At 35.4% G+C, this 57,671-nt stretch carries 48 protein-coding genes, 2 tRNA genes and 2 rRNA genes (2 of these 52 cut by a window edge); 33 read left to right on the forward strand and 19 right to left on the reverse strand.

Annotated features, from left to right (window positions below):
* From RM520_RS12685 to RM520_RS12705, 5 genes are all read right to left on the reverse strand, one after another.
* Positions 1–137: ribosomal RNA gene (locus RM520_RS12685) — 23S ribosomal RNA — on the reverse strand; it reaches 2,682 nt to the left of the window's first position.
* Positions 138–437: 300 nt separating this feature from the next.
* A tRNA-Ala gene (locus RM520_RS12690) sits at positions 438–511 on the reverse strand.
* Between the two features lie 98 nt (positions 512–609).
* Positions 610–683, reverse strand: a tRNA-Ile gene (locus tag RM520_RS12695).
* 118 nt (positions 684–801) lie between these two features.
* A 16S ribosomal RNA gene (locus tag RM520_RS12700) occupies positions 802–2,323 on the reverse strand.
* The 16S and 23S rRNA genes sit together here with 2 tRNA genes alongside, the layout of an rRNA operon.
* A 311-nt stretch (positions 2,324–2,634) precedes the next feature.
* Complete coding sequence (locus tag RM520_RS12705; RefSeq protein WP_311386047.1) at positions 2,635–4,656, reverse strand: putative porin; 2,022 nt, start codon at positions 4,654–4,656, stop codon at positions 2,635–2,637.
* A gap of 168 nt (positions 4,657–4,824) precedes the next feature.
* On the opposite strand from RM520_RS12705, the gene RM520_RS12710 reads away from it, so the two are divergent.
* The 6 genes from RM520_RS12710 to RM520_RS12735 all read left to right on the forward strand — a co-directional run bounded on the left by RM520_RS12710 (position 4,825) and on the right by RM520_RS12735 (position 15,421).
* Positions 4,825–9,186 carry a thrombospondin type 3 repeat-containing protein gene (locus RM520_RS12710; protein WP_311388242.1) on the forward strand — a complete coding sequence of 1,454 codons (4,362 nt, stop codon included), beginning with the start codon at positions 4,825–4,827 and terminating at the stop codon, positions 9,184–9,186.
* The gene (locus RM520_RS12715) at positions 9,183–9,944 is read left to right on the forward strand and encodes a hypothetical protein (RefSeq protein WP_311388243.1); all 762 of its coding nucleotides are present in this window, start codon (positions 9,183–9,185) and stop codon (positions 9,942–9,944) included. The genes RM520_RS12710 and RM520_RS12715 overlap by 4 nt, the downstream gene beginning before the upstream one ends.
* Before the next feature lie 6 nt (positions 9,945–9,950).
* Positions 9,951–10,547, forward strand: a complete 597-nt coding sequence (gene rnhB / locus RM520_RS12720) for a ribonuclease HII (protein ID WP_311388244.1) — start codon at positions 9,951–9,953, stop codon at positions 10,545–10,547.
* 32 nt (positions 10,548–10,579) lie between these two features.
* Entirely contained in the window at positions 10,580–13,036 is a 2,457-nt protein-coding gene (locus tag RM520_RS12725) for a DUF3352 domain-containing protein (protein ID WP_311388245.1), read from the forward strand.
* 125 nt (positions 13,037–13,161) lie between these two features.
* The gene (locus tag RM520_RS12730) at positions 13,162–14,712 is read left to right on the forward strand and encodes an OmpA family protein (RefSeq protein ID WP_311388246.1); all 1,551 of its coding nucleotides are present in this window, start codon (positions 13,162–13,164) and stop codon (positions 14,710–14,712) included.
* 10 nt (positions 14,713–14,722) lie between these two features.
* Positions 14,723–15,421 carry a TapB family protein gene (locus tag RM520_RS12735; RefSeq protein WP_311388247.1) on the forward strand — a complete coding sequence of 233 codons (699 nt, stop codon included), beginning with the start codon at positions 14,723–14,725 and terminating at the stop codon, positions 15,419–15,421.
* A 27-nt stretch (positions 15,422–15,448) separates the two neighbouring features.
* Here RM520_RS12735 and lipB read toward each other — a convergent pair whose 3' ends face one another.
* The 3 genes from lipB to RM520_RS12750 are packed head-to-tail and all read right to left on the reverse strand — an operon-like array spanning position 15,449 to position 17,097.
* Positions 15,449–16,165, reverse strand: a complete 717-nt coding sequence (gene lipB, locus RM520_RS12740; protein WP_311388248.1) for a lipoyl(octanoyl) transferase LipB — start codon at positions 16,163–16,165, stop codon at positions 15,449–15,451.
* 23 nt (positions 16,166–16,188) lie between these two features.
* Positions 16,189–16,935, reverse strand: coding sequence for a hypothetical protein (locus RM520_RS12745; protein ID WP_311388249.1), 747 nt, complete (start codon positions 16,933–16,935; stop codon positions 16,189–16,191).
* Between the two features lie 6 nt (positions 16,936–16,941).
* Positions 16,942–17,097, reverse strand: coding sequence for a YqaE/Pmp3 family membrane protein (locus RM520_RS12750; protein WP_083467550.1), 156 nt, complete (start codon positions 17,095–17,097; stop codon positions 16,942–16,944).
* Positions 17,098–17,186: 89 nt separating this feature from the next.
* Between RM520_RS12750 and RM520_RS12755 the strand changes: the two genes are divergently transcribed.
* The 4 genes from RM520_RS12755 (at position 17,187) to RM520_RS12770 (ending at position 22,107) form a co-directional block, all read left to right on the forward strand.
* Positions 17,187–18,230, forward strand: a complete 1,044-nt coding sequence (locus tag RM520_RS12755; protein ID WP_311388250.1) for a response regulator transcription factor — start codon at positions 17,187–17,189, stop codon at positions 18,228–18,230.
* Positions 18,231–18,323: 93 nt separating this feature from the next.
* On the forward strand, positions 18,324–18,866 hold the full coding sequence (locus tag RM520_RS12760) for a TlpA family protein disulfide reductase (protein WP_311388251.1): 543 nt from the start codon (positions 18,324–18,326) through the stop codon (positions 18,864–18,866).
* A 71-nt stretch (positions 18,867–18,937) separates the two neighbouring features.
* A complete protein-coding gene (gene lysS / locus RM520_RS12765) occupies positions 18,938–20,629 on the forward strand; it encodes a lysine--tRNA ligase (protein WP_311388252.1) in 1,692 nt (563 codons plus the stop codon).
* Positions 20,630–20,676: 47 nt separating this feature from the next.
* Positions 20,677–22,107: an SLC13 family permease gene (locus RM520_RS12770; RefSeq protein WP_311386059.1), complete on the forward strand. Its 1,431-nt coding sequence runs from the start codon at positions 20,677–20,679 to the stop codon at positions 22,105–22,107.
* 53 nt (positions 22,108–22,160) lie between these two features.
* Here RM520_RS12770 and RM520_RS12775 read toward each other — a convergent pair whose 3' ends face one another.
* The 3 genes from RM520_RS12775 to RM520_RS12785 all read right to left on the reverse strand — a co-directional run bounded on the left by RM520_RS12775 (position 22,161) and on the right by RM520_RS12785 (position 24,496).
* On the reverse strand, positions 22,161–22,913 hold the full coding sequence (locus RM520_RS12775; protein WP_311386060.1) for a leucine-rich repeat domain-containing protein: 753 nt from the start codon (positions 22,911–22,913) through the stop codon (positions 22,161–22,163).
* A gap of 227 nt (positions 22,914–23,140) precedes the next feature.
* Positions 23,141–23,440: a hypothetical protein gene (locus RM520_RS12780; protein ID WP_311388253.1), complete on the reverse strand. Its 300-nt coding sequence runs from the start codon at positions 23,438–23,440 to the stop codon at positions 23,141–23,143.
* A gap of 330 nt (positions 23,441–23,770) precedes the next feature.
* Entirely contained in the window at positions 23,771–24,496 is a 726-nt protein-coding gene (locus tag RM520_RS12785) for a hypothetical protein (RefSeq protein WP_311388254.1), read from the reverse strand.
* A gap of 267 nt (positions 24,497–24,763) precedes the next feature.
* On the opposite strand from RM520_RS12785, the gene RM520_RS12790 reads away from it, so the two are divergent.
* The 4 genes from RM520_RS12790 (at position 24,764) to RM520_RS12805 (ending at position 28,557) form a co-directional block, all read left to right on the forward strand.
* Positions 24,764–27,262, forward strand: a complete 2,499-nt coding sequence (locus tag RM520_RS12790; RefSeq protein ID WP_311388255.1) for a zinc-dependent metalloprotease — start codon at positions 24,764–24,766, stop codon at positions 27,260–27,262.
* Positions 27,263–27,431: 169 nt separating this feature from the next.
* A complete protein-coding gene (locus RM520_RS12795) occupies positions 27,432–27,617 on the forward strand; it encodes a hypothetical protein (RefSeq protein ID WP_311388256.1) in 186 nt (61 codons plus the stop codon).
* A 188-nt stretch (positions 27,618–27,805) separates the two neighbouring features.
* The gene (locus tag RM520_RS12800) at positions 27,806–27,997 is read left to right on the forward strand and encodes a hypothetical protein (protein ID WP_311386065.1); all 192 of its coding nucleotides are present in this window, start codon (positions 27,806–27,808) and stop codon (positions 27,995–27,997) included.
* Between the two features lie 113 nt (positions 27,998–28,110).
* Positions 28,111–28,557 carry a DUF4890 domain-containing protein gene (locus RM520_RS12805; RefSeq protein ID WP_311388257.1) on the forward strand — a complete coding sequence of 149 codons (447 nt, stop codon included), beginning with the start codon at positions 28,111–28,113 and terminating at the stop codon, positions 28,555–28,557.
* Positions 28,558–28,626: 69 nt separating this feature from the next.
* Here the strand turns inward: RM520_RS12805 and RM520_RS12810 are convergent, their stop codons facing one another.
* On the reverse strand, positions 28,627–30,369 hold the full coding sequence (locus tag RM520_RS12810) for an alkaline phosphatase D family protein (RefSeq protein WP_311388258.1): 1,743 nt from the start codon (positions 30,367–30,369) through the stop codon (positions 28,627–28,629).
* Positions 30,370–30,998: 629 nt separating this feature from the next.
* Between RM520_RS12810 and RM520_RS12815 the strand changes: the two genes are divergently transcribed.
* From RM520_RS12815 to RM520_RS12845, 7 genes are all read left to right on the forward strand, one after another.
* Complete coding sequence (locus RM520_RS12815; protein WP_311388259.1) at positions 30,999–31,940, forward strand: NADP-dependent oxidoreductase; 942 nt, start codon at positions 30,999–31,001, stop codon at positions 31,938–31,940.
* A gap of 12 nt (positions 31,941–31,952) precedes the next feature.
* Positions 31,953–32,774 carry an SDR family NAD(P)-dependent oxidoreductase gene (locus RM520_RS12820; protein WP_311386069.1) on the forward strand — a complete coding sequence of 274 codons (822 nt, stop codon included), beginning with the start codon at positions 31,953–31,955 and terminating at the stop codon, positions 32,772–32,774.
* 1 nt (position 32,775) lies between these two features.
* Positions 32,776–33,699 carry an LLM class oxidoreductase gene (locus RM520_RS12825; RefSeq protein WP_311388260.1) on the forward strand — a complete coding sequence of 308 codons (924 nt, stop codon included), beginning with the start codon at positions 32,776–32,778 and terminating at the stop codon, positions 33,697–33,699.
* Between the two features lie 199 nt (positions 33,700–33,898).
* Positions 33,899–34,204, forward strand: a complete 306-nt coding sequence (locus RM520_RS12830) for a hypothetical protein (protein ID WP_311388261.1) — start codon at positions 33,899–33,901, stop codon at positions 34,202–34,204.
* Between the two features lie 149 nt (positions 34,205–34,353).
* Positions 34,354–34,728 carry a VOC family protein gene (locus tag RM520_RS12835; RefSeq protein WP_311386072.1) on the forward strand — a complete coding sequence of 125 codons (375 nt, stop codon included), beginning with the start codon at positions 34,354–34,356 and terminating at the stop codon, positions 34,726–34,728.
* Between the two features lie 14 nt (positions 34,729–34,742).
* The gene (locus tag RM520_RS12840) at positions 34,743–35,918 is read left to right on the forward strand and encodes an MFS transporter (protein ID WP_311388286.1); all 1,176 of its coding nucleotides are present in this window, start codon (positions 34,743–34,745) and stop codon (positions 35,916–35,918) included.
* Between the two features lie 35 nt (positions 35,919–35,953).
* A complete protein-coding gene (locus RM520_RS12845) occupies positions 35,954–36,511 on the forward strand; it encodes a hypothetical protein (RefSeq protein ID WP_311388262.1) in 558 nt (185 codons plus the stop codon).
* Here RM520_RS12845 and hemL read toward each other — a convergent pair.
* From hemL to RM520_RS12865, 4 genes are read right to left on the reverse strand one after another with little or no spacing between them, the layout of a single operon-like run.
* Entirely contained in the window at positions 36,508–37,785 is a 1,278-nt protein-coding gene (hemL, locus tag RM520_RS12850; RefSeq protein WP_311388263.1) for a glutamate-1-semialdehyde 2,1-aminomutase, read from the reverse strand. The genes RM520_RS12845 and hemL overlap by 4 nt on opposite strands.
* A gap of 9 nt (positions 37,786–37,794) precedes the next feature.
* Positions 37,795–38,646 carry a glucosaminidase domain-containing protein gene (locus RM520_RS12855; protein WP_311388264.1) on the reverse strand — a complete coding sequence of 284 codons (852 nt, stop codon included), beginning with the start codon at positions 38,644–38,646 and terminating at the stop codon, positions 37,795–37,797.
* Positions 38,643–39,548, reverse strand: a complete 906-nt coding sequence (locus tag RM520_RS12860) for a 1-aminocyclopropane-1-carboxylate deaminase/D-cysteine desulfhydrase (RefSeq protein ID WP_311388265.1) — start codon at positions 39,546–39,548, stop codon at positions 38,643–38,645. Before RM520_RS12860 ends, RM520_RS12855 begins: the two co-directional genes overlap by 4 nt.
* 3 nt (positions 39,549–39,551) lie before the next feature.
* On the reverse strand, positions 39,552–39,884 hold the full coding sequence (locus tag RM520_RS12865; RefSeq protein WP_311388266.1) for a hypothetical protein: 333 nt from the start codon (positions 39,882–39,884) through the stop codon (positions 39,552–39,554).
* Between the two features lie 192 nt (positions 39,885–40,076).
* On the opposite strand from RM520_RS12865, the gene RM520_RS12870 reads away from it, so the two are divergent.
* Together RM520_RS12870 and RM520_RS12875 are read left to right on the forward strand one after the other, a co-directional pair.
* Positions 40,077–40,238 (forward strand): C1orf53 family protein, encoded by a 162-nt coding sequence (locus RM520_RS12870; protein ID WP_311386078.1) that lies wholly within the window; start codon positions 40,077–40,079, stop codon positions 40,236–40,238.
* Positions 40,239–40,312: 74 nt separating this feature from the next.
* The gene (locus RM520_RS12875) at positions 40,313–40,888 is read left to right on the forward strand and encodes a DUF4136 domain-containing protein (RefSeq protein ID WP_311388267.1); all 576 of its coding nucleotides are present in this window, start codon (positions 40,313–40,315) and stop codon (positions 40,886–40,888) included.
* A 73-nt stretch (positions 40,889–40,961) separates the two neighbouring features.
* On the opposite strand, the gene RM520_RS12880 is transcribed toward RM520_RS12875, so the two are convergent.
* Complete coding sequence (locus RM520_RS12880) at positions 40,962–41,429, reverse strand: Lrp/AsnC family transcriptional regulator (protein ID WP_311386080.1); 468 nt, start codon at positions 41,427–41,429, stop codon at positions 40,962–40,964.
* A gap of 146 nt (positions 41,430–41,575) precedes the next feature.
* Between RM520_RS12880 and RM520_RS12885 the strand changes: the two genes are divergently transcribed.
* Positions 41,576–42,037, forward strand: a complete 462-nt coding sequence (locus RM520_RS12885; protein WP_311388268.1) for a DUF3291 domain-containing protein — start codon at positions 41,576–41,578, stop codon at positions 42,035–42,037.
* A 50-nt stretch (positions 42,038–42,087) separates the two neighbouring features.
* Positions 42,088–43,851 (forward strand): aromatic amino acid hydroxylase, encoded by a 1,764-nt coding sequence (locus RM520_RS12890; RefSeq protein ID WP_311388269.1) that lies wholly within the window; start codon positions 42,088–42,090, stop codon positions 43,849–43,851.
* Here RM520_RS12890 and RM520_RS12895 read toward each other — a convergent pair.
* Together RM520_RS12895 and alaS are read right to left on the reverse strand one after the other, a co-directional pair.
* Positions 43,819–44,448, reverse strand: coding sequence for a DUF4230 domain-containing protein (locus RM520_RS12895; RefSeq protein WP_311388270.1), 630 nt, complete (start codon positions 44,446–44,448; stop codon positions 43,819–43,821). The genes RM520_RS12890 and RM520_RS12895 overlap by 33 nt on opposite strands.
* Entirely contained in the window at positions 44,449–47,064 is a 2,616-nt protein-coding gene (gene alaS / locus RM520_RS12900; RefSeq protein WP_311388271.1) for an alanine--tRNA ligase, read from the reverse strand. It abuts the gene before it with no gap.
* A gap of 104 nt (positions 47,065–47,168) precedes the next feature.
* Between alaS and RM520_RS12905 the strand changes: the two genes are divergently transcribed.
* The 8 genes from RM520_RS12905 to pbpC all read left to right on the forward strand — a co-directional run.
* The gene (locus RM520_RS12905; protein ID WP_311386085.1) at positions 47,169–48,146 is read left to right on the forward strand and encodes a M23 family metallopeptidase; all 978 of its coding nucleotides are present in this window, start codon (positions 47,169–47,171) and stop codon (positions 48,144–48,146) included.
* On the forward strand, positions 48,146–48,475 hold the full coding sequence (locus RM520_RS12910; RefSeq protein ID WP_311386086.1) for a MerR family transcriptional regulator: 330 nt from the start codon (positions 48,146–48,148) through the stop codon (positions 48,473–48,475). Before RM520_RS12905 ends, RM520_RS12910 begins: the two co-directional genes overlap by 1 nt.
* A gap of 87 nt (positions 48,476–48,562) precedes the next feature.
* A complete protein-coding gene (locus tag RM520_RS12915; RefSeq protein ID WP_311388272.1) occupies positions 48,563–49,162 on the forward strand; it encodes a LemA family protein in 600 nt (199 codons plus the stop codon).
* A gap of 2 nt (positions 49,163–49,164) precedes the next feature.
* Positions 49,165–49,602: a TPM domain-containing protein gene (locus tag RM520_RS12920; RefSeq protein ID WP_311388273.1), complete on the forward strand. Its 438-nt coding sequence runs from the start codon at positions 49,165–49,167 to the stop codon at positions 49,600–49,602.
* Entirely contained in the window at positions 49,583–50,386 is an 804-nt protein-coding gene (locus RM520_RS12925; protein WP_311388274.1) for a TPM domain-containing protein, read from the forward strand. The genes RM520_RS12920 and RM520_RS12925 overlap by 20 nt, the downstream gene beginning before the upstream one ends.
* A gap of 71 nt (positions 50,387–50,457) precedes the next feature.
* Positions 50,458–50,907 carry a hypothetical protein gene (locus tag RM520_RS12930; RefSeq protein ID WP_311388275.1) on the forward strand — a complete coding sequence of 150 codons (450 nt, stop codon included), beginning with the start codon at positions 50,458–50,460 and terminating at the stop codon, positions 50,905–50,907.
* Positions 50,908–51,080: 173 nt separating this feature from the next.
* The gene (locus tag RM520_RS12935; protein WP_311388276.1) at positions 51,081–56,639 is read left to right on the forward strand and encodes an alpha-2-macroglobulin family protein; all 5,559 of its coding nucleotides are present in this window, start codon (positions 51,081–51,083) and stop codon (positions 56,637–56,639) included.
* Positions 56,640–56,719: 80 nt separating this feature from the next.
* Positions 56,720–57,671 carry the 5' portion of a penicillin-binding protein 1C gene (pbpC, locus tag RM520_RS12940; protein WP_311388277.1) on the forward strand. Its footprint extends 1,400 nt past the window's final position, so the window shows 952 of its 2,352 coding nt (coding positions 1–952); it begins with the start codon at positions 56,720–56,722; the stop codon falls past the right edge of the window.

Raw genomic sequence — 57,671 nt, forward strand, 5'->3', positions numbered from 1 at the left:
CATAGTGGGTTGCCCCATTCGGATATCTACGGATCAACACTCGTGTGCAGTTCCCCGTAGCTTTTCGCAGCTTATCACGTCCTTCTTCGCCTCTGAGAGCCTAGGCATTCCCCATACGCCCTTAATTTGCTTGTCGCACTATATATCACTTGATATATGCGCCCTCTCGTAATCCTTATAATTACTTCTAACTTATTGTATTCTATTCTACTACTTAAGTTTCTTCTTTTGACTTATTATAAATGACTCGTGTCTTTATAATACGTCCCAATATGTCAATGAACGTTGTGCAAGATTATCAGAATATCAAAGTAGCTACGCTGCTCCTCAAACTTTAATCTTGAGAATGCATTAAAAAAATCTTATCTCAGAAACAACTAAAAGCAAGCTTCTTTTGTTTCCTTCAATCTCGATTCTACTTTTTAAAGCATCCATCGTGGAGAATATCGGAGTCGAACCGATGACCTCCTGCGTGCAAGGCAGGCGCTCTAGCCAGCTGAGCTAATCCCCCAATTACTAGTCGTTAGTAATTAGTATTTAGCAGTTAGTACTTAACTACTACCCAACTTCTAGAATTTCCTATTCAGTATTTCAATTATATGAACGTTGTAGTCTCAGGCAGACTCGAACTGCCGACCTCTACATTATCAGTGTAGCGCTCTAACCAGCTGAGCTATGAGACTGTCTTGGCCTGTTTACAACAGTACACAATATTTTAAATAACATATTGATAGACAACATAAAAGAGTAAGAACCACTCCTTAGTCAAAAAACGGGGCCAATTAGGCGCATCGTCTCTAGAAAGGAGGTGTTCCAGCCGCACCTTCCGGTACGGCTACCTTGTTACGACTTAGCCCTAGTTACCGATTTTGCCCTAGGCCGCTCCTTACGGTGACGGACTTCAGGCACTCCCAGCTTCCATGGCTTGACGGGCGGTGTGTACAAGGCCCGGGAACGTATTCACCGGATCATGGCTGATATCCGATTACTAGCGATTCCAGCTTCACGGGGTCGAGTTGCAGACCCCGATCCGAACTGTGACCGGTTTTATAGATCCGCGCCCACTTACGTGGTGGCTTCCCTCTGTACCGGCCATTGTAGCACGTGTGTGGCCCAGGACGTAAGGGCCGTGATGATTTGACGTCGTCCCCACCTTCCTCACGGTTTGCACCGGCAGTCCCGTTAGAGTCCCCATCATTACATGCTGGCAACTAACGGTAGGGGTTGCGCTCGTTATAGGACTTAACCTGACACCTCACGGCACGAGCTGACGACAACCATGCAGCACCTTGTACATAGTCCGAAGAAAAGCATATCTCTACGCTATGCAATGTACATTTAAGCCCTGGTAAGGTTCCTCGCGTATCATCGAATTAAACCACATGCTCCACCGCTTGTGCGGGCCCCCGTCAATTCCTTTGAGTTTCATTCTTGCGAACGTACTCCCCAGGTGGGATACTTATCACTTTCGCTTGGCCGCCGAGACCGAAGTCCCGACAGCTAGTATCCATCGTTTACGGCGTGGACTACCGGGGTATCTAATCCCGTTCGCTCCCCACGCTTTCGTCCATCAGCGTCAGTATATAGTTAGTCACCTGCCTTCGCAATTGGTGTTCTATGTGATATCTATGCATTTCACCGCTACACCACATGTTCCGGCAACTTCACTATAACTCAAGACCTACAGTATCAAGGGCAATTTTATGGTTGAGCCACAAACTTTCACCCCTGACTTATAGGCCCGCCTACGGACCCTTTAAACCCAATGATTCCGGATAACGCTCGGACCCTCCGTATTACCGCGGCTGCTGGCACGGAGTTAGCCGGTCCTTATTCTTACAGTACCGTCAGCTTTCCACACGTGGAAAGGTTTCTTCCTGTATAAAAGCAGTTTACAACCCATAGGGCCGTCATCCTGCACGCGGCATGGCTGGATCAGAGTCTCCTCCATTGTCCAATATTCCTCACTGCTGCCTCCCGTAGGAGTCTGGTCCGTGTCTCAGTACCAGTGTGGGGGATCCCCCTCTCAGGGCCCCTAACCATCGCTGCCTTGGTAAGCCGTTACCTTACCAACTAACTAATGGTACGCATGGCCATCTTTATCCGATAAATCTTTAACTATTTAATCATGCAATCAAACAGTACTATGGGGCATTAATCCAAATTTCTCTGGGCTATTCCCCTGATAAAGGTAGGTTCCATACGCGTTCCGCACCCGTGCGCCGGTCGTCAGCAAGTGCAAGCACCTCTGTTACCCCTCGACTTGCATGTGTTAGGCCTGCCGCTAGCGTTCATCCTGAGCCAGGATCAAACTCTTCATTGTTGATCGTTAAATATCTCGCGATACCTACATCAACCCCTCTAAGTTCTTTGACTTCAAAATGGTTTTATTTATTCTCTTCTACGCTGTCTATTCCAATATGTATATGAACTTCTTTATTCCTTCTCAAAAAAAATAAAAACCCCTACGGTTTTTATCTCATTTAACACTCACCTCATCGGCAAAGCGGGTGCAAATATAAAAACCTTTTTTTAACCAGACAAAACAAAAACAACTATTTTTTTGACTCTTTTTTAATTAAAAAAATACCCCCTTGATTTTCAGTTGCTAAGAGCTCTAATTTTTGCTGAATTTTATGAAAAGAAATTCCAAACTAAACCAAAACGAATAACAAAATCTCGATATGGATAATTTGGCGCACTGTAATAATTATAATCTTTGCTCCAAATTGTATTAATATGCTCTGCTTTTAAATAGATGCGCGTTTGCCTAACCTTGGCATTTATAAAGAAGTCAATCATTGGAAAAGCTCCCAACTCTTCTTGCTCTTGAACATAAAACTCACCTAATAATGGATGATAGGCATCCATATTATATGAAGTGAAATATTTGAAGGTTACCCCAGTCTGAATGTACATAGCCTTTTTAAATACATCATCAGAATAATATAGGGTATTTCTTGTAACAAAATCTGGAATATTTAATACCTGATTGTCTTGTCCGACATTCTGATACATAAGGGTATTATTCAGAGCCCATTTTTTGTACTTAAACTCTTTGTTATATTTCACCTTTAAAAAGGTAATTGTATTGGATTCTTGTTTAGGTCTTACAAAAGCATTTTCTAAATCATTTTCAAAGTCATCATCTGTAATGGAATCATCGAGCCCAAAAAAGGTATAATTATCAATAGCGGAATATTTAGCTTCAAGAGTTCCGAATAGTTTAGAATCAAAACCAAAAGTTAAGGTCTGTATTTGTTGTTTTTCAAAACGTTCTGTATTCTGCCAATTAAAATTCTCGTAATCACTTTGATATAATAAAAAATTAAAATTTGGAGCTCGAGAAGAACCATGTATAGCAGCTGTTAGGCTATTATTGTTATTTAGCTGATATTTGGCAAAACCATCAAATAGAGTTCCAGTTAAATCGCCTGAAAGATTGTACCGCAATTTTCCTTGTAGAAAAAGTTTTCCTATGGTGTTTTTGTAATCTGCACCTAAAGCAATCTCATCACCATCAATCTTGTTTTGAATAGTTTGTTCATCAGTTATTAAGAGGCTGTTAAAGAAATATTGGTAATTATAAAGATTAATGCTACCTGATAGGCTGCCTAATGTTTCATTTGAAAATTTAGCGGAAACTTGATTAAACATTGTTTTTAAGGTTGCCTTATCGTTTATAGGACTACTTAATACATTCTCTCCAAAAGTTGAGGAAGCTGAGCTTTGGAGAAATTGATAAAATTTAGATTCATAATTAAATTGATGACCAATTGCAAGAAGGGTCGATCTTGTTTTTAAACTATCCTTTTTAGGTCGCACCACATTAAATTGATGATCTAAAAAATAGCGTTTACTCAGCACTCTATTCGTCGCATTTGTATACACTACATCTATACGAGAACGATCAATAAAGTCTTCGTTACCAGATTCAAATTGATCTTCTTTATTTGACAAACCACCGTTCTCCTCAGCTTCGATATCTTGAGAAGCGTAATGCCCACGAAGCCAATACCTATTATTGGCCGTACGATAATTAAAACTGGTTCTAAAACTACCAGACTCAGCCTGGTCAAATCTGTATTTACCTGATGATCTGAAACCTTTAAAGGCTATAGAAAAATTAAGTCTTCGTGAAGTATTAAAGGTCAATAAAGCATCTAACAATTGTCCTTGTTCCAAAGTGGTCTTAAAAAAAAGCTCTGTCATTGGCGTGGGTACATTGTAATAATAAACATCATCTTCATCAAAAAAGCCAAAATGTCTAGCCCTAGCCCCAATACCTGGGTACATGGATTTATTTTCAAGATTCACACCCAGTGCATTATATGGTTGTCCAATATTAGAAAATGGCATGAACTCAAAATCGTCCTCACGCAAAAAATTATACCGATACTCCTTTTTTAAGGTTAAGGTAGTATCTAAAAATGTCGTGTCTCTGTTGTTTGAGATGATTTTGTAATCTTCAATTTTTAAACCATCTGGTTTATTTCCATAGTTCTCTTTGGTCTTTCTTCCACCAAGAGAATCCAACTGTCCTAGTCTTGGATTATTGATAATTTCTTTTTCTTTTAAAGTAGCTGTAGAATCAGTTTGCCCATAAGATGAATAAACAAGACCGACAAAGAATAAGAACAGGAAATAATACTTCATTTAAACTGCTTGGAGGGACAAAGGTATTTAATTTTGTTCGTAACGAAATGTGAAAGTTTTATTCAAAAAACTGTAGGTCAATTATGATTTTACCTAAAAAAATCTGCATTTCTTAAAAAAACCTAAAAAATTCCATATTTTAACCCCTCGATAGCTAAAAAAAATCAAATGAAGAAAAAATTACTATTGCTTGGTTTTTTGATCTCAAGTTTCACATTCGCTCAATACAATGCGAATGCTCCTTGGATGAAAGAATTGAAAGAGAAAAATGCACAAGTAACAAAAGGAAGAGCAGGCAGTACTGCTCAAACACCAGTTTACACTTTTGCTGAAATTACAAATGCCTTTGACAACTATTGGAAAGGAAAAGAAGAAAAGAGTAAAGAACAGGGCAGCGGATTTAAACCGTTTATGCGTTGGAGAAACTACTGGTCTCATTTTGTAAAACCAGATGGTTTTTTGCCAACAGCAAAAGAACAATGGGAGAGTTGGGAACAATTGCAGAATAATGCAGGCCCAGTAAATCCAACAAGTAATTGGACCTCTTTGGCAACAAGCTCACAGGGAACATCTGGTTTTGGACAACCTGGAGTAGGTCGTGTAAATGCGATTGCCGTGGATCCTAATAACCCAGATATATGGTATGTTGGAGCGCCTTCAGGTGGTTTTTGGAAATCAACTGATGCCGGTGACAATTGGATTAACACCTTTCAAGAGTTTCCTCAGATAGGAATTTCTGGTATTGCTGTAGACCCTAATGATTCGAATATTATATTTATCGCAACGGGTGATGACGATGCTGGTGACAACTATAGTATTGGTGTTTTTAAAAGTGAAGATGCTGGACTGACATGGACTCCAACCGGATTAGGCCCAGACACTCAAGAAAACTTTGATCAACTTAATGAAATTTTCATTGACCCCACAGATTCTAACATTCTTTGGGTTGGTGGTACACAAGGCCTTCAAAAATCAATTGATGGTGGTGTAACTTGGGAAGTAAAACGAACTGGGAACATCACTGATTTTAGATTAAAACCAGGTGATCCAAATACAATTTACGCCGTTACAGGACAAACCAGAACTACTGGTAGTAGCGATGTTGTATTTTTTAAATCTACCGATGGAGGTGATTCCTTTGATAGAATTACCGATATCCTACCAGATGATGGTGGACGTGCTGTTATAGGTGTTTCACCGGCAGACCCTGATGTTCTTTATCTTTTATTCTCAGACATCTTTAACTGTGATACTTGTTATCAAGGTTTGTTTAAATCTACTGATAGTGGAGAAACTTTTACACAAACCCTTAACGAAACAGACCTTATAGAAAGAGATCAAGCTTGGTATGACTTGGCTATTGCGGTTTCTCCAACAGATGCCGATGAAGTTTATACCGGTGCCATCAATATTTGGAAAACAACTGATGGTGGAGACACGTTTACTAGGTTAAACAGCAACGACAATAACGTAGGTCCAGCTTACACGCACGTTGACAACCATACTTTTAAGTTTTTTAACGGCAACCTTTTCGTAGGTACTGATGGTGGTATTTATGTAAGTGATGACGGCGGTGCTACTTTCACCAGTAAAAATGAAGGTTTAGATATTACTCAATTCTATCGTATTGGTATTGCTAAAAATAATGCAGACATCATAGTAGGTGGAACCCAAGATAATTCCGGATTTGTGTACAATAATGGTTCTTGGAATATTTATTCTGGAGGTGATGGTATGGATTACGAAATAGACCCGACCAATAGCAGCCTTGCCTATGGTTTTTCGCAATTTGGATTCTTATGGATAACAGATGATTTAGGCCAAACAGTTACCACGGTAGGTTCACCTGCACAAGGAAACTGGGTGACCCCTTTAGCCATAGATGGTGAAGGTACGGTATACTCAGGTTTTGATACAATGTATAAATTGGTAGGAACATCTTGGGAAGCTACAACAGATGCCTTTACTAATGGTAATATTGATGATATTGAGATTGATCAAAAGAACCCACAGATTATTTACGCCGTTGATGCTGGAACACTATACAGAAGTGAAGACGCAGGAGCTAATTTTGTAGTACTTAATGAGCGAGATGCTAATGATGATATTATACCGATAGCAACTCAAATTTCAGATATTACCATTAATAGTAATAATGAAAGTGTTATTTATTTAACGACGGCAAGGACTGTAGGTATAACTCCTGATTCTAGTCAACCTACTGAAAGAGGTGTATTTAAAGTTACAGTTGATGGCAACACCTTAGTAAGTATTGAAAATATCACCTATGACCTACCGACAGATCAGGCATATTTTAGTATCGTTCATCAAGGTAGAGCTGCGAATAATCCGATTTATGTTGGAACGAGCTTAGGCGTTTTTCGTACGGATGACACCTTAACAGAATGGGAACAGTATTCTACCAACTTACCAAATATGGGGGTAGCGGATTTAGAGATAGATTTGGATCAAGGACTAATTGTTGCCGGCACATATGGTGCAGGTGTATGGACATCACCCATACCTTTTGAGGCGGCAGCGAATGATGTAAAATTTATTGAAGTAAGTACTACTGCAGTTGGCGGAGTTAGTTGTGACGACGTCATTGCATCAATTACTGTTGAAAACAATGGAGTAAATGACATTGCAGAAGTGAATGTCACCTATAACATCAATGGCAATACGGATGAAAATTTCACATATTCAAATGTTATCACTAGTGGTGGGACAGCAACTTTTGATTTACCAGCATTAACCAACATAACGGCGGGAGAAGCTTCATTATTAACAGTCAATGTGGATATTGTTGATGATGCTTTTGACGACAACAACGTTGGACAGGCACCTGTTTTTGTTGCTAATATAGCAAGTGCCGGTGAAGAGCTCTTTGATATGGAAACAGATGCTACTTCGTTATTTGCGTTCAATACAATAGGAACTACACCGATAGATAGTCCTGCATTATGGGAACGTGGAGTACCTGAAGGAACTCTGTTAAACACTGCTAGCTCAGGAACTCAGGTGTATGGTACTAATTTAGATGGCAACCACCCTGACCAAACAACTAGTATCATTTTTAGTAGATGTTATGATATATCAACAATTTTAGCTCCTAAATTAAGTTTCCAAATGGCTTATGATTTAGAAGAAAATTGGGACATCGTCTATGTAATTTATTCCACTGACAATTATCAAACTTTTGAAGTACTGGGTTCTATAGACAGTCAACCTAATTGGTACAATAGTGACAGAACTAATGCATCTTCGGGTGCTGCTAATGATTGTCAGAATTGCCCAGGAGCCCAATGGACAGGCACCAATGCAACAATGACAAAATATACTTATGATTTTGTAGCAAATATTGCAAATGGAGAAACCGACTTAACAGGTGCAACCAATATCCAATTCGGAATTGTTTTTGTATCTGATTTTTCTGTTAATCAAGAAGGAGTTATTGTAGATGATTTTGTTATGGAAGGCTTCACTGATGATGATGATGATGATGATGATGGCGTACTAGATGTTGATGATAACTGCCCGTTGGTAGCCAATGCTGACCAAGCAGATAATGACGGTGATGGTGAAGGTGATCTCTGTGATGCGGATGATGACAATGATGGTATTTTAGATGTTGATGATAATTGTCCGTTTACAGCTAATCCAGACCAAGCAGATTTTGATGGTGATGGAATTGGAGACCTTTGTGATGATGATATTGATGGTGATGGCGTGCCGAACGATGCTGATATTTGTGCGGAAACACCAGCAGATTCCGTTGTCGATGTTGATGGTTGTGTAATTTTCACATTACCTGCTAATAATTTTAGCGTTAGAAGTACTGGAGAATCGTGTATTGCCTCTAACAATGGAACTGTAAATGTTAGTGCTCTTGATGCGACACTCAATTATACTGCAACACTAACTGATACTGATGCTATGGCAACAGCTGCAGCCTTTTCCGATGAGACTACTTTTAATGATTTATCTGCGGGCAATTATAACTTATGCCTAACAGTAGAAGGTCAAGCCGGCTACGAACTTTGTTTTGATATTACTATTACAGAACCAGAGCCTTTAAGCGTGAGTTCTAAAGTGAGTTCGCTCAAAAGCGAAGTGGTACTTAGTTTAAAAGGAGGTAGAGAATATTTAATTGAATTGAACGGTGAAGCTTTTATTACGACAGAAGATGAAATTACATTACAGCTGAAAAATGTTGAAAATGTTCTTTCAGTTAGAACTGATAAAGATTGTCAAGGCACTTATGAAGAAACCATTGTTTTAAGTGATAAGATTCTTGTATATCCAAACCCAGTTACCAGTCAGAACCTTAATGTGTTTTTAGGGTCCGATGAATTTAATGAAATTCAAGCATCTATTTTCTCAACAGATGGTAGAAAAGTAATGGGTGACTTTTACAAACCCAATGGTGGATATATTAATATGAACATTAGTGGTTTGCCGCAGGGTATTTACATCCTTAACATTAAAACTGACAATTCGTTGTTGAATTATAAAATCTTAAGAAAATGAAATTAAATACAATTAGATATATAAGCATATTAACGGCTGTTATTTTTATGGTTGGTTGCAGCAGCAGCAGTTCTGGTGATGATACACCTACCCCTCCGCCAACAGGGGGTGGTGATGATGAGCCGGTAATTCCAGCTCCGAGTGCGGCCACTTTGATATTTCCTGAAGATAATACCGAGTGTAATACCGGTATTGTTGATGTAAATGATGAAAACCTTAGCGAAGTTACTTTTGAATGGAACGCGTCTCAAAACACAGATCGCTATACCGTGACTATAACAAACTTGAATACCAATTCAGCTACGTTTGTTAATTCAGATACTAATGAAGCTACCGCTACCATTCAACGCGGTGTGCCCTATTCTTGGTTTATTACTTCTCGTGCTGATGGTACCCGTGATACTGCGGATAGTGGTACATTCCGTTTTTACAACGAAGGCCCAGGGGTTGAAAATTATGCGCCTTTCCCAGCTGAAGCAATAGCTCCGGCAAGAGGGGTAAATTTACCAATGAGCACAACGGCCGTAAATCTAGAATGGAGTGGTAGTGATGTTGATAATGATATCGCTAGTTATGAAGTGTTTTTTGGAACTGAGGCCGAACCAACTACTTCGATTGGTTCAGTGACCGAGACTACCATAGCAGATGTGACCGTTGTTTCGGGAGCTACTTACTACTGGATAGTTGTTACAACGGATAGTGCAGGTAATACTTCTACTTCTGAAGTTTTTGAATTTAGAATTGGGGTACAGGTTTAAAGCATTGTGCTTTTAAAACAATACAAATACCCAAATGAAGCAGGTACAGATGAAGCTGGCCGGGGCTGCCTTGCAGGCCCGGTTACCGCTGCTGCTATTATTCTTCCAAAGAATTTTCAAAATAGTATTATCAATGATTCCAAACAGCTTTCTGAAAAGAAGAGAGACCTACTTAAACCTATACTAGAAAAAGAGGCACTAACCTTTGGCATTTGTCACGTTTTTGAAACGGAAATTGATACTATTAATATTTTAAATGCTTCCATATTAGGCATGCATCGTTCAATAGATCAGCTCAAAGAAAAACCTAAATTGATACTTGTTGATGGTAACAGATTTAAGCCTTATCAACAAATTCCACATGAGTGTATCATCAAAGGTGATAGTAAATTTTTAAGCATTGCCGCTGCATCTATATTAGCAAAAACCTACCGTGATGCCTACATGAAAAAGATTCATGAAGAGTTTCCAATGTATAATTGGGCAAAGAATAAAGGATATCCTACAAAAGAGCATCGGAATGCCATTCGAGAATATGGTTTAACAAAATACCATAGAAAAAGTTTCAAACAATTACCTGAGCAAATAGCTTTTGAGTTTTAACAAAGACTGTAACTTTGTTCAAACTTGAATCAATGAAATTCAAAATAGTCTTCCTTTTTGTGCTGATATTAGCTTGCGCAGAACAAAAAACAACAACAGACTCCATATTATCATTTCTACCTCAAAATGCAGCAGCTGTTTTAAAAGTCAATACGCTTTCTAACTTTAAAAGTGAGCTTAAGAATAGTGAAATATTATCAAAAATAGATAAAACAAGACTTTACCAAACCATTAGCAACAAAATTGATGGTATCAATTTTTTAAACCCAGAAACCACATGTACTATTGCTTTTTATGAACTTGGGAAAAACAATTTTGAATTTTTCTTTATTGCAGAAAAAGACCCTCAGTTTTTTGATTTAGATAATGTTGCCAATAAAAGAATTGAAGAATTGACTTATGAAAATAAAACCATTAATAAATATCAGCTTGAAACTTCTGAGTTCTTCAGCATAATAATCGAAGAAAAAATCATTGTCACTTCCTCTTTAATGCTTCTTGAAAATTCGATAAGAGCTGGATATAATAACTCAACTAATGAACATTTAGAAAAGCTTTATACCACAGCAGACCCAACTAAAGCCGCCTCCATTTTTATCAATTTAAAGGATAATAGCACTATTTTTTCTGGGCTTTTGAAAGAATCTACAAAAGTTAACCCAAAACAATTTGCCAACTGGGTCGCTGTAGATTTTACCACTAATCAAAACGCTTTAACATTAAGTGGAGTGGCGCTTGCCAATGATAGCACCAAGAATTTTATCAACTTATTTAAAGGGACTACACCCTTAGCTAATGGTATTTCTCAAATAGCGCCAAAAAACGCAGACGGTTTTGTGTCTTATGCATTTGGTAATTATGAAGTTTTTTTAAACAATCAAAAGTCATACTTGGACCAAGTTAAAAGTCAAGACACAATTTTTAATACAGTCGAGGAGGTCGGTATTATTTACATGAATTCGAAAAAGGCTTTTGTTCTTAATACTTTTGGCGGGGAGGGTTTGTCAGAAAAAATATCGAATTTATCAGGTGAAACCTCAAGTTATCAAGGCAATGAATTATTTGAAATAAAAGATAAGAACTGGTTATCAAAGGCATTTAACCCTTTAATCAGAGACTTTGAAAACAATTACGCTACGATTATCTCTAACTCATTTGTATTTGCGTCAAATAAAGAAACTATTCAAAGTATCATTGCCAATGTTAAAAGCGGAAATACCTTTAATACCTCTAGAACTTACGAAACAGCGATGACCTCATTAGCCAATGAATCTTCATTACTCTTTTTAGCTAACCAAAAAGGGATACAATACTTTTTAGATAATGATTTCAACCAAACGCTAAGTGATGATTTTAAAAAAATCAAGTTTGACGATTACACTTTTGCTGGACAATTAGTTGCTGATCAAAATTTTTATCATTCTACAGCACTAATATCCAAAATCAATAAAACTGTTGAAAATAATAGTGTAGGACCATTGTTTACTCTTGAGCTAGACACCGATTTAGCTATTGATCCCAAGTTTGTAAAAAATCATCGTACGAATAAACAAGAGATAATTGTTCAAGACACTGATAACTTTTTATACCTGATTTCTACTACAGGTAAAGTCTTATGGAAAAAACAATTAGAAGGTAGAATTCGAGGAAAAATACATCAGGTAGATATTTTTAAAAACGGAAAATTACAATTGGCTTTTTGTACCAACAATCAGTTTCTTGTTTTGGATAGAAACGGAGAAGAAGTCTCACCTTTCAATAAAAAATTTGAAGGCGGTAATTTGAATCCATTAGCGGTATTTGATTACGAAAACACAAAGAATTATCGTTTTGTAGTTACCCAAGGTCGAAAAGTATACATGTATAATAGCAAAGCAGAAATCGTAGACGGGTTTAAATTTACTGAGGCCAATAGTAGCATCATAAAGGCACCTCAGCATTTTAGAATTGCTAAAAAAGATTATCTCATTTTTGCCTTGGACAACAATTCGCTCGCTATTCGCCATCGCGCGGGTCAACAACGCTTAAAAGTCAATGACAAAATTGATTTCTCGGATAATGATTTGTTTTTATATAAAAACAAATTTTCAGTTACAGATAAAAAAGGCGTATTACACCAAATTGACACCAAGGGCAAACTATCAAAAACCAATTTCAATCTCAATGAAAATCACGGGATGTTCGCAACTAGCAAGACTCTGGCTTTAATGAATGAGAACATTTTAAGCATAAAAGGAAAAAAAGTGGAGTTAGAAATAGGGGTCTTCACCGCGCCAAAAATATTTTATATCTATGATAAAATCTATGTTAGTGTTACTGACTTGCAAAATCAAAAGATTTATCTTTTTGATAGCCAGGCAAAATCAATTGCTAACTTCCCAGTTTACGGTAACTCGCTAATAGATTTGGTAGATATGGATGGAGATAGAAAATTAGAATTTGTTGCCAAAGACCAAGAAAACTCCATTATCGTCTACAAGATGAATTAACAACTTCTTATACAAGATTTAATACAAAACATACATCTCAAAAAACAATTCAACAGAATTTTTCATAGTTTTCGCAATGGTATTTTTCATACCTTAAGTCACTTCTTATCAAATGTTAAAACAAAATGAAATCACTATCAAATAGCAGTCCGCTATTAGCACTTCTGGCTTTTTTTATTTTTTCTCTAGTTGGTCAAGCCCAAACCAAAAAACTCAAACGCCCTAGCAGTAGAGTTGGTGTAAATAGCGTAGACACTTTTGTTCGAGAGTCCTTCGACCTTTATGACAAGGTATATATGTATGATGGTTACGCCCAAGCAGGCACTCCTCTTTCCGATGAGGACATAGATGTACTTGAACAAGCTTTAGATGATGTTACAGGCCTAAGTGACAGCGCCCCTGATATTCTATCTGATATTGACGGCATAGGTGTGTTAAAACAAAGCAAAGCAACTTTACAAATAAATCGAGCCAAAAAAGCATTAAAATACAGTATAAAAACATCTAAGGAATTGTTATTAAACCAACAAAAAGGCGGTAGTAGTGAAGAAGAAACTGAAACCACTTCTGAACAAGATAACAACTCATCAGATTCAACTATTAAAACGTCTGAGCAGAGCAATGAAAATACTGGTGATGAGACGCCAAATGAACCAAAAACTTTAGAGGTTTATAGCAAATTTGACTTTGTACCGGGCGACAAACAACTATTTTTTGATGATTTTTCCAATGACTTTATTGGAGATTTCCCTGCAATGTGGAACACTAACGGAAATGGCGAGGTTGTAACCCTTGGAGATTCTTCCACCAAATGGTTAGAATTGAAACCAGGATACAATATTTTTTATATACCAGATGTACCCGAACTTCCAGAAGAATACACCATTGAATTTGACACCAGGGTCGTTGGTATAGATTATCGTACTTCTTCTTCAGGAAGGTTAAGCGTTTTACTAAGTGATGATCCAAAATTTAAAACAGGTGATAATTATGTAAGAACTTCCATTCCGTATGTACAATATGTTGCCTCGGGCATTTCAATGAACAATCATATAAATAGAACAAATGGAGGAATTAACAGTTCAATTAAAGCAGATATTCGAAAAGCAGTCTTAGAACAACCTCATTTTTCAATAGCAGTCAACAAACAGAGATTTCGTCTTTGGGTAAATGAAACGAAGTACGTAGATATTCCTCGTATAATGCCAACTGAAACAAGAGTAACTACTTTAAAATTCAAACTAGAAGGATTTAAAGATACTAAGGAACGTCTTTTTTTAGGTAATCTCAAAGTAGCTGAAGGTGGAGTTGATTTACGACGACAATTGATTTCTGAAGGTAGAATTTCTACTAACGGTATCTTATTTGATTCTGGTTCGGCAAACATAAAGCCTGAATCAATGGGTATTATCAGACAGATTTATCAAGTTCTTCAACAAGATGCTACCATTAACTTAAAAATTGTTGGCCATACCGATAGTGACGGTGCAGATGACGCTAATATGAGACTTTCAAAAGACCGAGCAGATGCTGTTAAAACTGCATTAATGACTGTTTATGGCGTTGCCAACAATAGGCTTTCCACTGAAGGTAAAGGTGAAACTGAACCAGTAGCAGAGAATACTGACCTTGACGGTAAAGCCAAGAACAGAAGAGTAGAATTTATTAAACAATAACAAATACACTATGAAACTTAAAAAATTTATTATTCTAATTGCATTAATAAGTTTTACTGTAATTAAAGCCCAAGACAATTGTAGTTCTTTTTACCCTATGGTTGAAGGTGCGACTTTCACTTACAAACTTTATGATAAAAAAGATAAGGTGAATGGAACATCAAACTACAAAGTTCAGGAAGTAACTACAAATGGAAGCGAAACCAAAGCCTCATTAAACATAAACTATCAAGGTAGTAAGAAAAGTGAAACCTTTGAGATGGATTATAATTTCACCTGCACTGGTGAGGGTATTCGTATAGATTTCAATAGTTTAATGCCAAACCAAATGGTAGAACAATATAAAGACATGGACGTTGAAATGGATATTACCGGAACTGACATTGAATTGCCAAATAATCTAAGTGTTGGACAAGAATTAAAAGATGCTGATATCAATATTGCAATGAGTATTAGTGGTATGAAAATGAAAGTTGAAGCTAAAACTACTAATAGAAAAGTAGTCGCCCAAGAATCTGTGACGACACCAGCTGGTACTTTTGATTGCATGGTAATAACTGCAGACATCTTGAGTAAGGCCATGATGGCTAAAGTTACCATATCAGATAAATTATGGCTGGCACAAGGTATTGGAATTGTTAAACAAGAAACCTACAATAAGAAAGGGAAATTAGAAAGTAGAATGGAACTGACTAGTTTTTCAAAATAATTTTTATGATAACACAAAAACCCTGGCTTATGCCGGGGTTTTTTGTTTTATCAAATTAGCCTTAAAAAGTAGTTCAAAATGCCGAAGTAATTTTTGTTTGACTTGGTTCATATCAACTTCCTTTTGACCTAACTCAACGTTTAAGGAAGTGACAGCTTTATCTTTTATTCCGCAGGGTATCATTAAATCAAAATAACCTAAGTCTGAATTTACATTAAGCGCAAAACCATGCATGGTTACCCATCTACTAGCACGCACACCCATGGCACAAATTTTACGGGCAAATGGCGTACCAACATCTAACCAAACACCTGTTTCCCCTTCTGAGCGTTCTGCTTTTATGCCGTACTCAGCTAAGGTTAGAATAACCATTTCTTCTAGAAATCGAAGATATTTATGAATATCTGTAAAGAAATTATCTAAATCTAAAATAGGATAACCGACTATTTGACCGGGACCGTGATAAGTAATATCGCCACCTCTGTTTATCTTATAAAATGTAGCTTCTTTCTCTTTAAGCTTTGCTTCATCAATAAGCAAGTTATTAATATCACCGCTTTTACCAAGGGTGTAAACGTGAGGGTGTTCTACAAATAGAAAATGGTTTGGGGTTTGAAGGCCAGCCGCCTCTCTCCTATTCTTAATTTTTAAGTCAACTATCTCCTTAAAAAGTAGTTCTTGATAGTCCCAAGTTTCTTTATAATCTTTGAGTCCTAAATCTTGTAAAAGAACCTTTTTATTCATCAGGCAAAGATACGAACCCAAACTTAGTCTTCTAATTCTACTTCTAAAATTAGCTTTTCTGGAGTTTTCATCATATCAAGGAAACTCACTTCATAAATCATGGTTTTTCCATCCATAGAAAATGTAGCGCCTTCAACATTAACATTTTTAACTCGTCTAGGAAAATGATACTTGAAAGTATATGTAGAACCTGACAAAAACATTTCAGCGCTTGCAAGACTATCCAAACTTTTTTCGAATAGCTCTTGGTTTACAATCTCGGTAGTTCTTGTAAACTTATTATTAGAAAAATTATAATTGACTTTGGTCGTAGGTTCTGAAGAAGGCTTTGGCGGACCTGCTTTACTACCTGCACCAGCTATAGGACCAATAGAGCTTGCATTTTGAAAAGCATTGAACGCATCATTCACCTGATTGATATTTTTGAATTCACTGAACAATTCAAACTTCATTTCACCAACCTCAGGATCCATAACCATATGCATGCTAAAAGGTTCTAGTTTTTTAAGTTTTGCTTGTTCTTCAAGTGGTAATTTTGAAATACTGTCCTTTTTTTCTTCCAAAAGATCTTTGAATACGATTGTTGAATCCATCGGTTTCTCTTGTTTTAGAGTATCCAAAGAACTTAACATTCCCATCATTTCATTAGCGTCAAAATTAATTGATAGCTTACCAGAACCGTCGTCGTTCAAATAGACCTCTTCAGTAAAATTACATGCAACAATAAAACATGCACAAATTATCGCTACAGTATATTTTATTTTTTTCATAAAAACCTAATTGGGATTATTTAAAATTACTAGTGCTGCAATTACACCTGGAACCCAGCCACAGAAGGTTAAAAGTAGTACAATTAAGAAAGAACCACAACCTTTACCAATGACCGATAAAGGCGGGAAAATAATGGCTAATAAAACTCTTAGAAAACTCATATAATGATTTTGATTGATGTACTTTATAAGTATTCAAAACTCCACATTTGTTACATAAAAAACCATTATTTTTAAATGATTTCTATTGTATGAGAACACTTTTGTTTTGGCTTTTATGTACTCCACTTGTAATGTTTGGGCAATACCAATTCAGCGGGCAACTTTCTGATGATCACAAAAATCAAACAGTGTATTTATCTATTGTCGAGAATTATAGAAAAAGCTCTCGAATTTATTTAGATCAAATCATAAGTACTACAACCACAGATAATTTTGGATCCTTTAGATTTGAAGGAGATAATTTATCAGATAAGAATCATTTATATCGCATTCACATTGATGATTGTAATTATACCAGCGAAAAAACCGCTCATTTTTTAAAAGAATGTAACTACACAGAAAGTCTTTTGTTTTTAGCAAAGAATAGAGATACCATTTCGATACCGCTCTTAGCTAATAATCAAGCATTATGCGAAATCAATTCTACCAATAATACCTCGACCCTTATTTTAGAAATTAATACTCTTAGAGAAGAAATGATTCTTGACTTTCTTGAATATCCCAGTAAAGCTAATGAAGATTTAAACTTCAAAAAATGGTTTTCAAGACTACAAAAGTTCGGCATTGACTCGGGTGAACCTGTAGCAGAACTCTATATCTATAATTTTTTATCTGATAGAGCCAGTGAAACACATGCTTTTTATCTAAATCATCTTCAACATAATGAATATTATATCCAGTTATTAAATAGATTAAAAAACAAGTATCCAAATACTTCTTTTACAACACAATTTCAAAGAGAAATCACAGCGGATAAAATAATGCCCGAAGATACCACGACATCATTCATTTCCGTTTTATCAGATTACATTGTATACATTATGATTGGTGTTGTAGGCCTTACCATTGCCTGTATATTTTACCGAAAAAAAGCGCGTAAAAACAATAAAAAATATTTCGACACCCTTACTACTCAGGAAAAAACAATAATAGAAAAAATTGGGCTAGGTAAATCAAATAAAGAGATTGCAGCGGAATTATTTATTAGCCTAAGTACCGTAAAAACACATATTAATAACATATACAAAAAGTTAAACGTTACCTCAAGAGAAGAGCTAAAAGCCCTTTTTTAGCAAATTCAACCGGGGTACTAGTACGAATATCAACCTAGTATAACCCGTTAGCAGGCTTTTAAAAAATGATTTTTGGAATCAAAACTAAAAATCATGAAAGCAAGTATTCTTATTATCTTATTCCTGAGTGTCAACCTAAGTTTTGGGCAAAAACTCAATCAAGAAATTAAAACAGAAAAAGGTCATCAATTTCTCGTAGGACCTATTAATTTGAAAGGACTTCAAAGTGAGCCATATAAAAACTGGTTTAATAGTTCTTACGATAACTATTCCGTTGATAAGTCCTTAACCAAGCTACTCAAAAAACAATTAAAAGGTTACCAACTCAAACTCTTTTTAGGAACCTGGTGTGGTGATAGTAAACGTGAAATGCCTAGGATGGTAAAAATTCTGGAGCAAGCACGATTCCCTTTAGAAAATTTAGAGATTATTGCACTTGATAGAAGAAAAGGTTTCTACAAAAAAAGCCCAAGCGGTCAAGAAAAAGGACTGAATATTATAAAAGTCCCTACGCTAATCTTCTTTAAAAATGGCAAAGAAATCAATAGAATAGTTGAACGACCACTTGCCTCTTTAGAAGAAGATATGTTAGCAATTTTAACTAGTGAAACTTATAAGCCGAATTATTCTAAGTGAAACAATCTAGTTTGCCATAGTTAAAGCGCAAAAGTGTAATTTTGCGCTTTAATTTTTAATAGCTTTCTAGAATGCAGTTATCGGAACAAGAAATCGTACGTAGAGAAAAACTAACTAAGCTTCGTGAATTAGGTATTAACCCATATCCTGCGGCTTTATTTCCTGTTGATGCTACATCAAAGAGTATCAAAGATGATTTTTCTGAAGGTAATCAAGTAGTAATCTCTGGAAGGTTAATGTCAAGAAGAATTCAGGGTAAAGCGTCTTTTGCTGAACTTCAAGATAGTGAGGGCAGAATTCAAGTTTATTTTAATCGAGATGAAATCTGCACAGGAGAAGACAAAAGCCTTTACAATGATGTCTATAAAAAATTACTGGATATTGGTGATATTATTGGTATTGAAGGAGAACTTTTTACCACTCAAGTTGGTGAAAAAACCGTTATGGTGAAAAACTTTTCATTGCTTAGTAAAGCATTGAGGCCATTACCACTTCCAAAAGTCGATGCCGATGGCAATTCATATGATGAATTTAACGACCCTGAATTGCGTTATCGTCAACGTTACGTTGATTTAGTTGTAAATCCGAAGGTTAAAGAAACCTTTATCAAGCGTACAAAAATCACTAATAGTATTAGAGAGTTTTATAATGAAAAGGGGTACTTAGAAGTTGAAACACCTATTCTACAACCTATACCTGGAGGTGCAATTGCGCGACCTTTTTTAACGCATCACAACGCCTTAAATATTCCATTATACTTACGTATTGCAAACGAATTATACTTAAAAAGACTAATTGTTGGCGGGTTTGATGGAGTATATGAATTTTCTAAAGACTTTAGAAATGAAGGCATGGATCGTACTCATAATCCTGAGTTTACTGTAATGGAACTGTATGTTGCATATAAAGACTACAATTGGATGATGGATACTACTGAGCAATTATTAGAAAAAATTGCTTTAGATACCAATAGCAGTACAAAAATTACTGTCGGGGAAAACGAAATAGAATTCAAAGCTCCGTATGCCAGAGTACCTATTTTAGAAGCTATAAAGACGCATACAGGTTTTGATGTTGCTGGAATGAACGAAGCTGAATTGCGTGAAGTTGCTCAAAAATTAGGATTAGAGGTTGATGACACCATGGGTATTGGTAAACTGATCGACGAAATATTTGGCGAAAAATGCGAGCACTTTTATGTGCAACCTACCTTTATTACCGACTACCCAAAAGAGATGAGTCCGTTAACCAAAGAACATAGAGAAAATCCGGCTCTTACGGAGCGTTTTGAGCTTATGGTTAATGGTAAAGAATTGGCTAATGCTTATTCTGAGCTTAATGACCCTATTGACCAACGTGAACGTTTTGAGGAGCAATTAAAACTTTCTGAAAAAGGTGATGACGAGGCAATGTTCATTGATCAAGACTTTTTAAGAGCTTTAGAATATGGAATGCCACCAACCTCTGGTATTGGGATTGGTATTGATCGTTTGGTGATGTTAATGACCAATAATTCATCAATTCAAGAAGTTTTATTCTTCCCTCAAATGAGACCTGAGAAAAAAGCCATTGAATTGACTGATGAGGAGAAAGTCATTATGGATTTGCTTAAAACTGTTGAAGAATTACCTTTAGTAGAATTAAAAAATAAAGCTGGTCTTAGCGGTAAAAAATGGGATAAAAGCACTAAAAATCTATCAAAGTTGGGGATATTCGTTGTTGAAAAACGCGATGACGGATTGTTTGCAAAAAAAGTTGGTTAAAATCTATTTTTTATTATTTCCAAAAAATAGCCTAGTTTAGAATCATCATGGAACTAAGCAAAAAACTAGGCCTGATTTTTGGGCCAATCGTATTTTTAATTCTAATCAATCTACCATTTCAACTAGTTTCTGCAGAGGGAGATAATGTCATTGCCGTTGCAGTTTGGATGCTTATTTGGTGGATTTCAGAAGCTGTCTCCATTTCTGTAACTGCTTTATTGCCACTTTTACTTTTTCCTCTACTAAAAATATTACCAATTGCAGAAGTTGGCGCTAATTATGGTAGCCCCATTGTGTTTCTTTTTTTTGGTGGATTTGTTATGGCTTTAGCCTTAGAAAAAGTAAACCTTCATAAGCGTATCGCTTTAAATATTATACGATTAACGGGTACTACTCCAAATAAAGTAGTTCTAGGTTTTATGATAGCTACTGCATCATTAAGTATGTGGATTAGCAATACCGCCAGTACTGTTGTTATGTTACCCATTGCATTATCAGTTATCAATCTATTGATTAATGATGAAGATGGATTTACTAAGAATGATAAAAATTTTGCGCTAAGTGTTATGCTTGGAATTGCTTTTTCAGCCAACGCTGGTGGAATTGCAACTGTAATAGGAACACCGCCAAATTCTGTTCTTATTGGTCTTTTAGAAAATGAATATAACATTCAAATTTCCTTTTTAAAATGGATGACCTTGGGTCTGCCATTTTCCATTGTAATGATTTCCATTTCCTATTTAGTATTGGTAAAATGGATGTTCCCAAATAGAGACTTGAAATTTAATGCTTCAAAAGAAGTGATTCAAGTAGAACTTGAAAAACTTGGCTCAACTTCAGGAAAAGAAAAAATGGTGTTAATAATTTTTGGTGTAACCGTTTTTTTATGGATTTTTAGAACCCTTATAAATAAAATTTTTCCTGATTTAGGGCTTTCTGATACCATGATTAGCATTTTTGCAGCTATCTCGTTATTTGCGATTCCTTATAATATAAAGAAAGGGGATTTTATTATTCATTGGAAAGATACCTCAAAACTGGCATGGGGAATTTTAATACTCTTTGGTGGTGGTTTGGCTTTGGCTAAAGGTATGTCTGTTAGCGGTATTGTAGATTTGGTTGCAAATGCCATTGCTAGTAGTGAAATAAGTATCTTATTAACAGCGTCATTACTTATTCTCTTGATGCTTTTTATGACAGAATTAATGAGTAATGTGGCATTGGTGGCAGTTTTAGCGCCTGTCGTTGCAGGCATAGCCATAGGCTTAGAAATTCCAATTCTTTATTTGTTGATTCCAGTAACGATGGCTAGTAGTTGTGCATTTATGCTCCCTATGGCAACACCTCCGAATGCAATAGTTTTTGCCAGTGGGTATGTAAAAGTACCTGAAATGGCTCGGGTTGGTATCATTCTCAATTTAATAGCAGTTGCATTACTAATTGTTGTATTTCAATTTGTAATACCATTATTATTCTAAATAAAAAAAGCTCCATTTTATGGAGCTTTTTAAAATATTATGGAGTCAAGGCACTAATTTTCTTCCTCGTAATCTTCAAATTCTAATTTTGATAATCCTTCTTGAGATTGAGTAAAGTCAATAGGTAATACAGCACCATCTTTTAATTTGAAATCAGTCAATACTAATTGTTGTTCAGATAAGGTTCTCAAACCGTTCATATCTGAAAACTCATTGTTTGAAAGATATAGTTTTTTCAACTTCTTTAAATTTTCCATTCCAGATGGCATTGCACCATCCAAATCATTGTTAGCGAGAGCTAAAGTGTTTAGCTTTGACAGCTCGTTAATTGTTTCTGGTAAAGTACCCTCAAGCTTGTTATCACTAAGATTTAATTCTTGTAAACTTTGCAGTTTGTTTATCGTGTTTGGAATATTGCCTACCAATTCGTTTTTACCCAAATCAACAGCTTTTAAATTATCAAACTTTCTAAATAAACCTGGGATTTTACCTTTAATACTATTATTGGATAAATTCAGACTTTCTAAATATCTTAAATTACCAATGGTAATCGGAATTTTACCTTGAAGGTTGTTGTTAGATAAATCTAAACCAACAACTTTACCATTTTTAACTGTAACACCATGCCATGTAGAAATGGGTTTGCTCTCATCCCATTGATTGGTCCATTGATGACCTTTAGTTTTGGCTTTTAACTCTAATAAAGCAATAACTTCTCGTTGACTTACTTCATCTTGAGCAATAAGTAGGTTGGCACAGAATAAGACTAAAATTACTAGTAAGGTAGATAATCTTGATGTTTTCATAATCTATAATTTGATTTGGTCAAGCTACAACAACACTAAATTCAAAAATGTATCGACTAAATACAATAAAATGTGGTGTAACTGTTTAATTAGCTTCTCAAAGTAGGTAAAATTGAGGTTTGTATTCTACTATATTCCCATTTTTTCGATGAAATACTATCAAAAAAGCCTCGATTATTATCGAGGCTCTTAAAATATTGTATTCCTTTACTATAGAATGAATCGTTCTATTTACGGTACGGATTAAAATTTTCAGGCAAATAGTCTGTCGTATCAAAACCTAAATCGATAACATCGTTTTCTATAAAATTTAATGAATTAACTGACTCATTAGAATCGTACGCATTAAATTCTTCCGGTAAATAATCAGCAGTATCAAAATCAAATGCTTCTTCTTGTTCTTGCTCTACAAAAACTATTGATTTGATATTAAATTTTTCAACTGGTGTCTTTTCTGCTTTAGCACTCAATAAAGGCAAGAAAAGCGCTCCGATAAAAGCAATTGCTATGTATTTTCTATATTTCATAATGATATATTTTCAATTTTTCTTCAAAGGTAAAACTGTTAAAATCTATTATTAGTATGCTTTTTACTTTCATTAACATACCCCTAAAATCTGTAAGAAAATTATTATCAATAAGGCTTTTGAATTACTGATAAATAGTTAGTGTAATGGGCTTAAATTTGCATTATTACCATTGTTTTTATTGTAATATTAACAAAAACACTTCATCGATTTTATTGTTATATTTCTGTTAAGAGCTTATAAAACCTATCAAAATAAGAACCCCGACTAATTGCCGGGGTTCTTTCAACTAACTAACTCAAAAATTTTGATAAAATGAAAACATCCTACCTAGTTTGACCTTGCATACGGGTCAAAATTATTGGGAAGATACTTTGCCGTATCAAAGCCCAAATTCATATCATCTTCTTCGATATAGTTTATCGAACTGATGGCTAAGGTTTCTGAATAAGCATCAAAACCCACTGGTAAATACTTTGAGGTGTCAAAACCTAATTCATACTCAAAATCATTTTCTAAAAACTCAATTGATTTTATATCAAGATAACTTGTATAAGGATTAAATTCTGCCGGTAGATATTCAGAAGTATTAAAACCAAGCTCCATATCTTCCTCTTCTATATAATTGATAGAATTTAAATCGAAATTATTTGCGTAAGCATCAAAATCTTCGGGTAAATAATCTTCAGTATCAAAACCAAGGTCTATCTCATTCTCTTCGTCTATATAGCTTATACTATTTAAGTCGACAAAACTCTCATAAGGATTAAAACCTTCAGGAAGGTAATCAGTAGTATCAAAACCTAAATCCAGAACTGATTCTTCTTCAACGAATTCTATTTCACTTAAACTTAATTCAACTGGCTCCTCAATATTAAATTTCATTATGTAAAGTGGAGCACTCTCTTTGTCTTCAGCATAAACATTTAATGCTGTAAAGTTGTTTTCAATGGTACGCGTGGCTTTTAAATTAGCATTCACCGTACTTACTTGTTCATCTGCTATGGGTGAGCTACTCATAAAGAAACACCCATAAATTAATAATAATTTGTTCATTTTTTGATTGATTTGATGATTGATGTAATATGCTTATAAGACTATCTAAAATTAAAATTGTTACAGGTTTTGAAGATTTTTAACAATTCTATCGATACTCTCGAGCTCAACTATACTGGGCAACACAAGCCGAAATATCAATAAAAGGCAAGGTTCCGAAAGGTTCAACTGTTTTAGAAATATTTTTCTTGTTAATATGATTTTAACACTATGTTAAAAGTATTTTTAAGTTCTTTGAAAACTTTGACTAAATCAAAATTGACCAAAATGGATATCAAATTTATTACGCGTGGACTGTTCCTTATTTTCTTATTAGGAACTTTTCAAACTTCAGATGCTCAGATTTTCAAGAAAAAGAAGAAAAAAGAAACTGAAAAGACGGCTCCAAAACCAAAAAAGGGAGACATTCAACCTTATGATAAAGTGATTACAAAAGATGCCCAAACTGATGAAGGTCTATTTAAAGTGCATCAAGTTGAGAATAAACATTTCTACGAAATTCCTGATTCACTATTTAAACGTGAGATGCTAATGGTAACCAGAATTTCAAAAACTGCAACCGGTATCGGTTTTGGAGGCGGTAAAATCAACACACAAGTCTTACGTTGGGAGAAGAAACCCAAAAAAGTACTACTACGAGTAGTTTCATATGGAAATGTTGCCGCAGACTCATTACCTATACACGAAGCTGTTGTCAACTCAAATTTTGAACCAGTTTTATTTGCTTTTGATATTAAGGCAATCAATAAAAAAGATTCTTTAAATCCTGCAACAGTTATTGAGGTTGACCCGCTATTTACTAAAGATGTTAATGCTTTGGGAATGCCTGATTTTTATAGAACAAGATATAAAGTAAGTAGGTTAGACGGAGAAAGAAGTTATATAGAAAATATCAAAAGTTACCCTTTAAATATTGAGGCTCGCCATGTAAAAACCTATGCAGCTAAAAGTGCGCCTAGCAATAGAAGTCTAGGTTCTATCTCCATAGAAATAAATAATTCTATGATTCTACTACCTAAAGAACCCATGAAGAGACGCTATTTCGATAGGCGTGTGGGATGGTTCGCTCGAGGTCAAGTAGATTACGGTCTTGATGCCCAAGAAAGCAAAAGGGTCACTTATCTAGACAGATGGCGCCTTGAGGTAAAAGATGAGGACATTGAAAAATTCAATTCTGGTGAACTCGTAGAGCCTAAAAAACAAATCGTCTATTATGTAGATAGAGCAACACCTAAAAAGTGGTTACCTTATATTAAACAAGGTATTGAAGATTGGCAAGTAGCTTTTGAAACGGCTGGTTTTAAAAACGCGATTATCGCAAAAGACCCACCAACGGTTGAGGAAGACCCAGAATGGTCACCTGAAGATGTACGTTATTCAGTAGTGCGTTATTTAGCATCTCCAATACCTAATGCAAATGGGCCTCACGTAAGTGATCCAAGAAGTGGTGAAATATTAGAATCTGACATCAATTGGTACCATAATGTTATGAGTTTATTGCGCAACTGGTACTTTGTGCAAACCGCTGCTATTAACCCTGAAGCTCAATCAACCGAATTTAAAGATGAAATTATGGGTCGTTTGATTCGCTTTGTGTCGTCTCATGAGGTAGGTCACACACTTGGATTACCGCATAATATGGGCAGTAGTGTAGCCTTTCCGGTTGATTCACTACGTTCAAAATCATTTACTCAAAAATTTGGCACAGCACCATCTATAATGGATTATGCACGTTTTAACTATGTAGCGCAACCAGGTGACGAAGGTGTTGCTTTAATGCCAGATATTGGTGTTTATGATAAGCATGCAATTAATTGGGGGTATCGCCCAATTTTAGATAAATCAGCAGAAGATGAAAAAGCTACTTTAAATAGTTGGATTTTGGAACATGCTGACGACCCAATGTATCGTTTTGGTCATCAACAAATTGGTGACATTCATGACCCAAGCTCTCAAACTGAAGATTTAGGGGATGATGCTATTAAAGCAAGTGAGTATGGTATAGCTAATCTTAAAAGAATAGTCCCCAAGCTCATGGATTGGACCACTGAAGATGGTGAAGATTATGATAATTTAGAAACGATGTATGGCCAAGTTGTTAATCAATTCAGACGTTATATGGGCCATGTAGCTAACAATATTGGTGGAGTTTATGAATATCATAAAACTGCAGATCAAGAAGGAGCAGTTTATACTCATGTTCCGGCTGATCATCAAAAAAATAGTTTGAAATTTTTACACGAGCAATTATTTGAAACTCCGGAATGGATGTTAGATAATAATATTTTCAATAAAGTACAATACTCTGGTTCTGTCGAACGAATTAGAGCTATGCAAGAACGAAGCTTGAATACTGTATTGCACCTAGGAAAAATGGCTCGTATGATTGAAAATGAAACCTTGAATGGTAGTGATGCCTATAAATTGGTTGATATGATGTCAGATTTAAGACGAGGAATATGGGCAGAAACTCGGTCTGGTAAAAAAATCGATACTTACAGACGTAATCTTCAAAAAGCTCATATTGATAGGTTGCATTATTTAATGACCGCTGAAAATTTAAAAAAACGACCCGCTTTCGGAGGTTATCAAAAATCGACGGTAGTTAATACAAGTCAATCTGACATTCGTTCTGTTGCTCGAGCGGAGCTCAATAACTTAAAGCGTGATGTTAGAAACGGTATTTCTAGAAATGGTGACACCATGAGCAAATATCACTTACAAGATGCATTAGAGCGTATTAATAACATTCTAGATCCAAAATAATATAGTTAAAGCAAATTGCTTTCAGTATAAGAAAAGGGCAAACTAGGTGGTTTGCCCTTTTCTTAACCAACAGTTTTTACCATTCGTCTACACTTATCTTGTATTCGTATGTTTTTAAAACAATTGGGCTTTTTGATGTTATAGTTTAGCCTCAACAAATCTAACTATTATGAAAAATTTCAAAATCGAGAGTTTTATATATCTATGTTTTTTTATAGCAGCTGCAACCTTTTATCAGAGTACTTCAATTCAAAGTGAGCTTGATAAAAATGTAGAGTCTATTGCAATTTCGAAAAATCAATTCGAAGATGCAATGGCTGATGCAAAGGACTTAAAAGTTGGTGATTTTAAATAATTGAGTCTTTAAAGGTTATTAGAACTCTGTTGTAAAGTAGCGAAAAGTATGAGAAATATCGTTTACCATGAAATTATAGTGTTTTGATTATAGAAATCGCTATTTCACAACTATAATGATTCGTTTCACAACATATCAAAAATTCGTTTGCTTAGTTTTTGTAAATTAGGAATCCCAAATCCTACATTATGAAATCCTACAAAGTTAAAAGTCTCATTTATTTGAGTTGCTTTATCCTCGCGGCAGTTCTGTACAACCGATACGAAGAAAATACTTTTCAAAACCAATTTATTAGTTCCGAAACTGTAGATACTACTTTTGAAGACGATATTGAATTAGAAAATGATAAGGTTGAAGAAGAAGACGTTGAAATGCAATAGAGCATTTTAAATATTTCTTAACGTTACTTGTTAAATACTTCACAAACTTCATTGTGCTATTAAACCATGATCTCTAAAGCCTGTCTTATGAGTAAATCATAAAATTTAATATCATGAAAAAAGTAATCGTAGTAATAATGCTTTTAGCAAGTTTTACAGCCTTCGCCCAAAGAGGGGGTCATAAAGGGAAAAAGCAACAATTTGCAAAAGACCTTACGGTAGAGCAAATAGCGACGCTGAAAACTAAAAAAATGACGCTAGCATTAGATCTTTCTAAAACACAACAAAAACAAATCATGGATTTGACGATTGTTCGACTTGAAGAAAGAAAAGCAAAAATGGAAGAACGAAAAGAACAAAGTGAAACTTCAAAACCTGAAAAACCATCTTCAGAAGAACGTTTTGAGATGATAAACTCTCGTTTAGACAAACAATTGGCGCATCAAGAACAAATGAAACAGATTCTTAACAATGAACAATACCAGTTGTGGAAAGAAATTAGCATGAAAAAGCATGCTCAAGGCAAAAAAAGAATGCAGAAAGAGGGACGCAGAGGATAGTGTTTTTTGTTGATTTTAAAGCCCCCTACTTTGTGTGGTTACAAAGTACCAAGGGGGCTTTATATTTTTCTACCCTGAATATGTTACTGTATTTCCTTCTACTTCGGTATAAGCCGCAGAAGCTAAGGTATCAATAAAACGATACGATGCTGTAGCAGCGCCCTGTGTGAACTCTGCAAGAACATAACCTCGTTGTTTAGCATCAAAATATTGAAGACCATCGATTAATAAAGTGAATGCCTGCTCAATACCGGCTATGGTCGCAGGGTCAGTCCCAAAAATGCCTTCAAAACCGGGGGATGTCACCGATGAACACGCAAATTCTTCACCCACTTTATTTCCATTGATGTCGGTCAAAATATTATGCCATGCATTATGGGTGTCGCCAGCAAAGACAACAGCGGACTTCCCATTTAAAATGGCATAGAGCTGTTCTCGCTCAACCGCATAACCATCCCAAGCATCTAGATTATATGGAACTTGCGCTGCCAATCGCCCTAATTCTGCTTCTGTCAATGTTGGGTCTCCGGCCAAGGCACGTGCTTTTAGGGTAGATAAATCTACAATTGCTGTTTGCAAGGCGCTTAAAGTTTCTGGGGAGGTGTCACCAGCCGCTACTTGGCCAATTAAAATCAATAATTCTGCAGGAACGGTCATAGTTCCCATTAATACTTGCTGCCCTAGTACCTGCCATTTAGCGCTACTGCCGCCAACCGCATTAGCGGTCCAAGCCAATTGCTCTTGTCCCATCAATGCCCTGCTTGGGTCTCCTAAGGCGTCTGCAAAACCCGCAAAGTCAAAAGCGCCACCGGCACCAAAGAAATCGGTAAAACTAAGTTGTTTGTCGCGACCTATGATACGCGTATCCAGCATAACCAAGTTCACTAAATTACCGTACTCAAAGTTTCTGTAAATGACCCCCAGCGTATCTGTACGAACTGGCAAATATTCACTATGAACTTGAATGGCACGTTGCAAACGAGCCTCGTAATCTCCTTCGGATTCATCGTGATTTTCGGCACCTTCGTTATAAGCATCATTGGTTATCTCATGATCGTCCCAAACGACTACAAAAGGTTTTTTCTGATGCGCCAATTGCAAACCTTCATCGGTACGGTATTGACGATATCTTAATCGGTAATCTTCTAAAGACAAAATTTCAGTTGCTGGATCATGTTCTCTGCCCAAAACCGAAGTATTTTCATTCGTGCCATAACCCCCAACCTGATATTCATAGATATAATCTCCAAGATGAAGCACTAAATCAGCATCACTATTTGCAATAGCATCATAGACATTAAAAAGTCCCGCTGGATAATTGCTGCAAGAACAGACTGCTACTTTTAGATTATCAACCGAAACACCTGCCTCAGGAAGCGTAATAGTTTCACCTATCATTGAGGTTACGGCTACATCTTCTTGCATAAAGCGATAGTAGTATTTTCCATTTGAATTCAAACCGGTAACATCTTGTACAATCGTAAAGTCATTTTCTAAATTGGCGTACTGCATCCCCTCTTTAACGATATTTTGAAAATCAATATCCGTTGCCATTTGCCAATTAATTCGAATTGCCTGTTGCACCTCATCGGCCGTTGGGGTAAAACGTGTCCATATAATAACAGCATTCGCTATTGGATCAAAACTACCCACCCCATGCAAAAACCTAGGTATACCATCATCATCATTTCCACCTCCTAAAAAATCATCTAATTTTTCACAGGCCGTGAGTTGTGAGGCTAAAATTACCCCGCCCGAAGCTAATATCGATTTTGCCAAAAAGGCTCTTCTTGATTGTACTTTTCTTTCCATTTTTATGTGTTCTCTAGTTTTTTCTAAAAATATGTAACGGAAATAGCTTCTGGGTTAGTAGAATATTACTAGAAAATTAAGCTTGTTCTAGTTTTCTTCAGTTTATGTTAAGTAATCAGAATTATCTTTAGTTAAACTCATCTAGTTCTTTAACAAAAGATGTTACTCCTTAAAGTTATTTAGAAGTACAAAAAGTTCTCATTTAACTGTTAAATTATGATACAATAATAAGGAAGACTCTAAAATTAAATTAACGAGACAAAACCACTTTGTCAAATATATTTTTCCGAAGTCTAACCATCATATTTTTAGGTTTCCAGAATTCAGTTGGATATAAAAAAAGAATTTAATGTTGAAGGTTTTAGTACCGAAAATTTGTCCCGTGGTATGAAAAATTATTGATATTAATAATGTCTCTTGTCATAGCTTTATGAAAGTTACTCATTAAAAAAAAACAAGACAAAAAATTAGTTCTTCAGTAGTTTTAAAAAAAAACGGTAATTGAAATATTTTACATCAGACAAACATTAAAATTTGCACTATCAATTTTGACCGTTCTTGACTTGCTAATATACTATAACTATTTTTGCTACTATAAAAATGATAGTATATATAAAATATAAGAACCTATGAAAGCAATCCTATTAGAACAAGCAGGTGGAGTTGAGAATCTTTTAATTAAAGAGGTAGAAAAACCTACCATAAAAGACCATGAAGTTTTAATTTCAACTAAGGCCATTAGTGTTAACCCAGTGGATTTTAAGGTAAGACGTAATCCAGCAGTAATTGATATGATAATGGGTAAAGAACGTCCTGTTGTAATAGGCTGGGATATTGCGGGCACCATAACTAAAGTCGGGGATAAAGTTTCTAAATTTAAAATTGGGGATAAGGTCTTCGGAATGGTCAATTTTGTTGGTCGAGGTAGTGCGTATGCAGAATACGTGGCAGCACCAGAAAATCACTTGGCAAAAATACCTGATGGAGTTTCTTTTGAAGATGCTGCCGCTACAACTTTAGCCGCGCTTACAGCACTACAAGTGCTTCAACCAAGAGTTAAAGAAGGTGATAAAGTATTAATACATGCTGGTTCTGGTGGTGTCGGACATTTTGCCATTCAGATTGCAAAATCTTTGGGAGCATATGTTATTACTACAAGTTCATTAAAAAATAAAGATTTCGTATTGTCTTTGGGCGCAGATGAGTTTATAGACTATCGTTCTCAAAAGTTTGAAGAACTCTTAACTGACATGGATTTTGTGTTTGATATGTTCAACGGAGATATCCTTTTAAATTCCCTGAAAGTAGTAAAAGAAGGAGGTAGCATTATTTCTTTACCAACTCCAGATTTTTCAGAAGAGATTCTAGCAATAGCCAAAGAACGTCATGTCGACTTGCAATTTCTTATGGTACAATCAAGTGAAAAAGGTATGAAAACGCTAGCCGAGCTACTAGACAAAGGCACCATAAAACCGCATATTTCAAGTACCTTCCCCTTAGAAAATATGGGCGATGCACACTTACAATTAGAAAGCGGAAGAACGGTTGGCAAGGTTATAGTCACGGTGTAAATTACTAAGATCATGAAAAAGAACATTTTAATCACAGGTAGTACCGATGGTATTGGAAAATTAACCGCTTTAAAATTGGCCAAAGAGGGACATTCTCTCTTCTTACATGGTCGTGACCCTAAAAAGCTTGAAGCCACCATCATTGAAATAAGAAAAGAAGCTAATACCAAAACTATTTTTGGTTCTGTTGCCGACTTTTCTGACTTGCAAAGTGTTTGTAAAATGGCAAAACGAACAGCTCTTGAACTTCCTAAATTAGATGTCCTTATTAATAACGCTGGAGTTTTTAAAAGTTCTCAGCTAGTAAATTCTAATGGAATAGATTTAAGGCTTGTAGTGAATTACTTAGCACCATATCTTTTTACACAAGGACTTTTACCTGTTCTTAAAAAGGCCACAGCCCCACGTATTATCAATTTAAGTTCCGCAGCCCAAGCATCAGTTTCATTAGAAGCGTTAAAAGGAAGCAAAACTATTGGTGTCCAAGAGGGTTATGCACAAAGTAAATTAGCACTAACTATGTGGAGTTTCGATTTGGCCCAAAAAGAAAAAGATGTCACCATTATTGCCGTCAACCCAGGATCATTATTGAATACCAAAATGGTTAAAGAAGCATATGGCAACCATTGGTCTTCAGCGGATAAAGGGGCTTCGCTCCTATATGACTTGGCTATTTTATCAGAATTTGAAGAAAAAACAGGCTTGTATTTTGACAATGACAAGGGTGACCCTAGAGGTACTTTTGGTGAAGCCCATGCTGACGCCTATAATGAAATTAAAATTGGGCAACTTATTAGCGCTACCGAAGAACTTTTGACAAGATTAATTACATAAAATGAACGTCTTCAAACAAGTAGCTCGAAAAGGAAAACTCACTTTAGGTCTTGTCTTTCCGATAGAGGCTTATCAAGGTTCTATTGCCAAAATGGAGCATCAAGAGCAATTGGCTAAACGGGCTGAAGAATTAGGTTTTAAAGCACTTTGGTTCAGAGATGTACCTTTTCATGACCCTACTTTCGGCGATGCTGGCCAGCTGTATGACCCATGGATCTATATGACTCATATCATGAATCAAACAGAGAAAATTGCTTTAGCCACAGGAAGTATTATTTTACCATTACGACACCCTGTACATACAGCAAAATCATTGGCGAGTTTGCAAGTACTTTCTAAAGGAAGAGTACTTATGGGTGTTGCCTCAGGTGACCGCCCCAATGAATATCCAGCGTTTCAAAAAAACCTCAACCAAAAAAGCCAACTGTTCCGTGATAGTTTTGGGTATTTAAAAGCATTACAAGCTGATTTTCCCAGATATTACTCACCAGACTTTGGAGAATTAAATGGATCAATAGATTTAGTTCCCAAGTATGAATCTCAAACACCACTTTTTGTTACCGGCCATTCTGGTCAAAGTTTAGATTGGATAGCTGAACATGCTGATGGTTGGTTATATTACCCTCGGGATTTCAATTTTTTACAACAAAGCATGCAAAACTGGCAAGATAGTTTAGAGAAGACCAAACAGCCTTGGAAACCTTACATGCAATCACTCTATATAGATTTAATTAAAGATACAAAGGCAATGCCGAAACCTATTCACTTAGGTTTTCAAACAGGGATGGACTATTTACAATCGTTTGTGAAAAACCTTGAGAACCATGGAGTAAATCATGTGATTTTAAATTTAAAATACAGCACTAGACCTGCAGGTGAAGTCGTAGAAGAACTAGGAGAACTTTTAGTACCACATTTCGCTTAATTTGTCCTTCAAAAATCTTCCTTTAGATTTCTTGACTAACTTTAAAGTAGAATTATTTTGAAATGAAAAAGAGAAAAATGGCAGCGACACTATTCATTAGTATAGACTTGGTTCTTGGTACGCTTTTTTACTTGAGATTAATTTACTAGAAACATTTAGCGGGTACTTCAATTAAGTTTACTACAATCAATTTGAGCCAATGGCCATAAGTATAGAATTGCTGATTGCGGGCTATTATTTATTTAAAAAACACCTTAAAACCAATTTTGCCTTAGCAGTTTTTGCCTTTACGGCCCTTTTAGATTCATTATTTAGTTCAACTGGGCTTTTTACAAGTTTAGTACCCCTTAATGCAACCATAATACTTGTTGGCTGCGCTTTAGTTTCGTTTTGGCTGTCTTTCAGTCATACCTTTGCGCTTGGGCGTATTTCTATGGTTGGGGCTTTTGGTAGTTTTATTTTAGGTACCACGGTAGAATTGTTTTTTAATTTATGGACTGTTTAATCCAATAATCGATGAACTGTGAAAAAACTATAACTCCACTGCTACAATTTGGCTAAACTTCAAAAGAAAACTTGCGGCACTGATTCATATCAATATCGTTTAATAACTAATAATAGATTTAACTTAAACCAATATATTAACTTAGAGGTATGAACCTCAACCAAATCACTGTTCCATCATTAGATGTTCTTAAATCGATAGCATTTTATAAAACTTTGGGTTTAGAACTTATCGTAGAGGCATTACCCCATTATGCACGTTTTGTTTGCCCTGAGGGTAATACCACTTTTTCGATTCACTTGGTTGACAAACTGATTAAAGGTCAAGGCATTTATGTATATTTTGAATGTGAGAACCTAGATGAAAGGGTTTCAGATTTACAGAAAAATGGTATTGCCTTTGATGAACTGCCAAGTGATAGGTCATGGTTATGGAGAGAAGCTAGATTAAAAGACCCAGATGGCAACCTATTAATTTTATATTTTGCCGGGGAAAATAGGCTAAATCCTCCATGGCGCATATAACAACGCAACATACATTGAAATCAAAAAAAAATATTTTAGTTATCATTGTGCTTGCACAATTCTGTTGCACTACATTATGGTTCGCGAGTAACGGCGTTTTAGAAGAACTCATAACTAATTTTAATTTAAAGACCAATACGCTCGGTAACTTAACCTCTGCAGTACAATTTGGTTTCATATCTGGCACCTTATTATTTGCTTTATTGACTATTACAGATCGATTTTCTCCGTCAAAAGTATTTTTAATGAGCGCTATTCTAGGGGCAATCTTTAATGGGAGTATGCTTTGGCCAGGGAACACACTACTAACATTAATTGCTTTCCGATTTTTGACAGGGTTTTTCTTAGCAGGTATTTACCCAGTTGGAATGAAAATCGCAGCTGACTATTTTGACAAAGGTTTAGGTAAGTCATTAGGTTTTTTAGTAGGTGCTTTGGTACTTGGAACCGCATTTCCACATTTATTAAAAGGAATAACAACATACTTTTCATGGCAATCAGTAATTATAACAACTTCTGTTTTAGCCATTTTAGGTGGAATACTATTGGCTATTTTGGTGCCTAATGGGCCTTTTAGAAAGAAAAGTCAGCAACCAGATTTAGGCGCCTTCTTTAAAGTATTTCAAAACCCAAATTTTAGAGCTGCCGCTTTGGGGTATTTTGGGCACATGTGGGAGTTATATGTTTTTTGGGCTTTTGTACCCATAATGCTAGGCACTTACCAGAGCTTAAACCAATCATCCTTAAATATTCCATTGCTTTCATTCGGTATAATAGCCATTGGAGGAATCGCATGTGTTTTAAGTGATCATATTTCACAAAAGATTGGAGTAAAAAAAACGGCAAGTACCGCTTTATTTCTTTCAGGATGCTGTTGTCTAGCCGCACCATTGTTTTTTACTCTTACTACCACAAGCCTTTTTGTAGGTTTTCTGTTTTTTTGGGGAATGGTAGTCATTGCCGATTCTCCACTATTTTCAACCTTAGTTGCGCAAAATGCCACACCAGAGTTAAAAGGAACTGCCTTAACAATCGTAAACTGTATTGGATTCACCATTACCATTATAAGCATTCAGCTTATGGTTTATTTACAACTAAATTACGCTAGTAATTGGATTTATACGTCACTAGCAATCGGGCCAATCTTTGGGCTCATCGCATTAACTAGTTCTAAAAAAACAAATAGATAATTCTTATATCTTTAGCATTGTCTAACCAACCCAATATGAAAAATCCTTTAGGAAAGCTGTTAGTTCTCGGCAGTATAATTGAAATACTAATTTTTGTTTGTGCCTATCTAATGCAACCTTCATTAGAAGAAACCTTCCGGCATGCGGCCCGATATTCAGGGCGTTTGTCTTTTGGAGTATTTTTAGTGACTTTTTACCTTTTCACTTATAGCCACCAAAAACCAATTAATGAAAATAAAAGACTACGTTATTGGCTTATACTTTTTGCAGTAGTTCATATAATTCATTTTGGGTTTTTAGCTACCAATGTGGTTTTAAATAAAATACCAATTGTACCTATTAAACTAACTGGTGGTGCTTTAGCTTATCTAATGATAGTTTGTGCTCCATTAGTCTTGCATAAACTTAAATTAGGTTGGCAATTGGTTTATTTTAATTATGTGAGTATTGTAATGATAATTACCTATGTTGCAAGGGCCAAAGGTGATTTTGAGGGCGCTCAACCTTTTTGGTTTCATTATTTGGCATTGATTACACTTGTATTTTGCTGTCTTTTATTTGGATGGAAAATATGGAAAGCAACCAAAAATTAAAAAATACTCCTTACTGCTTCAATAGTTTTTGCTAAGTCAGCATAGCTAATAGCATCATTTAAAAAATAGCTTTCAAAAGCAGAAGGTGGTAAATAAATACCTTTGTCTAGCATTCCATGAAAATACTTTTTAAAGGACTCATTATTCCCCTTTGCTGACGAAGCAAAGTCAATTACCGGTTCATCACAAAAATGCACACTTATCATGCTCCCAAATCTGTTGATTTGATGAGTAACCCCCTTTTCATTTAAAACCTCAGCGATACCCTCATGCAAGAATTTCGTTTTATTTGCCAAACTAGTAAAGGTTTCAGGTTTATTATTTAATTCTGTTAGCATAGCCAAACCTGCATTCATCGCTAATGGATTTCCACTTAAAGTACCTGCTTGATAAACAGGTCCATCAGGGGCTAAATAGCTCATTATTTCATCGCGTGCTGCAAAAGCACCTACAGGTAAACCTCCACCTATGACTTTGCCAAACATTACAATATCAGCATCAATACCCAAAGCTTCTTGAGCACCACCTTTGCCTAATCGAAAACCAGTCATTACCTCATCAAAAAGCAATAAAATGCCTTCCTGCGTACAAAGTTCTCGAAGTCCTTTTATAAAGGTATCAGTTGGAATAATACAGCCCATATTTCCTGCAACAGGCTCTATAATAATGGCGGCTATTTCTCCTTTATTGGCCTTTACCAAGGTTTTAACTCCTTGCAAATCGTTATAATTAGCAAGCAGTGTGTCTTTCGCAGTACCCTTAGTAACTCCTGGACTATTAGGACTACCAAAGGTTACTGCACCACTACCCGCTTGTATCAAAAAAGAATCGGAATGGCCATGATAACATCCAGCAAATTTTATGATTTTATCTTTACCTGTATAACCACGAGCTAGTCGAACAGCACTCATACAAGCCTCAGTACCAGAATTCACAAAACGAATCTTATCAATATTAGGCACCATACTAACTGCCAGTTTGGCCAGCTCAGTTTCTATAGCCGTTGGAATCCCAAAAGAAGTGCCTTTCTTAGCTTTTTCTATTACGGCATTCAAAACTGGTTCATGTGCATGTCCTAAAATTAGTGGACCCCAAGACGCGATAAAATCTATATACTGATTATCATCTTCATCATATAAATAAGCACCTTTAGCCTCTTTAATAAAAATGGGATCTCCACCGACCGCTTTAAAAGCCCTGACAGGCGAATTAACACCACCAGGAATGTATTTTTTTGCCTCAGAAAATAGTGCACTACTACGTTGATATCGCATGAAAAATCTTTACTTAGAAGTTATCCTTCTCAGGTTAATTACTTGACCTACAGAAATGGTGTTATTTTTTAAACTATTGAAGCGCTTTATCTCATCGACCGGAACTCCATATTGTTTTGAAATGCCATAAAGGGTATCACCCTTTCTGACCTGATGGGTAAAGACATCGTACTTTTTTGTTTTACGTATAGTTTCAAAACCACCCTTTACAACTTCATCATCAAATTCATCAAGATTAAAGCGTTCGATGAGAACTATTAATTTTTGAGGATATTTTTTATCCGTTGCATAACCAGCTTGTCGCAATCCAAACGCCCATTTTTTATAGTCATCTCTTCTATAATTGAATAAGAAACGATATCTAGAACGAGAGGCCAAAAATATACTGTGGTCTCTAAACGAAAACATAGGATGGTTATACTTGCGAAAGCATTCTCCTTTGGCGTCATCATCGTGGAAATCAAATTCGCCTTGCCATCCAGTATGACATTTTATTCCAAAATGGTTATTCGTTTTTTGTGTTAATTCTCCTTTGCCAGAACCACTTTCTAAAATACCTTGCGCTAATGTTATACTTGCAGGTATACCAAAAGCACGCATTTCATACTGCGCAATTTTTGAAAACTCATTTATATATTCTGTAGTAGATGCAATCGGAAACTTTTTAAAATATCCTGGATCTGCGGGTAAAGGGTATAATTCTGACTTATTGAACTTGGTATCATTAATGCCTGTGTTAGGCTTGTAAACTCCAACTTTATCAGTGGTATTAACTTTTTTGGCTGCTGTGGTTCTTTTCTTTGTACCACAAGCAACTAGCATGGCATTAATAAAAATAATTAGCAGAAAATGCTTCTTCATAGGTCTAACAACGGTAAATTCTTTTTTTTCAGTATACTATTCATTCCAATTATGCCTTGTAAACCTCCAGTATGAATAGCCAAAACTTTTGTTCCCGGAAGAAAATAATCTTTAGTAATTCTATCAAAAAGCCCATAAAACATTTTGCCTGTATAGATTGGATCTATGATTATTCCTGTTTCAGATCTAAAATCATTCATAAAACAAACCAGGCTTTTATCAACCTTAGCATAGCCACCAAAATGATAATCAGAAATTAGTTCCCAATTTTCATTTTGTGCAAATTTACGAATATCGTCCTTTAAAAAATCGCCCTGAAGAGCAGGAAACCCTAAAATTCTTTGATTACTATTACTTGAATTGATTAGCCCGGCAATTGTACCCCCTGTGCCCACGCAGCAACTTATAAAGTTGAATTCCTTATCATTTTCTGTCAATATTTCTTCGCATCCTTTAATAGCCAGAGAATTTGTACCACCTTCGGGTATCACAAAAAAAGAACCAAATTTTAATCGTAGTCGGTTTAAAAACGACTCTGATTCTTTTAATTGATAAGATTGTCTATTTGTAAAATGAAAAGTCATTCCATTTTTATTGGCTTGAAATAATGTGGGATTGTCAAGCCATTTTTCTTTAAGCTCTTCTCCTCTTATAACACCTATGGTTTTGAAACCATGAATTTTTCCAGCGTAAGCGGTAGCTGCAATATGGTTCGAGTAAGCGCCCCCAAAAGTCAAAAGGGTTTTGAAATTCTGTCTTTTGGCTTCAAGCAGGTTATACTTCAGTTTTCGATATTTATTACCTGAAATCAGCGGATGTATAGCATCTTCTCTCTTAACTGAAAGTGAAATACCTTTTTCTTGGAGGAGCGGTAAGTTTATTTGTTGATTGAGAACTTGCAAAAATTATTTTCTAAAAATATAGCGTATAAAACTATATAATTTTCGATTTTTAGTGTAATCCAAATCATCTTCATTAGCATAAGCTTCGCGTTCAAAAGAAATATTTTGATAAGCTCGATAGCTATTTAAATATAGGATTGTTCTCAACAACCATTCTAAAAAGTACCATAAGTAAAAAGGAATAACCAACAACTCTAGTTGTTGTTTCAGATGAATACGTTCGTGGTTGATAAGAACGGTATCGTCTTTATAATTATCTTCTTTGACAATTATAAAAGGCCATATGGTAAGGCCCACATAATTCTTTCGAAAAAAATGTTTAAATACTACGACCATCTTTGACAACTTTGAGGTTGTTTTGAATAGTGGGGCTCACAAATATAATTTTTTAACAGTGCTAAGAACGGAAACAAAGGAATTTTCTTACCCTTTTACTGTCAAAAACCTAAATAACTCGTTAAATCGTTCTAAAACGATACTAGTTTCATAAGCTAAATAACTAATTTTGAAAGTATTGAAAAATGATAAATGAAGAAAATATTACCCTTAGAAGATGGTGACTTTTACCTTTCACCGGAAGGATATAAGGTGTTTACTGAAAAATATCATTTAAAGAGGGGCTTCTGCTGCGAAAGTGGTTGCAGACATTGCCCTTATGGATATAACCAAAAAACGAATTCCACTAGTTAAATATAGCTTTTCGGCATAGTATTTGATGTCTCTAAAGAGCATAAAGTTCTGGTTTAACTCAAAATAAAATTGTTATGAAAAAATGGAAATTATTTGTTTTACCCTTAATAGCGCTGGTGTTTTTAAGTTCATGTGTTTCGGTTCGTGTATTAGCTGATTATGATAAAGAGGCTAATTTTAATACCTACAAAACATATGCCTTCTACAAAACCGGAATTGACAAAGCTCAAATTTCAGATTTAGATAAAAAACGTATTTTAAGAGCAATTGACACTGAAATGACTTCACGTGGTTTTTCAAAATCGCAAGACCCAGATTTACTAGTTAGCATATTTACCAAGGAACGTGAGCAAGTTGACGTATACAACAACAACTTTGGTTGGGGTGGTTACGGTTGGGGACCTGGTTGGGGTTGGGGTTGGGGCCCTGGATTTGGTTGGGGCGGTAATTTTGGCCCTAATGTTTCAACTAGAACCGAAGGATCACTTTTCATTGACCTTATTGACAATAAGAATAAAGAATTGGTTTGGCAAGGTCGTGGTGTTGGCACTTTGAATAACACAAAGAATATTGAAAAGAAGGAAGAAAGAATCAAAGAATTTGTTTCTCAAATATTAGAAGCTTATCCACCTTCTATAGTCGCAAGATAATTTCAAGCAGCGAAGTAATTAGTAAGCCTTTTTAAGTGTTTATCGCAAATAAGCTTAATTACTTCGCTGTTTATTATAATAATGGAAAAGCAATTTCGTCTTTAACCTCTTTTAGCACAAAAGCACTTTTCACAGCGCCAATATTTGGTAAAGAGGCGATTTTGGTTTTAGCAAATGTATAGTAAGCATCAAGATTTTTTACAATAACCTTTAGTAAAAAATCAAACTCACCACCAACAACAAAACATTCAACCACCTCAGGAAACTGATTAACCAACTCTAAAAAATCATCCATCATCGCTCCCTTTTGAACCTCTAAGGATATAAAACTAAATACCGTTATACTACTCTCCACTTTTTCTTTATTGATGATGGCAGCATATTTTTTAATAAAACCTTCTTGCTCTAATCTTTTGATGCGTTCGTAAACCGGGGTTTTAGTTAAACCCAACTGTTCTGCAATAGTTTTTGCAATAGTTTTTGAATCGTTTTCTAAGATTTTTAATATCGCTCTATCGGTATCATCCAAATCTGAATACATATTTTTTCCTCTTTACCTAAACAATTTACAGTCAAAATAACACTTTTTCCTTTAAAATATTTACAAAATAGTGAATATTACTGTTTTTTATATTTAAAACAACTATTTAAACTTTTCATCTTAACTTTATAAGAAATATGCCTTTAATGAAATATCATTTAGCACAAGCGAATATTGCTCGTTTTAATGCAAGCCTTGATAGCCCTATCATGAAAGAATTCGTTGATTTTTTAGAGCCCGTTAATAAATTTGCTGAAGAAAGTAATGGATTTGTATGGCGCTTGAAAGACGATGCAGGAAGATCCGCAAGTTACATCGAATCTCCTTTTAAAGATGAAATGATGGCTGTGAATATAAGCGTTTGGAAAGATCTTGATTCTTTTAAAGCTTTTGTTTACGGTACGGTACATTCTTATTTTTTAAAAAACAAAAAGAAGTGGTTTGATATTAAAGGGCCTTCCCAATTTGTAATGTGGTGGTTACCTGTAAATGAATTACCAAGTTTACAAATGGCTAAAAACAAGCTTGAAGAATTAGAGCTTAATGGCGATACAGCTTCAGCTTTTTCAATGAAACAGTTATTTAATGCCCAAGGAGAAGTCATTTAAAAAGTGTCGACTAAAAAATTAGAATCATTAGAATAAAGAAGTATTGATTTATGGAAACTACATACCAAAGCAATCCTATTTTAGATAAATTACCACCGCATTTACGACAATATATAAAACCTCAAAATTATGAAGATTACACAGCAATAGACCAAGCTGTTTGGCGCTATGTAATGAGAAAAAATGTGGATTACCTCAGTAAAGTTGCACACCAATCGTATATTGAAGGCCTCCAAAAAACAGGTGTTGACATAGACAACATTCCGAACATGTACGGAATGAACAGAATACTCAAAGAAATTGGTTGGGCAGCAGTAGCTGTTGATGGGTTTATTCCCCCATCCGCTTTTATGGAGTTTCAAGCATTTAACGTTTTAGTAATTGCTTCAGATATTCGGCAATTAGAAAATATTGAATATACCCCTGCTCCGGATATTATCCATGAAGGAGCAGGCCATGCACCAATTATTGCTAACCCGGAATATGCAGAATACTTAAGACGTTTTGGAGAAATTGGCTGTAAAGCAATTTCAAGCGCCAAGGATTATGAGCTTTATGAAGCCGTACGTCATTTATCAATCATCAAAGAAGCTGAAGGCACCCCAGATGATGAAATTGAAAAAGCAGAAAAACATATTGAATTTCTTCAAGAAAATATGGGTGAGCCTAGCGAAATGGCATTAATCAGAAATTTACATTGGTGGACTGTCGAATATGGCCTCATAGGAACAATAGAGAAACCGCAACTTTATGGCGCTGGTCTTTTATCATCAATTGGCGAAAGTGCATGGTGTATGACCGATGATGTAAAAAAGAAGCCATACACCTTGGATGCAACCTATATAGGTTTTGATATTACCAAACCTCAACCACAACTATTTGTTACGCCTGATTTTGCTCATTTAAGTCAAGTTCTTGAAGACTTTGCAAATAGCATGGCTCTTAGAACAGGAGGTTTAAGAGGCTTAAAAAAAGTAGTACATTCAAAAGCATTAGGGACGATAGAACTGAGTACAGGAATTCAAATTTCAGGGATTTTTGATAACCTTATAGCATATGATGGCAAACCGATTTACCTTAGAACCTTTGGACCAACAGCATTAGCTTATCGAGAAAAAGAACTAGTAGGCCACGGCACTAATAATCACCCAAATGGATTTGGCTCACCAATTGGAAAATTAAAAGGTATAAATCTCGCTATAGAGGACATGGGACCGCGCGATTTGAAAGCTTACAATATTTTTGAAGGTGAGCAGGTGACTCTAGAATTTGAAGGTGGAGTAATTGTGACTGGTGAAATTATTACCGGAACGCGAAATTTAAAAGGAGAAATCGTATTGATTACTTTCAAAGATTGTCGCGTAACGCATGATGACACTGTATTATTTTTACCAGAATGGGGGTTGTACCATATGGCGGTTGGCGAACATATCACTTCCGCGTTTAACGGACCCGCTGATTTAAGCAGTTTTGATTTGATTAGTCATGAAATAAGCAATACACCAAAAAAAAACAAAAAAAGTAAAGAAAAAACTGTCTTAGAAAATTACTATCAACAAGTTCGTGATTACCGTAATGGAATCAACAGTACAATTTCACGAAACAAAGTATTTCAAGAAGTGAGTAAAACGTTTCCGAATGATTGGTTATTATCAATTGAGTTGTATGAGTTAGCCAAATCTACCAACGAAAATAATCTCGCAAATAATATTTTAAAACATTTAGAGCAGGTAAAACAGAATACCCCAAAGATTGGGCAATTAATTGATGACGGTTTGGCTTTAGTCAATCAAAGCGTTACCGCTCAGGTTTAAATCATTTATTTCAATAATTGGTGATTGATTATTGTGAAACAGTTTCCATCCTAGAGAATTAGTCAATGCTAAAAACTTTGAAAGCTCACTTAAAAGCCGATTTTCTGCATTGCTTATCAAAGAAGATTGTTCTATTTTTTTAAGAAGCGATGTATTAACGTTACGTTTGATTTTATTGTAATCTTTGGCGTCAAATTGATTTAGATAGTCCGCAGTAACATCGTAATATTCAAAATCTGGATTTATTTTAATCTCAGGTTGAGGTATATCTTTAATATACAACGTCTTTGATTCTTGATCAATCTCAAAATTTATTTTACTTAAATCATAGGCAATTAAGACCTCGGCGTTTACCACTACTAAGGCCTTTTTATCTGCAGTAATCAATGGCCCAAAAAGCTCCTTGGAATCTGCGTAATTGTAAACCTCGGCAAAATGACCCTCGGTCACAATTAGTTTTGAAACATTTTTAATTTGCTGCTCAATTAGCATTGAATTCTCTTGCAGGTTGGATTTCTGTTTTGAATCATCAGTGCATGACTTATAAATCAAAACCGAAGCCAATGTCATTACTACACCTACAAGAACTTTTTTCATCTATTTTAAATAGTCTTTAACCTTTTCTAATGCTTCAGGTATACCAGCTGGGTTTTTACCCCCTGCTGTTGCAAAGAAGGGCTGTCCGCCGCCGCCGCCTTGAATATATTTACCCAATTCTCGAACTATAGTACCAGCATTTAAATTACGTTCAAAAGCCAGTTCTTTTGAGATATAGCATGATAATATAGCCTTACCATCTTTTTCAGAAGCTAAAAGCAAGAAAAGGTCTTGTTTATTATTCCCTATCTCAAACGAAAGGTCTTTTATACCCGCAGCGTCTAAATCAACCTTCGTTGCTAAAAATTTAACTTCATTAATAGTAGTCAATTCACTTAGTAATTCGGATTTAAGTCCTTTGGCTTTATCTTTTAATAATAACTCAACCTGTTTTTTTAATTGTGAATTTTCATCTTGTAAAGCCGTAACTGCTTTTACAGGTTCTTTAGTGTTATTCAACAAATCTTTTATTTCGAAAAGTGTTCTGTTGTTTTTAAAATAAAAGTCTTTTACCGCATCCGAGGTGATGGCTTCTATTCTTCTTATTCCTGCAGCAACTGCTCCCTCAGAAGTAATTTTAAAATGCCAAATATCACCTGTGTTTTTAACATGAGTGCCTCCACATAACTCAATAGACTGTCCGAAACGTACGGTGCGCACAGTATCACCATACTTTTCTCCAAAAAGCGCCATAGCCCCCTGTGCAAGCGCTTCTTTAACAGGTATATTGCGACCTTCTTCAAAAGGTAATTGTCCTTCAATACGTGCATTGACAAAATTCTCAACTTCTCTCAATTCTTCTATAGTCAATTTAGAAAAATGCGAAAAATCAAAACGTAGATATTTTGAATGTACAGCGGAGCCCTTTTGCTCCACATGCTCTCCAAGAACTTCTCTTAGCGCTTGATGTAATAAATGAGTGGCAGTATGATTGCTTGCTGTACGTTGGCGTTGTTTTGCATCTACAACGGCTTTAAAATGGTCTGAAATATGATTTGGAAGACTTTCAGAAAAATGAACAATTTCATTATTTTCTTTTTTAGTATCAGTAATGTAAATTACATCACCATTTGAAGCTTCTAAATACCCTTTATCACCAACTTGCCCACCTCCTTCAGCATAAAAGGGCGTCAAATTAAAGACTAATTGATATTGATCACCTTCTTTTTTGCTAGTTACTTTTCTATACTTGACAAGCTTCACTGTAGCTTCTAAACTGTCATATCCGATAAATTCTTGTTCAGCATCTTCAGTTAAAACCGTCCAATCTTCTTTTGAGGTTTCAGAAGCTGCTCTAGACCTATCTTTTTGAGCCTTTAAAGCCTTTTCAAATCCGTCGACATCTAATTCATATCCGCGCTCTTCAAGAATCAATGAAGTTAAATCTATTGGAAAACCAAAAGTATCATACAATTCAAAAGCTTTAGAGCCATCAATTGTCTTAGTTTTTGCTGATTTAATGACAGAGTCAAGCAAGATTAATCCTTGTTCTAAGGTGCTTAAAAATGAGGCCTCCTCCTCTTTAATTACATTTTCAATTAATTGGTATTGTTGTTTTAATTCTGGGAAAGCTTGCCCCATTGATTCTCCTAAGACCTTTACCAATCTATATATAAATGGCTTTTTAGTATCTAAAAATGTAAAACCATACCTAATAGCTCTTCTTAAAATTCTTCGAATAACATAGCCCGCTCCAGTATTGCTTGGTAATTGTCCGTCAGCAATTGAAAACGCAACTGCTCTAACGTGATCGGCTATTACTCGTACGGCAATATCAATTTCTTGATCTTTACCATAATCTGCCCCGGTTATGGTTTCAATTTCTCTAATTAAAGGGGTGAAAACATCAGTATCATAATTTGATTTTACATCTTGCAAAACCATACATAGACGTTCAAAGCCCATCCCTGTATCAATATGCTTATTAGGCAAATCTTCCAAACTTCCATTGGCTTTACGATTGTATTGCATAAATACAAGATTCCAAATTTCAACCACTAATGGATGGTCTTGATTCACTAATGAAGCACCTGATATTTTTGCTTTTTCCTCTTTTGAGCGAATATCTACATGTATTTCTGAACAAGGGCCACAAGGACCTTGATCCCCCATTTCCCAGAAATTATCCTTTTTGTCACCCATGATTATGCGATCCGCTGGTACAATACCCTTCCACAAATCAAAAGCTTCTTGGTCCATTTTAAGATTATCAGCATCATCACTGCCTTCAAAAACGGATACGTATAGACTGTTTTTATCTATTCCATAGACTTCCGTTAAAAGCTCCCATGCCCAATGAATTGCCTCTTTTTTAAAGTAATCCCCAAAACTCCAATTACCTAGCATCTCAAACATCGTATGGTGATAAGTATCTTTACCTACTTCTTCCAAATCATTATGCTTGCCACTAACGCGTAGGCATTTTTGAGTATCGGTAACTCTTTTTGATTTAGCCTTAGAATTTCCGAGAAAAAATTCTTTAAACTGGTTCATACCAGCATTGGCAAACATTAAAGTAGGGTCATTCTTCATGACCATTGGTGCTGATTGAACAATCTTATGTTCTTTTGATTTAAAAAAGTTTAAAAACTGTTCTCTAACCTTTTGAGATGTCATCTTGGGAGTTAAGCTTTAATTAATTTTAGCAGAATAAACAAAACAATTTTTATATTTGTTTGTTACCTTAAAACGAATGACCAAAAATAGGATAATTTCACTTCATGTCTAAAGTAAAATACTATTACGATCCAGATACGCTCTCTTATAGAAAGATTGAGCCGAAAAAATCGAAACGGTATCGCAATGTGTTGTTCTTTTTATTAGGCGCATCTCTTTTTGGTTTTTTAGGCCTTCTCTTTTTACTAAATACCAATTTAGTTAATACACCAAAAGAGCTTTCTTTACAAAGAGAGGTTTCTAATTATGAACTACAATATGAAATATTGGATAAAAAAATGGAACAGATTGAAAATGTTCTAGCCAATATTCAAGATCGTGATAACAATATTTATCGTCTTTATTTTGAAGCCAATCCTATACCGGAAGAACAACGGAAAGCTGGTTTTGGTGGAGTTAATCGATACAAATCACTCGAAGGTTTCAACAATTCTGAAATTATTATTGATGCCACCAAAAGGTTAGATATCATTCAGAAACAAATGGTGATTCAATCAAAATCTTTAGATGAGATTGCTATTCTTGCAGAGGAAAAAGAAAAGTTTCTTGAAGCTATTCCTGCTATACAACCTGTTCGCAATGAAGATTTGACTAGAATGGCATCGGGATTTGGATGGCGTACTGATCCTTTTTTAAAAACGAGAAAAATGCATCGCGGGATGGATTTTACAGCACCAAGAGGTACACCAGTTTATGCCTCAGGTAACGGCAAGGTAACCAGGGCTGATAACAATTCTTCTGGTTTTGGCAAACACATACGAATAGATCATGGCTACGGATATTTGACCGTATATGCTCACTTAAGCAAGTACAATGTAAGTAAAGGTCAAAAAGTTAAGCGTGGCGATTTGATAGGTTTTGTAGGCAATACCGGACGTTCTGAAGCACCACATCTACATTACGAAGTTTGGAAAGATAAGGAACGAATAAATCCAATTAATTTCTATTATGGAAGTTTATCTCCACAAGAGTTTGAGAACATGCTCAAATTTGCTACACAAGAAAATCAATCTCTAGATTAATGCACATAGACCTTCCTGAAAAGCGCTATTATGGTATTGGTGAAGTTGCTAAGGCTTTTGATGTAAATACATCTTTAATCCGATTTTGGGAAAAAGAATTCGATGTTTTACAACCCAAAAAAAACGCTAAAGGAAATCGAAAATTCACTCCGGAAGATATTAAAAACCTAAAACTAATTCATCATTTAGTTAAAGAAAGAGGTTTTACTTTAGAAGGAGCCAAAACTCACCTGAAGGAAGAAAAGCACAAAACATTATCAAATTTTGATGTTATTGAAAAACTTCAAAAAGTACGTGCTGAATTGGTAAAAATCAAAGAAAACCTTTGAAGTATTCTTTCATAGGTTGTAACAAAATCTATTTTTTTCTGACCAATTAATAACTATAATCCAGATAAACACTTAAAACCTTAGAAAATGAAAAAATTATTAATTCCATTGGTAATTATTGGTGTCCTAATTTTTGTTTTAGGAAGTTGGTATGTAAATACAAATAACAGTCTTGTAGACATGAAGGGCCAAGCAACAAAACAATGGGCTAACGTAGAAAGCTCTTATCAAAGAAGAGGTGATTTAATAGGCAACTTAGTTAAAACCGTTCAAGGAGCAGCTGATTTTGAAAGAGGGACGTTAAAAGATGTTATTGAGGCTCGTTCAAAAGCAACTTCAACAACCATTGATGCCAATAATCTAACTCCTGAAAAACTTGCCGCTTTTCAACAGGCACAATCAGGATTATCATCCGCATTATCTCGGCTTCTAGTCACTGTGGAACGTTATCCAGATTTAAAGGCTAATAAGAACTTTTTAGAACTACAATCGCAATTAGAAGGAACTGAAAATAGAATAAACGTTGAACGTAATCGATTTAATGATTTAGCAGGAGATTATAATATTGCTATTGAAAAAATTCCAACTAATTTCATTGCAAATATTGCAGGTTTTGATGCATTAGCGTTGTTTAGTTCTGACCCAGGTTCAGAGAATGCTCCTGACGTAGAATTCGATTTTAATTAAAGATGTCAAAAGTAGAAGATTTTCTTACCGTTGATGAAGAGCAAGAAATTGTTAGGGCAATATTAAAAGCTGAAAAGAATACTTCTGGTGAAATCCGGGTGCATATTGAAGCATCATCAAAAATAGACCATTTTAGCCGGGCCCAACAAGTTTTTCATTTTCTAAAAATGGATAACACAAAAGATGAAAATGGAGTATTGCTGTATGTTGCTGTTCATGACAAAAAATTTGTTATTTATGGTGACAAAGGTATCGACAGAGCCGTGCCTAAAGGCTTTTGGGAGTCAACAAAAACCATTATTGCTAGCCATTTCAAGAAGGATGCATTTAAAGATGGTATTGTTGAGGGTGTTTTAACTGCTGGTAAAGAATTAGAGGCACATTTTCCATGGAATCATAATGACACAAATGAACTGAGCGATGCAATTTCAAAGGGTTAGTTTTCTTATCTCCTTTTTATTTATCTCACTTGCATGGGGCCAATTCACGGTACCTGAAAAACCCAAAAAACAAACTAGTGTTTACGATTATGTAAACCTACTTTCAAGCTCTCAAAAATCTTCGTTAGAGCAAAAGTTAGTTCAATATTCTGATAGTACCTCTACTCAAATAGTTATTGCTGTAATAAGCTCTACAAAAGGAGAAGATATCAATTACATAGGTGCCAAATGGGGGCAAAAATGGGGTATTGGCAAGGCAGACGAAGATAATGGTGTGTTAATTCTATTAGCGAAAGATGATAGAAAAATTGCAATAAGTACTGGATATGGTGTGGAAGAGTATCTCACAGATTTCAGAAGTAAACGAATTATAGAATCTGTGATTATACCAGAATTCAAACTTGGAAATTATTATAATGGACTCAATAAAGGAACAGACGCCATATTTCAGGTGCTGACAGGTCAATTTAGCGAAGAACGAAACTTTAACAATCAAGGTTTTTCTTTTAAAGCATTTTTACCCTTTATAATTTTCTTTGTTATCCTACTGATTTTGGCGAGTAGAAAAGGCCAAGGGGGCGGTAAAAACAACCGTGGAGGACGTAATGGCGGTGGACTAGATATATGGGACATTATTATTCTCAGCAATATGGGGCGCGGTGGTTACAAAGGCGGTTCCTCTGGAGGTGGTTTTGGAAGCGGTGGAAGTTTTGGTGGTGGAGGCTTTGGTGGTGGCTTTGGCGGTGGCGGCTTTGGCGGTGGTGGGGCATCTGGCGGTTGGTAGCATCATACAAAGTGAATTTCTTCCAAAAATTAAGCAACCCTTAGACAATTTAGAATCTTACAATAAAACACATGCTCTTAAAACAACTTGTAGCTAGCTTCATTTTTTTATGTGCAACCTGTTGTCCTGAAGATGATTGCGCTGCAGTTTCATGCCTAGGGCCACCAGTTTTGGCATTCAATATAGAACAGGACAACGCTAATGTTTTTATAACTGAAATCTATACGCTTGAAGACATTTCCATTACAGGAGATAATGCCAATGACTTTTTGATAGGTCTTTCCACTTTCAATTCTGAAAATACAGACGCCATATTGGTTTTAGAATACTATAACTGGTCAACAGGTACTTTCCAAAATAATCTTGTGCTAGAAAACAACATCATAATTCCACTTGTTATTGAGATAGAACTGTCTGAATCTGGCGGTTGTTGTGGTGGCATCCCTAGATTAAAAAGTCTTGAAATCAACGGTATTCTACAAGAAAACAATACTGGACTTTACAACATTACCCTAGACTAAACCGGTCTGAACAACCTTCACAAATTATTCTTAATGTATAGTCTGTAGACAAAATAACTGCGTAATTACTAAGAGTTAAACACTCAAAAACCCCATTTTCAGTGAACTGCCTGCCTTAATTTTAAGTTATCTTGCAATGGTAGTATATATGTTTAATCTTAATCACTGCAATAATGAGTCGTTATATAAAAGTCTTTATTATAACATTGTTTGTCTTTTTTAATTCTTGTAAACAAAAGAATCAAACCAACACTACGGATAATCTATTTAAATTCAAAGATTATATAAGCTCACATACTCAGGGTCAACAAAGTATTGGTACTTCAATAAAAATTCTATTAGCAAATCCTTTGGAGCAATTTGAGTTGGCTCAGGAGATACCCACAGATTACTTAAAAATTAATCCTAAAGTTGAGGGTAAACTGGTTATTGAAAATGGAAGAGAACTTAGCTTTCAACCTTTAGAACTTTTAAAACCAGATACTGAATATACAGTCACTTTATTATTGAATAAACTTGTAGAAGATGTACCCTCAGAATTTAATCGTTATAATTTTTCTTTCAAAACAATCACCCCAAACATTAAAGTAAACCTGAGAAACCTTCAGTCTTATAGTAAAGAATGGCAATATCTTGAAGGAGTTCTTGACGCTTCAGATTTAGTTAGTACTAAAGAAGTTAAAACCATAATATCTGCTAAAAAAGAGAATTCCTCTTTAAAAATAAAATGGGATGAAGCTTCAAACGTTGCAAATTATTTCAGTTTCAGAATTGACAGTATCCCAAGGGGTATTAATGATGAATCTATCACGATTAGTTGGTCAGGTAAAGCTATTGGAGCTGAAAATGAAGGGTCTGAGAAGTATGTCATTCCTGGATTGAACAAATTTGTGATTCTTGATGCTAAAACATCTATTGCTCCTAACGCGGCATTAACCCTAAACTTTTCTGAGCCTCTTAAACAAAATCAAAATCTAAACGGATTAATAACTATTGAAAATGCAGAAAACCTACGGTATGAAATAGATGGAAACGTTTTAAAAGTTTATCCATCCAATAGGATCTTAGGACAAGTACGAGTCAAAGCTTTTGAAGGAATAAAAAGTGCCTATGGGTTTTCTCTTAAATCTACTTTTTCTGAACTGGTTTCTTTTGAACAATTAAAACCTAACGTTCGGTTAATTTCAAAAGGCACCATACTACCAGACGCAACCTCCACACCTATTTATTTTGAGACAGTTAATCTTAATGCGGTGGAAGTACGTGTAATTGAAATATTTGAAGACAATGTGTTACAATTTTTACAAAACAACGATTTAACTCAAAGCTATAATTCTGATTTAAGACCCGTAGGAAGAAGGGTGGCTTACAAAGTAATTCCACTTATTGAAAGCAATGATGAAAATAATAGCTATTGGAAAGCACATGCTTTAGACCTTTCAGAGCTAATAAAAGTCAGTCCCGGTTCCTTATATCGAATTGAGTTGAGCTTTAAAAAAGAACATACTTCTTACGCTTGTGATTCTGAAATTAAAAAAGAAGAAGAGTCTTCAATTTCCCTTGAGCAAAATCAAAGTGAACTTGATTTAGAAGAGCGCTATTGGGATAACCAGATTTATTATTGGCGAAATTATAATTATAATTGGGAAGAACAAGAAAACCCTTGTCATTCAGCTTATTACAATCCTGATAGAATAGCTTTTACCAACCTTTTGGGAAGTAATTTGGGACTTATTGTAAAAAAAGGAAATAATAAATCTTATCATTTTGCAGCTACTAATTTACTAACCGCTAAACCAGAACCAAACACAAAAATTAGCTTGTATAATTATCAACAACAGGCAATTGCAGAGGTTTTTACTGATGTCAAAGGTTTCGCTATTTACGATGGTGAAAAAAATATTGCTTTCGCGGTAGCGGAAAATCAAAATAACTTCGCTTACGCTAAGCTGGCAGATGGTAATGCTATATCAATGAGTAAATTTGATATTTCAGGTGAGCAATTACAGAAAGGGCTTCAGGGGTTTTTATACACGGATAGAGGTGTGCATAGACCTGGCGATATGGTACATTTGACCTTTGTTTTAGATGACAAGGGTAATCCCTTACCAACAAATCACCCTGTTACACTAGAAGTATCTGATGCCCGTGGGAAACTTGTACAACGAACCGTACTAAAAACGGAAAGCGCCCAAATATCTGAAGGAATATATGCTAAAAAAGAAGGTAGTTTTTACTATTTCCCTATACCAACGGAAATAGCTGCACCGACAGGAAATTGGAATGCAAAAATAATAGTAGGAGGGGCAACATTTAATAAAAGCATCAAAATTGCAACAGTCAAACCTAACCGCCTGAAAGTTGCGATTACTTTTGACGAAGAAGTTCTAAAAGCAAATGAATCCAACACCGGCAAAGTAAATGTAAAATGGTTGCATGGTGCTCCTGCTCGGAATTTAAAAATAGATATCAACACCAAGCTCAGAGCTATTTCAACTTCTTTTGCTTCGCATAAAGAATTTACTTTTCTAGACCCCGTACGCACTTTTAACGAAACGGAAATTCAGTTTTTAAATTCAGATTTAGATGCTGAGGGTAACCTAAAAATCAATAAAAAAATACCTGTCAACTCAAACGCCCCAGGCATGTTAGAGGCCACTTTTACTACTAAAGTTTTCGAAGGTGGTGGCGATTTTTCAATTGATGTTTTTTCTAAAAAGCTAGCACCTTATACTCATTTTGTTGGATTAAAATCTCCTAAAGCTCGACAATACGGATCTTACTTAACCGACGAAAATACCGAGTTTGATGTGGTTACCTTAAATGCAAATGAAAACCCCGCTCCAAATAGAAAACTAACTGTTCAGATTTTTAAAATAGAGTGGCGATGGTGGTGGAATCGAGGTCGTGATAATCTCTCACGTTATGAAAACGCGACTGTTCATCGCCCATTTAAAGAAATGAGTGTTACTACAGCTGCCAATGGAAAAGGTAATTTTAAAATAAACATACCTGATAATGAAGGAGGGCGATTCTTAATTCGCGTTATCGATGAAGTTAGTGGTCATGCCACTGGGCGTGTTGCATACTTTTACCGGAATTGGTGGAAAAGACCAGCCTCAGGGGATACTGAAAGCTCCAAAATATTAATTTTCTCTGCCGATAAAGAAGAATATAACACTGGAGAAAATGCCATTATCACTTTTCCTTCCGATGCTGGTAGCCGAGCTCTATTGAGTATTGAGAATGGCTCCGAAGTTTTATCGCAACAATGGATAGAAACTTCAAGTAAAGAAACCGTGGCAACCGTTCCTATTACGGAAGAAATGGCCCCTAACATTTATATCAATATTTCTTTATTACAACCGCATAATCAAGCCACCAATGATCTACCAATTAGACTTTATGGAGTAGTACCATTATTAGTTACAAATAAAGCAACTGTTCTAGAACCTCAATTAGAATTACCTTCTGCACTTGAGCCCGAAAAATCATTTACGGTAAAGGTTTCTGAAGCCAATAAAAAACCTATGACCTATACTCTAGCAATAGTTGATGAAGGCTTGTTAGATTTAACCCGATTTAGAACTCCTGATATCCATAGTTCATTTTATGCACGCCAAGCTTTAGGTGTAAAGACCTTTGATATTTTCGATGATGTGATGGGTGCCTACTCATTAAGTGTTGACAATATATACGCAATTGGTGGCGGGGGAATCGCTAACGGAGCAAAAAATAGGAAAGCACAACGTTTTAAACCTGTCGTGACTTATTTGGGGCCTTTTAACCTAAAACCGGGAGAACAAGCAAAACACGATGTTTTAATGCCAAATTATATTGGCTCTGTTCGTACTATGCTTATTGCGGGAAATGAGTCAAGTGCCTATGGTAATTACGAAAAGTCTACTCCTGTTCGAAAGCCTTTAATGGTATTAACATCTTTACCGCGCAAGCTCACACCTAGTGAAACTGTAACTATACCGGTTACTGTATTTGCCATGGAAAAGAAGGTGAAAAATGTAAAAGTTAGCATTGAAACTGGTAGCGCCCTTGAGCCTATAAATGGTTCTTCTAAGAATATTACGTTTAGTGCGATCGGAGAACAAATCGTAAATTTCAAATTCAAAGTAAAACCTTCATCTAAGTTTCAAACTATAAAAGTTAGTGCATCTGGGGCTGGTGAAAATGCTAGTGAGGTCCTTGAAATTGACATTGAAAACCCCAATCCAATTACGTCAAAAAGTAAACTATTTACAATTGGAAAAAATGAATCAGATACGATTTCATTTGAGCCTTTTGGAACTTCTGGAACTAACACCGCATTTTTAGAATTCTCTACATTGCCTCCAATGGATTTTTCAAAAAGAATGGAATACCTGCTTCAATATCCGCATGGTTGTGTTGAACAAACAACCTCAGCGGTATTTCCCCAGCTATTTTTATCTGAAATTTTGGACATTACTTATGATAAAAAACAGATTATTCAAAAGAACATAAAGGCCGGAATTAGAAAATTAAGTGATTTTCAAGCTCCTAACGGTGGATTAAGTTATTGGCCCGGTTACAGTAATACTGATGACTGGGGAACCTCTTACGCCGGACATTTTATGCTTGAAGCAAGAAATAAAGGGTATCAACTGCCATTAACCTTTTTGAGTAATTGGCTACGTTATCAAAAAGATGCAGCTAGACAATGGAGCAGAACTAGTGCTTCATATAACAACGATTTAACTCAGGCTTATAGACTGTATACATTAGCTCTAGCTCAGCAGCCAGAATTAGCAGCCATGAATCGTCTTCGGGAGTCAAAAAATATGAGTAATGAAGCAAAATGGAGACTTGCAGCAGCTTATGTTATGGTTGGAAAAAAAGAAGTAGCTGAACTACTTGTAAAAACTGCTAATGTCAACTTTAAAGCTAACAATTACGATTATTACACCTATGGGTCAGTTTTTAGAAATAGAGCCATGGCTTTAGAGACCTTAGTACTTCTTGAAAGTCCTAAACAACGTGATTTGGCTATTTCATTGGCCAAAAATCTTTCTTCTCAACGTTGGTATAGCACCCAAGAAACGGCTTATGCATTATTATCCATGGCTAAAATGGTTATGAAGAATGGTGGAAAATCAATAGCATTAAATTACACTCATAACGGTCAAAAAATTAATGTGAAGTCAGACCGTGCTATTGCCCAACGAAATATTAGCATTAACAATAATGTAGAGCATATTAAAATTCAAAATAATCAAAATAACATCATCTATACTACTTTGACGCAATCAGGAAAATTACCTGTTGGTAAAGAATTGGCGCAGCAGCAAAAACTTAATTTAAAGGTTCAGTATTTAGATCCACTTTCGAAATTAATAAATATATCCTCGATTAAACAAGGGACAGAATTTGAAGCAAAAATTACTGTTTTTAATGCTACAGACGATGCTATTAATAATATTGCACTAACTCAAATTGTACCTAGCGGTTGGGAAATTATAGATACTTCATATGCAAATGTTGGTAACAGCAATACTAAGAAAACAGATTACATTGACACACGTGATGATAGAACCAATTTATATTTTGGTTTAAAGGCTAGAAAAGCGAAGGTTTTTCATATTAAATTGAATGCTTCCTTTCTAGGGGAGTATTATTTACCAGGTAGTCAAGCTGAAGCTATGTATGATAATACTGCTATTGCAAGAACTAAAGGACAATGGGTTAAAGTTGTTCAATAATATTTAATTAAAGGGACTAGTTGATTTTTTTAATCAATATGCATACGCCTAGATTAAAGAAATGAAATCTATATTGAATTTTGAAGAAACCACTTTATAAACATAAAATAAAGTTCAGTATTTTACTGATTTTCATTATTCTATGGCTGTTTTGTTTACCTAAATCACTTTTTAGCGACCCAATATCAACAGTTGTAGAAAGTTCGAATGGAACCTTAATTGGCGCTCGTATTGCGGAAGATGGTCAATGGCGTTTTCCACAATTAGATAGTGTTCCTGAGAAATTTAAGCAATCTGTATTATTATTTGAAGATGAGCATTTCTACAATCATCCTGGCTTTAATCCTGTTTCAATTTTAAAAGCAATCAAACACAATCTAACTAAAGATACGCGTAGGGGAGGAAGTACTATAACTCAACAAGTAATCAGGTTAAGCAGAAAAAATAAAACACGTAATTATCTTGAAAAAGTAATTGAAGTTTTTTTAGCAACGCGTTTAGAAGCCGGATTTTCTAAAGATGAAATTTTAACGCTATATGCAAGCTATACTCCCTATGGAGGTAATGTGGTTGGATTAGAAACAGCTTCATGGCGCTATTTTGGCATACCTGCTTACGAATTAAGCTGGGGGCAAGCTGCATCACTTGCCGTTTTGCCCAATGCACCATCGTTAATATTTCCGGGTAGAAATGAACAAGCGCTATTATTAAAGCGAAATAGATTACTAAAAAAGCTATTTCAAAAAGATAAAATTGATGAAATCACTTATGAATTAGCCGTAGCGGAACCATTACCAAAAAAGCCATTACCCCTACCTAATATTGCTCCTCATTTAACGGAACGGGCTAAAAAAGAACATGGTGGCGAACGTGTAAGTAGTTCTTTAGATTATAATTTACAACAACAGGTAAATCGTATTGCAAACCAAAATTACCAACGATTAAAAAATAATGAAATACACAATTTAGCCATACTAGTAATGGATGTCAGTTCTAGAAAAATACTGGCATATTTAGGAAATTCACCCACTT

The organism is Croceitalea vernalis, assembly GCF_031846405.1.
Lineage (GTDB): Bacteria > Bacteroidota > Bacteroidia > Flavobacteriales > Flavobacteriaceae > Croceitalea > Croceitalea vernalis.

Bases quoted from the DNA above. Each gene is read 5' to 3' on its own strand.
- RM520_RS12705 (WP_311386047.1), bottom strand. From the start codon at position 4,656: ATGAAGTATTATTTCCTGTTCTTATTCTTTGTCGGTCTTGTTTATTCA.
- RM520_RS12710 (WP_311388242.1), top strand. From the start codon at position 4,825: ATGAAGAAAAAATTACTATTGCTTGGTTTTTTGATCTCAAGTTTCACA.
- RM520_RS12715 (WP_311388243.1), top strand. From the start codon at position 9,183: ATGAAATTAAATACAATTAGATATATAAGCATATTAACGGCTGTTATT.
- RM520_RS12725 (WP_311388245.1), top strand. From the start codon at position 10,580: ATGAAATTCAAAATAGTCTTCCTTTTTGTGCTGATATTAGCTTGCGCA.
- RM520_RS12730 (WP_311388246.1), top strand. From the start codon at position 13,162: ATGAAATCACTATCAAATAGCAGTCCGCTATTAGCACTTCTGGCTTTT.
- RM520_RS12735 (WP_311388247.1), top strand. From the start codon at position 14,723: ATGAAACTTAAAAAATTTATTATTCTAATTGCATTAATAAGTTTTACT.
- lipB (WP_311388248.1), bottom strand. From the start codon at position 16,165: ATGAATAAAAAGGTTCTTTTACAAGATTTAGGACTCAAAGATTATAAA.
- RM520_RS12745 (WP_311388249.1), bottom strand. From the start codon at position 16,935: ATGAAAAAAATAAAATATACTGTAGCGATAATTTGTGCATGTTTTATT.
- RM520_RS12750 (WP_083467550.1), bottom strand. From the start codon at position 17,097: ATGAGTTTTCTAAGAGTTTTATTAGCCATTATTTTCCCGCCTTTATCG.
- RM520_RS12755 (WP_311388250.1), top strand. From the start codon at position 17,187: ATGAGAACACTTTTGTTTTGGCTTTTATGTACTCCACTTGTAATGTTT.
- RM520_RS12760 (WP_311388251.1), top strand. From the start codon at position 18,324: ATGAAAGCAAGTATTCTTATTATCTTATTCCTGAGTGTCAACCTAAGT.
- lysS (WP_311388252.1), top strand. From the start codon at position 18,938: ATGCAGTTATCGGAACAAGAAATCGTACGTAGAGAAAAACTAACTAAG.
- RM520_RS12770 (WP_311386059.1), top strand. From the start codon at position 20,677: ATGGAACTAAGCAAAAAACTAGGCCTGATTTTTGGGCCAATCGTATTT.
- RM520_RS12775 (WP_311386060.1), bottom strand. From the start codon at position 22,913: ATGAAAACATCAAGATTATCTACCTTACTAGTAATTTTAGTCTTATTC.
- RM520_RS12780 (WP_311388253.1), bottom strand. From the start codon at position 23,440: ATGAAATATAGAAAATACATAGCAATTGCTTTTATCGGAGCGCTTTTC.
- RM520_RS12785 (WP_311388254.1), bottom strand. From the start codon at position 24,496: ATGAACAAATTATTATTAATTTATGGGTGTTTCTTTATGAGTAGCTCA.
- RM520_RS12790 (WP_311388255.1), top strand. From the start codon at position 24,764: ATGGATATCAAATTTATTACGCGTGGACTGTTCCTTATTTTCTTATTA.
- RM520_RS12795 (WP_311388256.1), top strand. From the start codon at position 27,432: ATGAAAAATTTCAAAATCGAGAGTTTTATATATCTATGTTTTTTTATA.
- RM520_RS12800 (WP_311386065.1), top strand. From the start codon at position 27,806: ATGAAATCCTACAAAGTTAAAAGTCTCATTTATTTGAGTTGCTTTATC.
- RM520_RS12805 (WP_311388257.1), top strand. From the start codon at position 28,111: ATGAAAAAAGTAATCGTAGTAATAATGCTTTTAGCAAGTTTTACAGCC.
- RM520_RS12810 (WP_311388258.1), bottom strand. From the start codon at position 30,369: ATGGAAAGAAAAGTACAATCAAGAAGAGCCTTTTTGGCAAAATCGATA.
- RM520_RS12815 (WP_311388259.1), top strand. From the start codon at position 30,999: ATGAAAGCAATCCTATTAGAACAAGCAGGTGGAGTTGAGAATCTTTTA.
- RM520_RS12820 (WP_311386069.1), top strand. From the start codon at position 31,953: ATGAAAAAGAACATTTTAATCACAGGTAGTACCGATGGTATTGGAAAA.
- RM520_RS12825 (WP_311388260.1), top strand. From the start codon at position 32,776: ATGAACGTCTTCAAACAAGTAGCTCGAAAAGGAAAACTCACTTTAGGT.
- RM520_RS12830 (WP_311388261.1), top strand. From the start codon at position 33,899: ATGGCCATAAGTATAGAATTGCTGATTGCGGGCTATTATTTATTTAAA.
- RM520_RS12835 (WP_311386072.1), top strand. From the start codon at position 34,354: ATGAACCTCAACCAAATCACTGTTCCATCATTAGATGTTCTTAAATCG.
- RM520_RS12845 (WP_311388262.1), top strand. From the start codon at position 35,954: ATGAAAAATCCTTTAGGAAAGCTGTTAGTTCTCGGCAGTATAATTGAA.
- hemL (WP_311388263.1), bottom strand. From the start codon at position 37,785: ATGCGATATCAACGTAGTAGTGCACTATTTTCTGAGGCAAAAAAATAC.
- RM520_RS12855 (WP_311388264.1), bottom strand. From the start codon at position 38,646: ATGAAGAAGCATTTTCTGCTAATTATTTTTATTAATGCCATGCTAGTT.
- RM520_RS12865 (WP_311388266.1), bottom strand. From the start codon at position 39,884: ATGGTCGTAGTATTTAAACATTTTTTTCGAAAGAATTATGTGGGCCTT.
- RM520_RS12870 (WP_311386078.1), top strand. From the start codon at position 40,077: ATGAAGAAAATATTACCCTTAGAAGATGGTGACTTTTACCTTTCACCG.
- RM520_RS12875 (WP_311388267.1), top strand. From the start codon at position 40,313: ATGAAAAAATGGAAATTATTTGTTTTACCCTTAATAGCGCTGGTGTTT.
- RM520_RS12880 (WP_311386080.1), bottom strand. From the start codon at position 41,429: ATGTATTCAGATTTGGATGATACCGATAGAGCGATATTAAAAATCTTA.
- RM520_RS12885 (WP_311388268.1), top strand. From the start codon at position 41,576: ATGAAATATCATTTAGCACAAGCGAATATTGCTCGTTTTAATGCAAGC.
- RM520_RS12890 (WP_311388269.1), top strand. From the start codon at position 42,088: ATGGAAACTACATACCAAAGCAATCCTATTTTAGATAAATTACCACCG.
- RM520_RS12895 (WP_311388270.1), bottom strand. From the start codon at position 44,448: ATGAAAAAAGTTCTTGTAGGTGTAGTAATGACATTGGCTTCGGTTTTG.
- alaS (WP_311388271.1), bottom strand. From the start codon at position 47,064: ATGACATCTCAAAAGGTTAGAGAACAGTTTTTAAACTTTTTTAAATCA.
- RM520_RS12905 (WP_311386085.1), top strand. From the start codon at position 47,169: ATGTCTAAAGTAAAATACTATTACGATCCAGATACGCTCTCTTATAGA.
- RM520_RS12910 (WP_311386086.1), top strand. From the start codon at position 48,146: ATGCACATAGACCTTCCTGAAAAGCGCTATTATGGTATTGGTGAAGTT.
- RM520_RS12915 (WP_311388272.1), top strand. From the start codon at position 48,563: ATGAAAAAATTATTAATTCCATTGGTAATTATTGGTGTCCTAATTTTT.
- RM520_RS12920 (WP_311388273.1), top strand. From the start codon at position 49,165: ATGTCAAAAGTAGAAGATTTTCTTACCGTTGATGAAGAGCAAGAAATT.
- RM520_RS12925 (WP_311388274.1), top strand. From the start codon at position 49,583: ATGCAATTTCAAAGGGTTAGTTTTCTTATCTCCTTTTTATTTATCTCA.
- RM520_RS12930 (WP_311388275.1), top strand. From the start codon at position 50,458: ATGCTCTTAAAACAACTTGTAGCTAGCTTCATTTTTTTATGTGCAACC.
- RM520_RS12935 (WP_311388276.1), top strand. From the start codon at position 51,081: ATGAGTCGTTATATAAAAGTCTTTATTATAACATTGTTTGTCTTTTTT.